At 62.1% G+C, this 57,671-nt stretch carries 48 protein-coding genes and 2 riboswitches (1 of these 50 running past the window's edge); of the genes, 30 read left to right on the forward strand and 18 right to left on the reverse strand.

Annotation, left to right across the window (positions count from 1 at the left end):
* Window positions 1-659 (reverse strand): cobalamin biosynthesis protein CobW (gene cobW, locus MUM_RS0119200; RefSeq protein ID WP_010172989.1); only part of this gene is annotated, 659 nt, incomplete at its 3' end.
* A gap of 93 nt (window positions 660-752) precedes the next feature.
* A riboswitch (cobalamin riboswitch) is annotated at window positions 753-954 on the reverse strand.
* Window positions 951-1,472 (reverse strand): winged helix-turn-helix transcriptional regulator, encoded by a 522-nt coding sequence (locus MUM_RS0119205; protein WP_029616005.1) that lies wholly within the window; start codon window positions 1,470-1,472, stop codon window positions 951-953. Its footprint overlaps the riboswitch before it by 4 nt.
* A 112-nt stretch (window positions 1,473-1,584) precedes the next feature.
* On the opposite strand from MUM_RS0119205, the gene fabF reads away from it, so the two are divergent.
* The 5 genes from fabF to cobM all read left to right on the forward strand — a co-directional run bounded on the left by fabF (window position 1,585) and on the right by cobM (window position 5,321).
* Window positions 1,585-2,853 carry a beta-ketoacyl-ACP synthase II gene (gene fabF / locus MUM_RS0119210; protein ID WP_010172993.1) on the forward strand — a complete coding sequence of 423 codons (1,269 nt, stop codon included), beginning with the start codon at window positions 1,585-1,587 and terminating at the stop codon, window positions 2,851-2,853.
* Window positions 2,854-2,889: 36 nt separating this feature from the next.
* Window positions 2,890-3,105, forward strand: a riboswitch (cobalamin riboswitch).
* Window positions 3,106-3,202: 97 nt separating this feature from the next.
* Window positions 3,203-3,391: a CbtB domain-containing protein gene (locus MUM_RS0119215; protein ID WP_010172995.1), complete on the forward strand. Its 189-nt coding sequence runs from the start codon at window positions 3,203-3,205 to the stop codon at window positions 3,389-3,391.
* A gap of 11 nt (window positions 3,392-3,402) precedes the next feature.
* Window positions 3,403-4,101, forward strand: a complete 699-nt coding sequence (locus MUM_RS0119220; protein ID WP_010172997.1) for a CbtA family protein — start codon at window positions 3,403-3,405, stop codon at window positions 4,099-4,101.
* Complete coding sequence (locus tag MUM_RS0119225) at window positions 4,098-4,490, forward strand: cobalamin biosynthesis protein (RefSeq protein WP_010172999.1); 393 nt, start codon at window positions 4,098-4,100, stop codon at window positions 4,488-4,490. Before MUM_RS0119220 ends, MUM_RS0119225 begins: the two co-directional genes overlap by 4 nt.
* An 84-nt stretch (window positions 4,491-4,574) precedes the next feature.
* Window positions 4,575-5,321: a precorrin-4 C(11)-methyltransferase gene (cobM, locus tag MUM_RS0119230; RefSeq protein WP_010173001.1), complete on the forward strand. Its 747-nt coding sequence runs from the start codon at window positions 4,575-4,577 to the stop codon at window positions 5,319-5,321.
* A gap of 211 nt (window positions 5,322-5,532) precedes the next feature.
* On the opposite strand, the gene nfuA is transcribed toward cobM, so the two are convergent.
* On the reverse strand, window positions 5,533-6,117 hold the full coding sequence (gene nfuA, locus MUM_RS0119235; RefSeq protein ID WP_003210817.1) for a Fe-S biogenesis protein NfuA: 585 nt from the start codon (window positions 6,115-6,117) through the stop codon (window positions 5,533-5,535).
* A gap of 94 nt (window positions 6,118-6,211) precedes the next feature.
* Window positions 6,212-8,503, reverse strand: coding sequence for a fatty acid cis/trans isomerase (locus MUM_RS0119240; protein ID WP_010173004.1), 2,292 nt, complete (start codon window positions 8,501-8,503; stop codon window positions 6,212-6,214).
* 164 nt (window positions 8,504-8,667) lie between these two features.
* Between MUM_RS0119240 and metH the strand changes: the two genes are divergently transcribed.
* Both metH and MUM_RS0119250 read left to right on the forward strand, forming a co-directional pair.
* Window positions 8,668-12,378: a methionine synthase gene (gene metH, locus MUM_RS0119245; RefSeq protein ID WP_010173006.1), complete on the forward strand. Its 3,711-nt coding sequence runs from the start codon at window positions 8,668-8,670 to the stop codon at window positions 12,376-12,378.
* Window positions 12,379-12,425: 47 nt separating this feature from the next.
* Window positions 12,426-12,644 carry a DUF2970 domain-containing protein gene (locus MUM_RS0119250; RefSeq protein WP_010173007.1) on the forward strand — a complete coding sequence of 73 codons (219 nt, stop codon included), beginning with the start codon at window positions 12,426-12,428 and terminating at the stop codon, window positions 12,642-12,644.
* A 6-nt stretch (window positions 12,645-12,650) separates the two neighbouring features.
* On the opposite strand, the gene MUM_RS0119255 is transcribed toward MUM_RS0119250, so the two are convergent.
* A complete protein-coding gene (locus tag MUM_RS0119255) occupies window positions 12,651-13,730 on the reverse strand; it encodes an ABC transporter substrate-binding protein (protein WP_010173009.1) in 1,080 nt (359 codons plus the stop codon).
* Between the two features lie 451 nt (window positions 13,731-14,181).
* On the opposite strand from MUM_RS0119255, the gene MUM_RS0119265 reads away from it, so the two are divergent.
* Both MUM_RS0119265 and MUM_RS0119270 read left to right on the forward strand, forming a co-directional pair.
* Window positions 14,182-15,840: a nitrite/sulfite reductase gene (locus MUM_RS0119265; protein ID WP_010173011.1), complete on the forward strand. Its 1,659-nt coding sequence runs from the start codon at window positions 14,182-14,184 to the stop codon at window positions 15,838-15,840.
* Entirely contained in the window at window positions 15,824-16,318 is a 495-nt protein-coding gene (locus MUM_RS0119270; protein ID WP_010173013.1) for a DUF934 domain-containing protein, read from the forward strand. Before MUM_RS0119265 ends, MUM_RS0119270 begins: the two co-directional genes overlap by 17 nt.
* A gap of 56 nt (window positions 16,319-16,374) precedes the next feature.
* Here MUM_RS0119270 and MUM_RS0119275 read toward each other — a convergent pair whose 3' ends face one another.
* Window positions 16,375-16,875 (reverse strand): MarR family winged helix-turn-helix transcriptional regulator, encoded by a 501-nt coding sequence (locus MUM_RS0119275; protein ID WP_029616006.1) that lies wholly within the window; start codon window positions 16,873-16,875, stop codon window positions 16,375-16,377.
* Between the two features lie 52 nt (window positions 16,876-16,927).
* On the opposite strand from MUM_RS0119275, the gene MUM_RS0119280 reads away from it, so the two are divergent.
* Complete coding sequence (locus tag MUM_RS0119280) at window positions 16,928-18,433, forward strand: FAD-dependent oxidoreductase (protein WP_010173017.1); 1,506 nt, start codon at window positions 16,928-16,930, stop codon at window positions 18,431-18,433.
* An 8-nt stretch (window positions 18,434-18,441) separates the two neighbouring features.
* On the opposite strand, the gene MUM_RS0119285 is transcribed toward MUM_RS0119280, so the two are convergent.
* On the reverse strand, window positions 18,442-20,088 hold the full coding sequence (locus MUM_RS0119285; RefSeq protein ID WP_010173018.1) for a SulP family inorganic anion transporter: 1,647 nt from the start codon (window positions 20,086-20,088) through the stop codon (window positions 18,442-18,444).
* 80 nt (window positions 20,089-20,168) lie between these two features.
* Window positions 20,169-21,446, reverse strand: a complete 1,278-nt coding sequence (locus MUM_RS0119290; RefSeq protein WP_010173020.1) for a serine/threonine transporter — start codon at window positions 21,444-21,446, stop codon at window positions 20,169-20,171.
* A gap of 252 nt (window positions 21,447-21,698) precedes the next feature.
* Between MUM_RS0119290 and MUM_RS0119295 the strand changes: the two genes are divergently transcribed.
* From MUM_RS0119295 to MUM_RS0119325, 7 genes are all read left to right on the forward strand, one after another.
* Window positions 21,699-22,082, forward strand: coding sequence for a tautomerase family protein (locus MUM_RS0119295; protein WP_010173022.1), 384 nt, complete (start codon window positions 21,699-21,701; stop codon window positions 22,080-22,082).
* 52 nt (window positions 22,083-22,134) lie between these two features.
* Window positions 22,135-22,731, forward strand: coding sequence for a TetR/AcrR family transcriptional regulator (locus MUM_RS0119300; protein ID WP_010173024.1), 597 nt, complete (start codon window positions 22,135-22,137; stop codon window positions 22,729-22,731).
* 217 nt (window positions 22,732-22,948) lie between these two features.
* Window positions 22,949-23,485 (forward strand): cysteine hydrolase family protein, encoded by a 537-nt coding sequence (locus tag MUM_RS0119305; RefSeq protein WP_010173026.1) that lies wholly within the window; start codon window positions 22,949-22,951, stop codon window positions 23,483-23,485.
* 132 nt (window positions 23,486-23,617) lie between these two features.
* Entirely contained in the window at window positions 23,618-24,568 is a 951-nt protein-coding gene (locus MUM_RS0119310) for a 2-hydroxyacid dehydrogenase (RefSeq protein WP_010173028.1), read from the forward strand.
* 90 nt (window positions 24,569-24,658) lie between these two features.
* A complete protein-coding gene (locus MUM_RS0119315; RefSeq protein WP_032881992.1) occupies window positions 24,659-26,512 on the forward strand; it encodes a pilus assembly protein TadG-related protein in 1,854 nt (617 codons plus the stop codon).
* A 130-nt stretch (window positions 26,513-26,642) separates the two neighbouring features.
* Window positions 26,643-27,710, forward strand: coding sequence for a phosphotransferase family protein (locus MUM_RS0119320; RefSeq protein WP_010173032.1), 1,068 nt, complete (start codon window positions 26,643-26,645; stop codon window positions 27,708-27,710).
* A 19-nt stretch (window positions 27,711-27,729) separates the two neighbouring features.
* Window positions 27,730-28,497 carry an SDR family oxidoreductase gene (locus tag MUM_RS0119325; protein WP_010173034.1) on the forward strand — a complete coding sequence of 256 codons (768 nt, stop codon included), beginning with the start codon at window positions 27,730-27,732 and terminating at the stop codon, window positions 28,495-28,497.
* Here the strand turns inward: MUM_RS0119325 and MUM_RS0119330 are convergent, their stop codons facing one another.
* Window positions 28,498-28,941: a carboxymuconolactone decarboxylase family protein gene (locus MUM_RS0119330; protein WP_010173037.1), complete on the reverse strand. Its 444-nt coding sequence runs from the start codon at window positions 28,939-28,941 to the stop codon at window positions 28,498-28,500.
* Window positions 28,942-29,103: 162 nt separating this feature from the next.
* On the opposite strand from MUM_RS0119330, the gene pdxR reads away from it, so the two are divergent.
* Window positions 29,104-30,537 (forward strand): MocR-like pyridoxine biosynthesis transcription factor PdxR, encoded by a 1,434-nt coding sequence (pdxR, locus tag MUM_RS0119335; protein WP_010173039.1) that lies wholly within the window; start codon window positions 29,104-29,106, stop codon window positions 30,535-30,537.
* An 84-nt stretch (window positions 30,538-30,621) separates the two neighbouring features.
* Window positions 30,622-31,023: a cupin domain-containing protein gene (locus MUM_RS0119340; protein WP_010173040.1), complete on the forward strand. Its 402-nt coding sequence runs from the start codon at window positions 30,622-30,624 to the stop codon at window positions 31,021-31,023.
* A gap of 45 nt (window positions 31,024-31,068) precedes the next feature.
* Here MUM_RS0119340 and MUM_RS0119345 read toward each other — a convergent pair whose 3' ends face one another.
* Entirely contained in the window at window positions 31,069-31,698 is a 630-nt protein-coding gene (locus tag MUM_RS0119345) for a DNA-3-methyladenine glycosylase I (protein ID WP_029616007.1), read from the reverse strand.
* A 232-nt stretch (window positions 31,699-31,930) separates the two neighbouring features.
* On the opposite strand from MUM_RS0119345, the gene MUM_RS0119350 reads away from it, so the two are divergent.
* The 3 genes from MUM_RS0119350 (at window position 31,931) to MUM_RS0119360 (ending at window position 34,807) form a co-directional block, all read left to right on the forward strand.
* Window positions 31,931-33,241, forward strand: a complete 1,311-nt coding sequence (locus MUM_RS0119350) for a C4-dicarboxylate transporter DctA (protein WP_010173045.1) — start codon at window positions 31,931-31,933, stop codon at window positions 33,239-33,241.
* A gap of 145 nt (window positions 33,242-33,386) precedes the next feature.
* Window positions 33,387-34,091, forward strand: a complete 705-nt coding sequence (locus MUM_RS0119355; protein WP_010173047.1) for a FadR/GntR family transcriptional regulator — start codon at window positions 33,387-33,389, stop codon at window positions 34,089-34,091.
* Window positions 34,092-34,108: 17 nt separating this feature from the next.
* Window positions 34,109-34,807 carry a GntR family transcriptional regulator gene (locus MUM_RS0119360; protein ID WP_010173049.1) on the forward strand — a complete coding sequence of 233 codons (699 nt, stop codon included), beginning with the start codon at window positions 34,109-34,111 and terminating at the stop codon, window positions 34,805-34,807.
* A gap of 222 nt (window positions 34,808-35,029) precedes the next feature.
* Here the strand turns inward: MUM_RS0119360 and MUM_RS0119365 are convergent, their stop codons facing one another.
* A complete protein-coding gene (locus tag MUM_RS0119365) occupies window positions 35,030-39,889 on the reverse strand; it encodes an NAD-glutamate dehydrogenase (protein WP_010173051.1) in 4,860 nt (1,619 codons plus the stop codon).
* A 468-nt stretch (window positions 39,890-40,357) separates the two neighbouring features.
* Between MUM_RS0119365 and MUM_RS0119370 the strand changes: the two genes are divergently transcribed.
* From MUM_RS0119370 to MUM_RS0119400, 7 genes are all read left to right on the forward strand, one after another.
* Window positions 40,358-40,714: a hypothetical protein gene (locus MUM_RS0119370; RefSeq protein ID WP_010173053.1), complete on the forward strand. Its 357-nt coding sequence runs from the start codon at window positions 40,358-40,360 to the stop codon at window positions 40,712-40,714.
* Between the two features lie 312 nt (window positions 40,715-41,026).
* Entirely contained in the window at window positions 41,027-41,986 is a 960-nt protein-coding gene (locus MUM_RS0119375) for an AAA family ATPase (RefSeq protein ID WP_003218556.1), read from the forward strand.
* A 5-nt stretch (window positions 41,987-41,991) separates the two neighbouring features.
* Window positions 41,992-42,924, forward strand: coding sequence for a DUF58 domain-containing protein (locus MUM_RS0119380; protein ID WP_003218540.1), 933 nt, complete (start codon window positions 41,992-41,994; stop codon window positions 42,922-42,924).
* On the forward strand, window positions 42,921-43,415 hold the full coding sequence (locus MUM_RS0119385; RefSeq protein ID WP_010173073.1) for a DUF4381 domain-containing protein: 495 nt from the start codon (window positions 42,921-42,923) through the stop codon (window positions 43,413-43,415). The genes MUM_RS0119380 and MUM_RS0119385 overlap by 4 nt, the downstream gene beginning before the upstream one ends.
* Window positions 43,408-44,496, forward strand: a complete 1,089-nt coding sequence (locus MUM_RS0119390; protein ID WP_010173076.1) for a vWA domain-containing protein — start codon at window positions 43,408-43,410, stop codon at window positions 44,494-44,496. The genes MUM_RS0119385 and MUM_RS0119390 overlap by 8 nt, the downstream gene beginning before the upstream one ends.
* The gene (locus MUM_RS0119395; RefSeq protein ID WP_010173078.1) at window positions 44,493-46,235 is read left to right on the forward strand and encodes a tetratricopeptide repeat protein; all 1,743 of its coding nucleotides are present in this window, start codon (window positions 44,493-44,495) and stop codon (window positions 46,233-46,235) included. The genes MUM_RS0119390 and MUM_RS0119395 overlap by 4 nt, the downstream gene beginning before the upstream one ends.
* Window positions 46,232-47,872, forward strand: a complete 1,641-nt coding sequence (locus MUM_RS0119400; RefSeq protein WP_010173080.1) for a BatD family protein — start codon at window positions 46,232-46,234, stop codon at window positions 47,870-47,872. The genes MUM_RS0119395 and MUM_RS0119400 overlap by 4 nt, the downstream gene beginning before the upstream one ends.
* A gap of 173 nt (window positions 47,873-48,045) precedes the next feature.
* On the opposite strand, the gene MUM_RS0119405 is transcribed toward MUM_RS0119400, so the two are convergent.
* From MUM_RS0119405 to MUM_RS0119430, 6 genes are read right to left on the reverse strand one after another with little or no spacing between them, the layout of a single operon-like run.
* Window positions 48,046-49,788, reverse strand: coding sequence for an ABC transporter substrate-binding protein (locus tag MUM_RS0119405; RefSeq protein WP_003218534.1), 1,743 nt, complete (start codon window positions 49,786-49,788; stop codon window positions 48,046-48,048).
* Between the two features lie 35 nt (window positions 49,789-49,823).
* Entirely contained in the window at window positions 49,824-50,096 is a 273-nt protein-coding gene (locus tag MUM_RS0119410) for a DUF2160 domain-containing protein (protein WP_010173082.1), read from the reverse strand.
* Between the two features lie 10 nt (window positions 50,097-50,106).
* Window positions 50,107-50,907, reverse strand: coding sequence for a carbohydrate ABC transporter permease (locus tag MUM_RS0119415; RefSeq protein ID WP_008433050.1), 801 nt, complete (start codon window positions 50,905-50,907; stop codon window positions 50,107-50,109).
* Window positions 50,908-50,917: 10 nt separating this feature from the next.
* Window positions 50,918-51,784 carry a carbohydrate ABC transporter permease gene (locus MUM_RS0119420; RefSeq protein ID WP_010173085.1) on the reverse strand — a complete coding sequence of 289 codons (867 nt, stop codon included), beginning with the start codon at window positions 51,782-51,784 and terminating at the stop codon, window positions 50,918-50,920.
* Window positions 51,781-52,878, reverse strand: a complete 1,098-nt coding sequence (locus tag MUM_RS0119425) for an ABC transporter ATP-binding protein (protein WP_010173087.1) — start codon at window positions 52,876-52,878, stop codon at window positions 51,781-51,783. The genes MUM_RS0119420 and MUM_RS0119425 overlap by 4 nt, the downstream gene beginning before the upstream one ends.
* Window positions 52,878-53,972, reverse strand: a complete 1,095-nt coding sequence (locus MUM_RS0119430; protein WP_010173089.1) for an ABC transporter ATP-binding protein — start codon at window positions 53,970-53,972, stop codon at window positions 52,878-52,880. The genes MUM_RS0119425 and MUM_RS0119430 overlap by 1 nt, the downstream gene beginning before the upstream one ends.
* 236 nt (window positions 53,973-54,208) lie before the next feature.
* Between MUM_RS0119430 and MUM_RS0119435 the strand changes: the two genes are divergently transcribed.
* Window positions 54,209-56,053: a sigma-54-dependent Fis family transcriptional regulator gene (locus MUM_RS0119435; RefSeq protein WP_010173091.1), complete on the forward strand. Its 1,845-nt coding sequence runs from the start codon at window positions 54,209-54,211 to the stop codon at window positions 56,051-56,053.
* Between the two features lie 122 nt (window positions 56,054-56,175).
* Here the strand turns inward: MUM_RS0119435 and MUM_RS0119440 are convergent, their stop codons facing one another.
* Window positions 56,176-57,671 carry the 3' portion of a sodium:solute symporter family protein gene (locus MUM_RS0119440; RefSeq protein WP_010173093.1) on the reverse strand. Its footprint extends 37 nt past the window's final position, so the window shows 1,496 of its 1,533 coding nt (coding positions 38-1,533); the start codon falls outside the window, past its right edge; it ends in the stop codon at window positions 56,176-56,178.

Raw genomic sequence — 57,671 nt, forward strand, 5'->3', positions numbered from 1 at the left:
CCGCTGCTGGCTTCGATGATTTTTACCGCGGGCGGCAGTTCTTCAGCCACTTCCAGGCGCACACGGGCCAGGTCTTCAGGGCTGATCAGGTCGCACTTGTTGAGGATCACCAGGTCGGCGCTGGCCAGTTGGTCGGCGAACAGCTCGTGCAGTGGGGATTCGTGGTCCAGGTTCGGGTCGAGTTTGCGCTGAGCGTCAACCTGGTCCGGGAAAGCGGCGAAAGTGCCAGCGGCCACGGCTGGGCTGTCGACCACGGTGATCACCGCGTCAACGGTGCAGGCACTGCGGATTTCCGGCCACTGGAAGGCCTGGACCAACGGTTTTGGCAGGGCCAGGCCTGAAGTTTCGATGAGGATATGGTCGAGGTCGCCGCGACGGGCCACCAGTTCGCGCATCACCGGGAAGAACTCTTCCTGGACGGTGCAGCACAGGCAGCCGTTGGCCAGCTCGTAGACGCGGCCGTTGGCTTCTTCTTCGGTGCAGCCGATGGAGCATTGCTTGAGGATTTCACCGTCAATGCCCAGCTCGCCGAACTCGTTGACGATCACTGCAATGCGGCGCCCCTGAGCGTTGTCCAGCATGTGGCGCAGCAAGGTGGTCTTGCCCGAGCCGAGGAAGCCGGTAACGATGGTGACGGGGAGTTTGGCCAGTGTTTTCATCGGATGCCCTTTGGGGCGGGCATACGGGACGAGTGGCCCTGCGCGGGTGCGCAGAAGCAGAATTCGCCACCGGATCACCCCGCCCGGTTGAAGTAGAAAATCGGTTGCGAGGCAGGTCTCCTGGCTTGGGGCTTGCCGACGGTGTGGCCGGCGCTGGCTGCGCCTTCCCGCCTTGTTCAGGCAGTGGCGTGGCAGTCAGATAAACCCTTTACAGTTGCGGGGGCAGCCGCGGCATCGACCGCGTTCCCTTCTTAGCTTCGGCCTGGGCCGAAGAACCTCGAACGTGCAAGGCTACGCAGTGCGCGGGGACGGGTCAATGTCCGAGCGCTTGGCGCGAAGCAGCGCCAGGCGCTCCAGCATGCCCTCGCTCGCTGCCGGCCCGGCTTGCACGCTACATTGCTCGACGGACACGCGCGCGCCGCTAACGGCTTCCACCACCGCCACTTCCACTGGGCGCCGGGTTTCCCGGTCGACCAACTGCAGGCTTTCACCTTCGGTGGCGAAGTGGCGGTTACCCCAGCCGATAAACGCCATGATCACCACCCGGAAGTCCTCGCCCACCGGCGTCGGCACGTACTCGAAACGCGGCGGCCGCTCGCTGTATTGCCGGCGCTCCAGCAGGCCGGCGTCCACCAGGCTGTTAAGCCGGCGCGTGAGCATGTTGGGGGCAATGTCCAGGCTCTGGGAGAACTCGTCAAAGCGCCGCAAGCCTTGCAGCGCATCGCGCATGATCAGGATGCTCCACCACTCGCCTACCCTTTCCACTCCACGGGCTACCGGGCATTCGGCATTTACCAGTGACTTACGTTGCATTGCAGTTCCTCTGTGGGGCGGCCCCGAAAATTTAAGCTGTTCGATGTTACTTTCATAATGATAGTTTCGTCGCAGCATTGCTACCAAACTGAAATGGCGGAGCTAAGCGATCATGAATAAGCGAATTGTTGTGACCGGCATGGGTGCAGTCACCCCGCTGGCAACCGGCGTGGAGCAGACCTGGAGACGCCTGTTGGCAGGTGAATCCGGGATCCGCAGGCTACCCGAGGCCTTGGTCGGTGACTTGGCAATCAGCATTGGCGGCCAGGTGCTGGGCCGGGATCAGGACCCGCACGCCGGGTTTGACCCCGACAGCGTGATCCCCGCCAAAGAGCAACGCAAGATGGATCGGTTCATCGTGTTCGCCCTCGCCGCTGCGCAGGAAGCCCTGGCGCAGGCGGGCTGGGCGCCGCAAACCGCATCGCAGCAAGAACGCACCGCGACGATTATTGCTTCCGGCGTCGGTGGGTTCCCGGCGATTGCCGAGGCGGTGCGCACCGCTGACAGCAAAGGGCCGCGCCGCCTGTCGCCGTTCACGATCCCGTCATTCCTTGGCAACATGGCCGCCGGGCATGTGTCGATCCAGCATCAGCTGAAAGGCCCGCTTGGCTCCCCCGTCACCGCGTGCGCCGCCGGCGTACAAGCCATTGGTGATGCCGCGCGCATGATCCGCGCCGGCGAAATCGACATCGCCGTGTGTGGCGGCGCCGAAGCCTGCATCCACCGCGTCAGCCTGGGCGGCTTTGCTGCGGCGCGGGCGCTGTCCAGCGATTACAACGACACGCCGGCGCTCGCTTCCCGCCCATTTGATCAAGGCCGCGACGGGTTTGTGATGGGCGAAGGTGCCGGGTTACTGGTGATCGAAGAACTGGAGCATGCGCTGGCCCGGGGCGCGACGCCGATTGCGGAGCTGGTGGGATACGGCACCAGTGCCGATGCCTATCACATGACTTCAGGGCCCGAAGACGGCTCCGGCGCACGTCGTGCAATGGAGGCGGCGATTGCCCAAGCGGGGATCACCCCGGCACAGATCCAGCATTTGAACGCCCATGCCACCTCCACACCTGTCGGCGACAACGGTGAGCTGGCGGCGATCAATACGCTGTTCGGCGCCGATTCGAGTATCGCTATCAGTGCCACAAAATCGGCGACCGGCCATCTGTTGGGCGCTGCGGGCGGGATTGAGGCGATTTTCACCGTGCTTGCCCTGCGTGACCAGATAGCCCCGGCCACCCTCAACCTGGACAACCCGGACCCGGCCGCCGCCGGTCTGAATCTGGTGCGTGGCCAGGCCCGGCCGCTGCCGATTGAATACGCGATTTCCAACGGGTTCGGGTTTGGTGGCGTGAATGCCAGTGTGCTGTTCAAGCGCTGGCAGTAAACCGGCGATTTGACGCCCATCGCCCGCCCATGCTCTCCTACACATCTTGTTTCGGGTGCCCTTCACAGGGTGAAACGGGAAACCGGTGAGTCATGTGCCCTTACTCAAGGGCGTGACGAGTCCGGTGCTGCCCCCGCAACGGTAAGCGAGTGAAACATCAAATCCACTGTGCCTGTACGGCATGGGAAGGTGATGTTTTTAAGGCCCAGGCCCCTCGCAAGCCCGGAGACCGGCCCGAAAAAATCAGATAACAAACCCGCGGTGGGCGGGCGCTGTTCGGAACCCTGCGTGCCTGGCTCGCGGGGTTTTCATGCGCTCGTGTCACCCTGAAACCCAGAAGGGACGCGCCATGTCGATCATCAGCAGCACCGCCTCTACCGCCAGTACCACTGCCACTTTGAGCCAACGCCTGAGCGCCGCCATCGGTGCGTCGATTCTTGGCGCGTGCCTGGTGTATTTCGCCGGTTTCTCGCACATCGAAGCGGTGCACAACGCCGCCCACGATACCCGCCACAGCGCCGCGTTCCCGTGCCACTGAGACCTGCCGACATGATCAAGCGTATTGCTCAAACCGCAGGTTTCACCGGGCTTCTGGCCGCCTTGTTGCTGACGTTGCTGCAAAGCTTTTGGGTTGCCCCGCTGATTTTGCAGGCGGAAACCTACGAAAACGCCCCGGCCGCTACCGAAGTGCATGAACACGCCGGCGCTGCCGCTCACACCCACGACGCCGAAGCCTGGGAGCCGGAAGACGGCTGGCAGCGCGTGCTGTCCACCACGGGCGGCAATTTGGTGGTCGCGGTAGGTTTTGCCCTGATGCTTGCCGGCCTGTACACCCTGCGCGCCCCGACCCGCACGGCTCAAGGCCTGCTTTGGGGCCTGGCCGGTTACGCCACGTTCGTGCTGGCGCCAACCCTCGGTTTGCCGCCTGAACTGCCGGGTACCGCTGCGGCAGACCTGGCACAACGGCAAATCTGGTGGATCGGCACTGCGGCCTCCACCGCGGCCGGTATCGCGCTGATCGTGTTCGGTCGCAACTGGCTGCTGAAAGTACTGGGCGTGGCGATCCTGGCGGTGCCCCATGTGATCGGCGCGCCACAGCCGGAAGTCCACTCGATGCTGGCGCCGCAAGCCCTGGAAGCTCAGTTCAAGATTGCCTCGCAACTGACCAACGTGGCCTTCTGGCTGGCGCTGGGCTTGATCAGTGCCTGGTTGTTCCGCCGTAACCGTGATGATCAGTACTCGGCATGATCCTGGCAGTTGGCCTGGGTTGCCAGCGGGGTTGTCCTGTCGACGCCCTGCTCGACCTGTTCAATGCCGCCCTTGCCGAGGGTGGCATTGAGCGCCAGCGAATTACCGCGCTGGCCAGTCTTGATCGCAAGCAGGATGAGCCGGGGCTGCTCGCACTGGCCCAGGCGCTGGAACTGCCTTTGACGTTTTTCAGTGCGGCGCAACTGGTGCCTTACGAAGATCGATTGAGCCATAAGTCAGAGACTGTTTTTGCCCATACCGGCTGCTACGGCATCGCCGAAAGTGCTGCCTTGGCGCTGGCTGAACAGCTGACCCGACGCCCCGCCACCTTATTGGTCACCCGCCAAAAAACCGCCCAGGCCACCTTTGCATTGGCTTGCGCCGGCTGAATTCCCGATAATCATCAGCTTCCATCATGAGCAATCTTCATCTGAAGCCCTGCTCGCGTGCTTTTTTTCCACAGGAACGTATCCATGACTGTCTTTTTCATCGGCGCAGGCCCAGGCGACCCGGAACTGATCACCGTCAAGGGCCAGCGGCTGATTCGCAGTTGCCCGGTGATCATCTATGCCGGTTCGCTGGTTCCGGCGGCGGTGCTTGAGGGCCATCAGGCGGAAGTGTTGGTCAACAGCGCTGAATTGCATCTGGAGCAGATCATCGAGCTGATCAAGACCGCCCACGGGAAAGGCCAGGATGTGGCGCGGGTGCATTCCGGGGATCCGAGTCTGTATGGGGCGATCGGCGAACAGATTCGCGTGTTGCGCGAGCTGGGGATTGCGTTCCAGATCATTCCCGGGGTGACGGCCGTGGCGGCCTGTGCGGCGTTGCTGGAGGCTGAGCTGACGCTGCCGGACATCGCTCAAAGCGTGATCCTGACGCGTTATGCCGACAAGACCGCAATGCCGGCGGGTGAAGCGTTCGGCAGCCTGGCGCAGCATGGCACGACGATGGCGATCCACCTGGGGGTAAATCACCTGGAGAAAATCGTGGCTGAGTTGTTGCCTCACTATGGCGCGGACTGCCCGATTGCCGTGGTGCATCGGGCGACCTGGCCGGATCAGGATTGGGCCGTCGGCACCCTGACCGATATTGCCGGGAAAGTCGCGGCCAAGGGCTTTCGGCGTACGGCGCTGATTCTGGTAGGCCGGGTGCTGGCCAGTGACAGCTTCAGCGAGTCCTCGCTGTATCGCGCCGGCCATGCCCACCTCTACCGCCCCTGAATGAACATAGAACCCAATGTGGGAGCGGGCTTGCTCGCGAATGCGTCGGGCCAGTCAATATAGGTGTCGACTGATCCACCGCGTTCGCGAGCAAGCCCGCTCCCACACTTGATCTTCTTCGTTAAGAAGATTGTGTAACCAACTAAATAACAAGCATAAAAAAACGGCGCTCACGGGGCGCCGTTTTTTATGTCCGCAGTGAACACCTTACTTAGTAGTAGGCGTTTTCTTTCTGCGTATGGTCAGTCACATCACGCACGCCCTTAAGCTCTGGAACGCGCTCCAGCAAGGTGCGCTCGATGCCTTCACGCAAGGTCACGTCTGCCTGGCCGCAGCCCTGGCAACCGCCACCAAACTTCAGCACGGCGATCCCGTCATCCACCACATCGATCAGGCTTACCTGACCGCCGTGGCTGGCCAGCCCCGGGTTGATCTCGGTTTGCAGGTAATAGTTGATGCGCTCGTTGATCGGGCTGTCCGCATTAACATTCGGCACCTTGGCGTTCGGCGCCTTGATGGTCAGTTGGCCACCCATGCGATCAGTGGCGTAATCCACCACGGCATCGTCAAGGAACGCTTCACTGAACGCATCGATATACGCCGTGAAGCTTTTCAGCCCCAGCGCCGTATCTTCAGGTTTTTCTTCACCCGGCTTGCAGTAGGCAATGCACGTCTCGGCGTACTGGGTGCCGGGCTGGGTGATAAAGACGCGGATGCCGATACCCGGGGTGTTCTGCTTCGACAGCAGGTCAGCCAGGTAATCGTGGGCGGCGTCGGTAATGGTTATGGCAGTCATGGAAACTCCTCACAGGCTTGCCGGCAGTTTACGCCAAATTATTACCGAGGTACAAAGTCCTAGTAATTTTGTCGGAAAAGACTTTCGCCCCCGATCAAAGGTTTTCATAACGGTTCATGTCCAGCACACCCTCTTCCACCGGCGTGGTTTCGCGGATGTACTGCGACAGGTCGTGGAAATACTGCCAGAACAACGGGTGACTGCGACGGATGCCCCAGCGGTCGACAATCTTCTCGAAACGATTGGCGTCCTTGGCGTTCTCCAAGGCGGCGACAAACTCCGGCACTTGCTCCGCGGGAATGTTGAACATGAAGTTCGGGTAGCTGCTCAGCACCCCGGGATAGACGGTCACCGTGTCCAGGCCCGGCTGGTAGCGATAAGCCTCACCGAGCATGAAGGCCACGTTGCTGTGGGCGCGGTTGCGCAACAGGCTGTAGACCTCGCGTTTGCCGCTGCGGGTTTCGATGCGCAGCATCGTGGCTTCCGGCAACTGGTCGATCACCTTGAGCCCCGCCGCCGGGCGGTTGGTCAGGCGGCTCAGGGCCTGCTCGGCGTCCTGCAACGCCGGGTCGATGCCAGGGCGCGAGCAATAGGCGCTGACGCAGCGGTTGATCGGGTCCGGGCTGGCGTTCAGGTCGCCGTAACGGGCCAGCAACTGGTTGGCAAAGTCACGCTTGGGGTCTTTTTCATCGAGCTTGAGCCCCGTGGGCTTGTCATCGTCGATGGCCTCATAGTCCAGCCACAGCTTGACCTTGCCGCTGTTCTGGTACCAATCGTCGAGGAAGTCATCGCGGGAATCGGCCGGCATCAACCGCAGGAAGTTCTGCTCGGCGCCATTGCGGATCAGGTCGAAATACAGACGCGTCTGGGCCTGATGGGAGACGTTGCCGAACACATCGAAATTCACCGCCAACTGGTAATAGGTGCGCTCCAGCAACGGATAGTCGAACAGCCACATCGTCTGCGGCACTTCGCCGATCAAGCCCTTGGTCACCGACGCACTGTCAAAGTGGCGGAAGATCGTCAGCAGCGCGTTGTCATTGCCGGCCCACAGGCTCGACCAGCTCGGCGGCGGCACGTCGGCATAGCTGTCCCGGCGCAACGCCTCGTACTCATTACGCTTGTCGCGGTATTTGATCCAGAGGCTGAGCACGCTGCCCACATCATCAATCTGCCCCGGCATCGCCAGCAACGGCGTGGCCTGGCCGCGGTAACGGGCATCGGTGATGTACAGGTCGTGGTCGGGGTCCTGGAACAGGGTCCAGAAGTTGTCACGGATCACGTCCGTGGCGATTTGGCCCCGGCACACCGGCCCGCGAATAAAGGTGCGCACGAAGTATTCGGCGTTATCCAGCATGAACTGGTAGCGCGCCTTGGCCGGAATCGCCTCGAAGGTCTCGAACGGGTTGGCCCGGCGGCCCGGCCCGTAACCCGGCAACGCGTGCACCTGCCAGTCATCGGTATAGAACAGCGACTTGATCCGGGCCATTTTCTCGGCGCTGAACGGATAGGTGATGTGGGTCTTGTGCACGATCACGCCCTGTACTGGCCACAGGCGGTAGTAAATCTGGGTGCCGGGGTCGTCGTTGGGACGGCGGGTGTTGATCAGGTCGATCGGCTGGCCACTGGGCGTACGAGAGCGTACCCACTGGAAGAAATGCCCCGGCTCGCCGCCTTCAAAGTAGATGTGGGCGAGAAACAGGTGCTCGAACAACCAGCGCGCTACCAGGCTTTCCCGGGCGCCGGGCTGGTTGAACAGGTTTTCCCACTGCTGTACTTGCAGGGCTTCCTGGGCACTCGGCGCCAGGCCTTGTTCGTCGATCGGCGCACCGGAGGCCAGCCAGCGCTGCAAGGTCTGGTACTGCTGGTCGGTCAGGCCGGTGACCGCCAGCGGCATGCCTTCTTTGGGGTGCGAACCGGCGTAGGCATTGAATTCGCCCGGCATCGGGCACGTGTTTTCGCGGTTCAGGCCCAGCACAATGTCATCCGGCAGCTTGGCGTTGGGCTGCAACGGCGCGTTATGCCCCAGCTCCAGCATCCGTGCCATCAGTGCGGCCTGGCTGCCCTGGGCATCCAGCACCGAGTAGAAGCCCTTCTGCTGCCAGGCGGCCTTGCCGAAGGCGTCATAGAACAGGCGCGTAGGTTGGCTGGCCTGGCTGCGCTCGCCGTCGTACACCGGCACTTTGGTGGCGCCGCGGGCCGCGCCTTCGGCACTGCCCAGGTTGAGCTGGCAGGCCGAGTCATAACAGGCGTGGCAGGCCACGCATTTCTCGGTGAAGATTGGCTGGATATCACGGGTATAAGAGATCGCCGGGGCGGGACCTTCTGCCTGTGCGGTGAGAGCGAACAGCGCAAACGCGGCGCTGGCGATAAGGCGAAGTGACATGTTCCCGGTCCCGATTCAATGCGTACAGTGAAAAACCCGGCGATTCTACCGATGTAACATCCTCGACAACATGAGCGATATTCATGCAAAACCGGTGCATGCTCTAAAAGCGCACAGGTTTGCTATGATCTTCGCCCTCCGTAATACCTGACCAGAGTAGTCCCATGCCCGATCGTAGCGCTCGTCTGCAAGCCCTCCACCAAGCCCTCAAGGAACGCATCCTGATCCTCGACGGCGGCATGGGCACGATGATCCAGAGCTATAAGCTGGAAGAGCAAGACTACCGTGGCAAACGCTTCGCTGACTGGCCGAGCGATGTCAAGGGCAATAACGACCTGCTGGTGATCACCCGTCCGGACGTGATCGGCGGCATCGAAAAAGCCTACCTGGATGCCGGCGCCGACATCCTGGAAACCAACACCTTCAACGCCACGCGCATTTCCATGGCCGACTATGGCATGGAGGAGCTGGCCTACGAGTTAAACGTAGAAGGCGCACGCCTGGCCCGCAAGATCGCCGACGCCAAGACCCTTGAAAACCCGGCCAAGCCGCGTTTCGTCGCCGGCGTGCTCGGCCCGACCAGCCGCACCTGCTCGCTGTCGCCCGACGTGAACAACCCCGGCTACCGCAACGTGACCTTCGATGAGCTGGTGGAAAACTACACCGAGGCCACCAAGGGCCTGATCGAGGGCGGCGCCGACCTGATCCTGATCGAGACCATCTTCGACACCCTCAACGCCAAGGCTGCGATCTTCGCCGTGCAGGGCGTGTTCGAGGCGCTGAACGTAGAACTGCCGATCATGATCTCCGGCACCATCACCGACGCCTCCGGCCGTACGTTGTCGGGCCAGACCACCGAAGCCTTCTGGAACTCGGTCAGCCACGCCAAGCCGCTGTCGGTGGGCCTGAACTGCGCCCTGGGCGCCAGCGAGTTGCGCCCGTACCTGGAAGAGTTGTCGAACAAGGCCAACACCCACGTTTCCGCGCACCCGAACGCCGGCCTGCCCAACGAATTCGGCGAGTACGACGAACTGCCGTCGCAAACTGCCAAGGTCATCGAAGAGTTCGCCCAGAGCGGCTTCCTCAACATCGTCGGCGGCTGCTGCGGTACCACGCCGGGCCACATCGAAGCCATCGCCAAGGCCGTGGCCGGTTACGCCCCGCGTCCGATCCCGGACATCCCCAAGGCGTGCCGCCTGTCGGGCCTGGAACCGTTCACGATTGATCGCAGCTCGTTGTTCGTCAACGTCGGCGAGCGCACCAATATCACCGGCTCCGCCCGCTTCGCCCGCCTGATCCGCGAAGACAACTACACCGAAGCCCTGGAAGTCGCCCTGCAGCAGGTGGAAGCCGGCGCCCAGGTGATCGACATCAACATGGACGAAGGCATGCTGGATTCGAAGAAGGCCATGGTGACCTTCCTCAACCTGATTGCCGGCGAACCGGACATCTCCCGCGTACCGATCATGATCGACTCCTCCAAGTGGGAAGTGATCGAAGCCGGCCTGAAATGCATCCAGGGCAAGGGCATCGTCAACTCCATCAGCATGAAGGAAGGCGTCGAGCAGTTCATTCACCACGCCAAGCTGTGCAAGCGCTACGGCGCTGCAGTGGTGGTGATGGCCTTCGACGAAGCCGGCCAGGCCGACACCGAGGCGCGCAAGAAAGAGATCTGCAAACGCTCCTACGACATCCTGGTGAACGAAGTCGGCTTCCCTCCGGAAGACATCATCTTCGACCCGAACATCTTCGCGGTGGCCACCGGTATCGAAGAGCACAACAACTACGCCGTCGACTTCATCAACGCCTGTGCCTACATCCGCGACGAGCTGCCGTATGCACTGACCTCGGGCGGCGTGTCCAACGTGTCGTTCTCGTTCCGGGGCAACAACCCGGTGCGCGAGGCGATCCACTCGGTGTTCCTGCTGTATGCGATCCGCAATGGCCTGAGCATGGGTATCGTCAACGCCGGCCAACTGGAAATCTACGACCAGATCCCGGTCGAGCTGCGCGACGCCGTGGAAGACGTGGTGCTCAACCGCACGCCGGAAGGCACCGACGCCCTCCTCGCCATCGCCGACAAGTACAAGGGCGACGGCAGCGTCAAGGAAGCCGAGACCGAAGAGTGGCGTGGCTGGGACGTCAACAAACGCCTGGAACACGCGCTGGTCAAGGGCATCACCACCCACATCGTCGAAGACACCGAAGAATCCCGGCAGTCGTTCGCGCGCCCGATCGAGGTGATCGAAGGCCCGCTGATGTCCGGCATGAACATCGTCGGCGACCTGTTCGGCGCCGGCAAAATGTTCCTGCCCCAGGTGGTGAAATCCGCCCGGGTGATGAAGCAGGCCGTGGCCCACTTGATCCCCTTCATCGAGCTGGAAAAAGGCGACAAGCCGGAAGCCAAGGGCAAGATCCTGATGGCCACCGTCAAGGGCGACGTGCACGACATCGGCAAGAACATCGTCGGCGTGGTGCTGGGTTGCAACGGCTACGACATTGTCGACCTGGGCGTAATGGTGCCGGCCGAGAAGATCCTGCAAGTGGCCAAGGAACAGAAGTGCGACATCATCGGCCTGTCCGGCCTGATCACGCCTTCCCTTGACGAGATGGTGCACGTCGCCCGCGAGATGCAGCGCCAGGATTTCCACCTGCCGCTGATGATCGGTGGCGCCACCACCTCCAAGGCCCACACGGCGGTGAAGATCGAACCGAAGTACAGCAATGACGCCGTGATCTACGTCACCGACGCGTCCCGCGCCGTGGGCGTGGCCACCCAGTTGTTGTCCAAGGAATTGAAGGCCGGTTTTGTCGAGAAAACCCGCCTGGAATACATCGACGTGCGCGAGCGCACCTCCAACCGCAGCGCCCGCACCGAGCGACTGAGCTACCCGGCGGCGATTGCCAAGAAGCCGCAGTTCGACTGGAGCACGTACACGCCGGTCAAGCCGACCTTTACCGGTTCCAAAGTGCTGGACAATATCGACCTTAACGTCCTGGCCGAGTACATCGACTGGACGCCGTTCTTCATTTCCTGGGACCTGGCCGGCAAATTCCCGCGCATCCTTGAAGACGAAGTGGTCGGTGAAGCCGCCACCGCGCTGTACGCCGATGCCCAGGAAATGCTCAAGAAGCTGATCGACGAAAAGCTCATCAGCGCCCGCGCCGTGTTCGGTTTCTGGCCGACCAACCAGGTGCAGGACGATGACCTGGAAGTCTACGACGACGATGGCCAGCCGATTGCCAAACTGCACCACCTGCGCCAGCAGATCATCAAGACCGACGGCAAGCCCAACTTCTCCCTGGCCGACTTCGTGGCGCCCAAGGACAGCGGCGTGACCGACTACATCGGCGGTTTCATCACCACCGCCGGCATCGGCGCCGAAGAAGTCGCCAAGGCCTACCAGGACGCTGGCGACGACTACAACTCGATCATGGTCAAGGCCCTGGCCGACCGCCTGGCCGAAGCCTGCGCCGAGTGGCTGCACCAGCAGGTGCGTAAAGAGCACTGGGGCTACGCCAAGGACGAGCAACTGGATAACGAAGCGCTGATCAAGGAACAGTACAGCGGCATCCGCCCTGCTCCAGGCTACCCGGCGTGCCCGGATCACACCGAGAAGGCCCAGTTGTTCCAACTGCTGGACCCTGAAGCCCGCGAAATGCAGGCCGGCCGCAGCGGCGTGTTCCTCACCGAGCACTACGCGATGTTCCCGGCAGCGGCGGTCAGCGGCTGGTACTTCGCCCACCCGCAGGCGCAGTACTTTGCCGTGGGCAAGATCGACAAGGATCAGGTGGCGAGCTACACCGCGCGCAAGGATCAGGACTTGAGTGTGACCGAGCGCTGGCTGGCGCCAAACCTGGGTTACGACAACTGATCGCGGGATTGACTATGCTGTCCATACACACCTTTACCGGGGGATGTATGGACGATCCAGCCAACCAAAAGCCACCGACGTTCTGGCAGATGCTTCACAGCGTCATGGCCGCCGCCTTCGGCGTGCAAAGCGGCAAAAACCGCGCCCGCGACTTTACCCACGGCAAGCCCAGTCACTTTGTGGTGCTGGGCGTTCTGTTCACTGCCGTCTTTGCCTTGACCCTGTTTGGTATCGTCAAGCTGGTGCTGCACCTGGCCGGGGTTTGAGCCCGGTCAGTGCATCAGCAATTGCAGGCTGAACGGGTAACGGTAGGTGGCTGGCTTGCCCTGGGCCGACAGCGCACGAAAATCCACACCGTAGTCCTCGCGCCCCTGCAACTGCAAAAGGCGCGTGGCGTGTGGTGGGTCAATCATTCGAAAGAGCCCGAGCCTGCGCTCACGCCCGCCGTACTGCGCCATGTCCAGCCCACGGGCATCGTCATGCAGCACCACCATCGCCCAACCGCCGAGGGTAAAGTGCCCGGCCACCAGCACACTCAGGCGTCCGTCAAGACGCGCCTGCAACGCTTCAGGCGAGCTGTTGACCGCGCTGAATAACACTTCCCTGCCCGGCGCTCGCCCGGCCTCCTTGAGTGCGTCCATCGCCCCCAACGCCATTTCGTCATTGGCCGACCACACCAACGCTGTCTGTGGGTAACGTTTGAAGAGCTGTGTGGCCTGGTCGAAGGCCCGCTGGCGGCTCCACTCGCCATACACCAACTGGCGCAGGCGCACCTGCGGGTTGTCGGCCAGGGCGCGCTGCAAACCCCGTTCACGCAGTTGAGCGGCAGGTGTGGTCTTGGCGCCGGAGAACGCAATCAGGTCGAGGGTCTGGCCAGGGGCGACAGGGCCATGCAGGCGCAACAGCTGCGTGAGCATCAGGTAGCCCGCCTCCTCGTCGTCGGCGACCATGCTGCCGATCCAGTTGGGGTACTTGCCCGCGCCGAGCAATTGGGTCTGATCGGCCGTCAGCGCGTTATTGACGATCAGCAGCTTGACCCCACTGCCCTCGGACAGGCGCAGGATCTGCGGGGCGATGTATTGCTCGTTGACCAGCACCAGGTAGTCCGGGCGCTGGCTGCCCTGCAACGCCTCGCGGGCTTGGGAAAGGGTGGTCTCGGGGTTGCGCTCGGAATAGCGCACACGCAAATCCAGGCCGAGGTCCCTGGCGGCGGCCTGCATGAATTGCGCGTAACTGACCCAGAAGGTCTCGGTCGAATTGCCAGGGTTGAGAAACACCACCGATGTCGCCTGGGCAATGGCCCAGAACGGCATGCTCAGCACCAGCAAGCACTTGCAGAGAACCTTCAACATCGTTGCCTGAGCCCCTCGGAATGACAGCCCATGATAATGGCATCGGGCCGGTCAATCTCGGTTAATTGCCGATTGTCGGACAATCCAGCTCGGGTAACCCCCCTTTATTGATGGCTGACCCAGAACACGGCAGTGGAAACCACCAGGATAATCAGGAACAAAATAGCCCAGGCATCGACACTGCTGTCACTTTTGCGGGCTTTGGTCGGATTGCTCATAGCATCGCCTCTTGTCGGTTTTATAGGTGATTGCACAAAGACACGAGCACAGTAAAGTTCATGATTGCCCGCATGACAAATGTGGGTATCGCGATAACGGTTCTCATTAGGCGTTTTGGTTATTTGCATATACTCAAACATCACTTTTGCGCATAAACGCAAACTGGTATCGTGCGCCGGCTCCGTTGGGAGTGCGCGGCCGTGCGCGCAGATTTGCCGAGAACAGGACCTATATGTACGTATACGACGAATACGATCAGCGCATCATCGAGGACCGCGTCAAGCAGTTCCGTGATCAGACCCGACGCTATCTGGCAGGTGAACTGAGCGAAGAAGAGTTCCGCCCTCTGCGCCTGCAAAATGGCCTTTATGTTCAGCGCTTTGCGCCGATGCTGCGGGTTGCCGTGCCTTATGGCCAACTGACCTCCCGTCAGACGCGCATGATGGCCAAGATTGCCCGCGACTTCGACAAAGGCTACGCCCACATCAGTACCCGCCAGAACGTCCAGTTCAACTGGCCGGCCCTGGAAGACGTGCCGGACATCCTGGCTGAATTGGCCACCGTGCAGATGCACGCCATTCAGACCAGCGGTAACTGCCTGCGCAACGTGACCACCGACCAATTCGCCGGCGTTGCCGCTGACGAACTGATCGACCCGCGCCCGTGGTGTGAAATCGTCCGTCAATGGACTACCTTCCACCCGGAATTCGCCTACCTGCCGCGCAAGTTCAAGATCGCCATCAATGGCTCGACCTCGGACCGCGCCGCCATCGAAGTGCACGACATCGGCCTGGAGCCGGTGCATAACGCCGCTGGCGAACTGGGCTTCCGTGTGCTCGTCGGCGGTGGCCTTGGCCGTACGCCGGTGGTCGGTGCCTTCATCAACGAATTCCTGCCGTGGCAGGACCTGTTGAGCTACCTCGACGCGATCCTGCGGGTGTACAACCGCTATGGCCGTCGTGACAACAAGTACAAGGCCCGGATCAAGATCCTGGTGAAAGCGCTGACCCCTGAGGTGTTCGCCCAGAAAGTCGACGCCGAGATGGAACACCTGCGCGGCGGCCAGACCACCCTGACCGACGCCGAAGTGCATCGCGTCGCCAAGCATTTCGTCGACCCGGACTACAAGGCGCTGAGCAATCAAGACGCCGAGTTGGCCGAACTCGACCAGCAGCACCCAGGTTTCGCCCGCTGGCGCACCCGCAACACCCTGGCCCACAAAAAGCCGGGCTATGTGGCCGTGACCCTGTCGCTGAAACCTACCGGCGTTGCACCGGGTGACATCACCGACAAACAACTGGACGGCGTCGCCGACCTGGCCGAGCGTTACAGCTTCGGCCAACTGCGCACCTCCCACGAGCAGAACATCATCCTCGCCGACGTTGAACAGTCTCAACTGTTCACCCTGTGGGGCGAGCTGCGCGAGCAGGGTTTTGCCACGCCGAACATCGGCCTGCTGACCGACATCATCTGCTGCCCGGGTGGCGACTTCTGCTCCCTGGCCAACGCCAAGTCGATCCCGATTGCCGAATCCATCCAGCGCCGTTTCGACGACCTGGACTACCTGTTCGACATCGGCGAGCTGGACCTGAACATCTCCGGTTGCATGAACGCCTGTGGTCACCACCACGTCGGCCACATCGGCATCCTGGGCGTGGACAAGAAAGGCGAAGAATTCTACCAAGTGTCCCTGGGTGGCAGCGCCAGCCGCGATGCGAGCCTGGGCAAGATCCTCGGCCCGTCCTTCGCCCAGGAAGCCATGCCTGACGTGATCGGCAAGCTGATCGACGTGTACGTTGAACAGCGCACCGAAGATGAGCGTTTCATCGACACCTACCAGCGCATCGGCATTGACCTGTTCAAGGAGCGCGTCTATGCAGCGAATCATTAAGAACAACGAAGTCGTCGACGAAACCTGGCACCTGCTGCCCAAGGATGCGAGTTTCGATGGCATCTCCAACTGCGACGACCTGATCGTGCCGCTGGCCCTGTGGCGCGAGCACGCTCACGCCCTGAAAGCCCGCGACGGCGGCCTGGGCGTGTGGCTGGATGCCGATGAAGAAGCCGAAGAGATCGGTGATGACGTGGAGCATTTCCAGGTGATCGCCCTGAACTTCCCTGCCTTCACCGACGGTCGCAACTACTCCAATGCCCGCCTGCTGCGTGACCGCTACGGTTACAAGGCCGAGCTGCGGGCAATTGGCGACGTGCTGCGCGACCAACTGTTCTACCTGCGCCGCTGCGGGTTCGATGCCTTCGCCTTGCGCGCCGACAAAGACCCGTACGAAGCACTGGAAAGCCTCAAGGATTTCTCGGTGACGTACCAGGCTGCAACGGATGAACCGCTGCCGTTGTTCCGCCGCCGGTAACCGCTGGAAGCCGTCTGAATACCCCTCATTGAGGGGTATTTTTTTGCCCGGGTTTTCTATTCGCGCTCCAGACTGAGCGTGACCAGCGCATCGTCGTTGAGGTCGGCGGCAAACTTGCCCATCAGCCGCACCAGGTCATCAATATCCTGCTGCTCCCAGTTGGCGAAGATAGCCATGCCCATGCGGGTCCGCGCCTCATCCACCCGATCCGTCATCGCCTTGCCCTCTGGGGTGATAACCGACTCGCGCACCCGGCGGTCCTTGGCGCTTTCCTGGCGGTCGACCAGGCCAAGGCTCTCCAGCTTCGCCACTTGGCGGCTGACCGTGGTGTAGTCGCGCCCCACGCGGTCGGCCAACTCCACAACGCCGATCGGCCCCAACCGCTCCACCAGCACCACCAGCGGAAACAGGGCCCGATCGAGGGCTATCCCGGCCTCGCGGACCATCACTTCGTCGCGCTGGGGGCGGTTCATCGCGCCGACAATTTCAATCAGCGCCCCGTGAAGCTCGCGAATCTGACGGCCAATAGGTGTATTTTGCACGCTTTCTGTTGACACGGATTTTTCCTTGCTCAAATATATGTGCATATTACATATAAAGGCGATCCAGATGAAACAGCAATGCGCAGTCGACGTTCTGATTTGTGGTGCGGGTGCAGCCGGTTTGACCCTGGCGATCGAGCTGGCGCGACGGGGGGTGTCCTTCCGGCTGATCGAGAAAGCGCCCTCGCCGTTCCATGGCTCACGGGGCAAGGGCATTCAACCCCGGACCCAGGAAATCTTCGAAGACCTCGGCATTCTCGACCGCATCATCGCAGCGGGCGACGTCTACCCGCCCGAGCGGCGATACAACGCAGACGGCAGCCACACAGACGCCAAGGTGGTCGAGCAGTCCGAGCCGACGCCAGCGGAGCCCTATCAGCAGCCCTTGATGCTGGCGCAGTTCCTGACCGAAGGGCTGATGCGCGATCGCCTGCTGGAACTGGGGCACCGCCCGGAGTTTGGCTGCGAGCTGGTGGGCTTCGAGCAGGACAGCCAGGGCGTGACCGCACATCTGGCCGGCCATGACGGCGAACACACCCTTCACGCGCGTTGGCTCGTTGGCGCAGACGGTGGCCGCAGTGTGGTACGGCGCACGCTGGATATCGGATTTCCCGGGCAAACCCTCGGCGTTCGCGCCATCGTGGCCGACGTTGCAATGACCGGCCTGTCGCGGGACTACTGGCACCGGTTCAGCAATGAGTGCATGACAACGCAGATCGCAATCTGCCCATTGGCGGGGACCGAGCTGTTTCAGATACAGGCGCCGATTCCACTGGACGCAGACGTTGACCTCAGTGCCGAAGGGCTCATGACCATGGTGGCGCAGCGCACAGGTCGGCAGGACATTCACATCCAGTCCGTCTCCTGGGCGTCGGCCTACACGATGAATGCGCGGCTCGCCGACCGCTATCGCGTCGGGCAGGTGTTTCTCATCGGGGACGCCGCGCACATTCACCCGCCAACCGGGGGCCAGGGCCTCAATACCAGCGTGCAGGATGCCTACAACCTGGGCTGGAAGCTGGCGGCGGTCATTGCCGGTGCGCCCGACGCATTGCTCGACACTTATGAGGAGGAGAGACGCCCGGTGGCTGCGTCGATGCTCGGCCTGTCGACCAAGCTGCTGGACGGGATGAAAAACGGCGACATGCGTCGTGGGCGCGAGGTGCACCAACTCGATATCGGGTATCCCCACTCCAGCCTCGCGCTGCAACCGGCAGAACGTAACGGCAAATTGCTCGCCGGCGACCGGGCACCCGATGCAAACGTGCGGAGCGCCGCCGGCCATTCGTCCCGGCTATTCAACCTGTTCCAGGGCACGCATTGGACGTTGCTGGGCTACGAGGTGAAGCGCGGGTCGTTGAAGCCTGGTCCTGGCCTGCATATCCATCGCTTCGGGCCAGGCGCCGACCTGGTGGATGATCAACGACAGTTCAATGACGCTTACAACCTCGACCGTGGCGAATGGGTGCTGGTGCGCCCGGATGGCTATGTCGGTGCGATCGTCACGGACGACGGCCTTGAGGCACTGCAGGGCTACCTCGCCCAAGTGGGGATCAGCGCCGAGGCGTTTTAGTTTCGAACTCAAGCAGTTGGCTGCAAGGCCAACTGCACCGCGCCATCCACACTCAACCCGCTGATCAGCACTTGGGGCGCGCACGCTTCAGGCAGCGTCTGCAACACTTCCTGCGCCTCATGCCGCACGCGGGCCAGCACCAGGCACTTGCCCTCGCCTTGCACCTGCACGAAAAACGCCTGCAGCGCCTCGATACTGGTGCCGTCCAGGTCCGGCGATTCTTCCAGGCTCAGCACCACGGTATGAACCGGCGACGACACCCGCCGCATCAGATGCAACACGGCGCCCAGCACGCGCTCGGCATTCGCGAAAAACAGCGCTTCGCTGGGCCTTACGATCAGCACGCCCGAAATCCGTTCGGCGCCGGGATGATGTTGCAGGTCGACAAAATCATGCCCGCCATCGATGCGCCCCAACTCACGGACATCCGCCGACGACATCTGGCGCAGCATCAACACCACGCTGATCCCCACCGCCACCAACAGGCCGTCCAGCACCCCAAGCACCAATACCGCGGCCACCGCGCAGATCACCAGCAATCGGTCGCGGCGCCAGGAGAAATAGCGGCCCAGGGGTTGCAGGCTCAAGCCACGGCCCAAGGCATAGATGACGATGGCCGCGAGTACCGGTTCCGGCGTCAATGCCACCAGCGGCAGCACTGTCAGCACGATGGCCAACACCACCAGCGCCGCCACCGCTCCCGCCAGCCGGGAGTTGGCGCCCGCCGCTTCATTGGCCGATGTCGCCGAATAACCGGCTCCGGTGGGCATGCCCTGAAACAACCCGGACAGCAGGTTGGCCGCCCCCAGCGCCAGCAAGTCGCGGTTGGAGGACACCCGGTCGCCATGCTTGAGGGCGAACGAGCTGATGGAGCCGTAGGACTCGGCGTAAAGAATCATCACCATGGCAAACGCCAGCTCGCCCAGGCGCAGCCAGTCGGCAAACGGCAACACCGGCAGGCTTGCCAGTTCCAGACGCAAGTCGATCACGCCAATCAACGCCACGCCATGGGCTTGCAAGTCCAGCCACTGGCCGGCGGCAATCCCGAGGACCACCACCAGCAACCCGCCCGGCAAGCGCCGGACACGCGCGCACAGCCACAGCAGCAGCAAGGCGACACCCGCCACGGCAGCCGCTGCCCAGTTCCAGTGAGGCAGTTGCTCCAGTAGCTGGGGCAGGAAGCGAATCAGGTTGTTGTCGGTCAGGTGTACACCGACCACGCTGGCCAATTGCTTGAGGATGATCGTCAGCGCCAGGCCGAAGGCAAAGCCACGCAGCACCGGCTTGGCGATAAACGAGGTCAGGCCGCCCAGCTTGAGTAGCCCGGCCAGCAGGAAAAAGGCTCCGGTCACCAGCACCAGGCCCATCGCCAGGCTTAGCCGCAGCGTCGGATCATCCCCGGCCAACGTCGCGGTCGCCGCCGCCAGAACAGCTGCCGAAGACGATGTAGCAGAGACAATCGCAAAACGGCTGGTGCCAAACAGGCCGTAGCACAGCAACCCGGCAAACAAGGCGATCACGCCCGCCTGGGGCGGCAACGCAGCGATGCTGGAATAGGCCACGGCCTCAGGCAGCAGCAGGCCGGCGATGGACAGGCCGGCCAGCAAGTCTTGTGCGCGGTTCGGCGCGGTGTTGCTCTCAGGCGTGGTGATCAATCCTTAATTCCCTGGCAAAAAAAACGGCCAATCCGCAGTCTGCGAATTGGCCGTGATCATTGCATTGAAACGGGGTGCTGTCAGGACACCAACGAGTAAATCAGCGCGGTAATCGCCACCAGGCCCACCGCCGTCACAAACACGTTGGACGCCTGGCCACGGTACTTGGCCATGGCCGGTACCTTGCGGATCGCGTACATCGGCATCAGGAACAGGATCGACGCAATGATCGGCCCGCCCAGGGTCTCGATCATGCCGAGGATGCTCGGGTTCAGGGTGGCGACAATCCAGCACACCACCAGCATGAATGCGGCGGTCATGCGGTCCAGGGTCTTGGCCGCCGGGCGACGGCCACTTTTGAGCACCAGGCCCTTGAGGCCTTCACTGGCGCCGATGTAATGGCCCAGGAACGACTTGGCAATCGCGACAAAGGCGATCAGCGGCGCGGCGAACGCGATGGTCGGGTTGCTGAAGTGATTGGCCAGGTACGACAGGATCGACAGGTTCTGCGCCTTGGCTTCGGCCAATTGTGCGGGCGACAGGGTCAACACGCAGCTGAACACGAAGAACAGCACCATCACCACCATCAGGATGTGCGCCCGGGACAGGATCTGCGAGCTGCGCTCCTCGGCGTGTTCCCCGTACTGGCGCTTCTGGTCCACCGCAAAGGCCGAGATGATCGGCGAGTGGTTGAACGAGAACACCATCACCGGAATCGCCAGCCACAGGGTGTGCAGCAGTGCCGAAGGCGCCGGCACGGTACTGGCGGTGCTGAGGATGCCACCGTTCCAGTGCGGCACCAGGTACACGGCGAGGAACAGCAAGGCAACGATAAACGGATACACCATCAGGCTCATGGCCTTGACGATCACCTGCTCGCCGCAACGCACCACGGCCAGCAGGCCGAGGATCAGCACCAGCGACAGGATCGCCCGGGGCGGCGGCGTAATGTGCAGTTGATGCTCCATGAAGCTGCCGACGGTATTGGTCAGCGCCACGCTGTAGATCAGCAGGATCGGGAAGATCGCGAAGAAGTACAGCAAGGTGATCGCGGCACCGGCCTTGAGGCCGAAATGTTCCTCGACCACGTCGGTGATGTCCGAACCTTCACGGCCCGAGAGTACAAAGCGGGTCAGGCCACGGTGAGCGAAAAACGTCATCGGGAACGCCAGCACCGCCAGGATCAGCAGCGGCCAGAAACCGCCAAGGCCCGCGTTGATAGGCAGGAACAAGGTGCCGGCGCCGATGGCCGTACCGAACAGGCCGAGCATCCAGGTGGTGTCCTGGCGGCTCCAGCTTGTGAGGGTTGCAGGTGTCGTTGCGTAGCGTTCGTCGACGCTATTGGCCTGATCATTCATCCGTTCGGATCTCCGCATTCACTCGGCCTGGACGAGTCAGAAAAACCTGACAGGCAGCGCCCAGACCGAAACAGGGGCGCGATTGTCCGGGATTCGCTTGAATAAGCAAAGACTTAGCTGAGGAATGGTTATGCGGTGCAGAGGGCTGAAGGTGATTTTTACGCCTTGAGTTTTACATTTCATAAGAAATCTATTTTATAAATGCCTGCCGTCATGTATTTTTAGGCCACGCCTCTCACTGGAATCACTGCCATGCCAATCGTGCGCATCGACCTGCGGAAAAACCCCGACGTTACCTACGCCAAACGCGTCGGTGCGCTGATCTACAACGCCATGCACACGGCGATCGGCGTGCCTGAACACGACAACTTCCAGATCCTCACCGAGCACGATGAACACCACTTCATCTATGACCCTGAGTACCTGGGCATCCAGCGCACCGACAACCTGGTGATCATCCAGATCACCCTGAACGAAGGCCGCAGCACCGAGCAGAAAAAACTGCTGTACAAGACCATCGCCGACAGTCTGAACCGTGAACTGGCGGTACGCCTGGAAGACGTATTTATCAGCCTGGTGGAGGTCAAGAAGGAAAACTGGTCGTTCGGCAACGGGATTGCGCAGTACGCCAGCTAAACGTTTTATGATGCCGCCCATTCCTGCCACAACCTGATCCAGAGAGCCTTCGATGCCACGCGTGTCCCGCAAACAAGCCGAACTCAATCGCGAAATCATCGTCGAGGCTGCCACGCGGCTGTTTCGTGAACGGGGCATCCATGGCATCAGCGTATCGGACGTGATGGCAGCGGCCGGCCTGACCCATGGCGGTTTCTACGGGCACTTCGAGTCCCGTGAGGCGCTGGCCACGGAAGCCTGCAGCCGGGCGTTCGAACAATCGGGCCTGCGCTGGCAGGCCAGGGTCGAGCAAAGCCCTGACCCCGAGACTGCGCGCCTGGCGCTGATCGATCCGTACCTCACGGCCACAAACCGTGACAATCCCGGGTCCAGTTGCCCGGTGGCAGCGTTTGCCGGGGAAATGTGCCACGAAGCGCCCGACAGCGCGCTGCAGCGCAGCTTTATCCAGGGCTTTGAAGCGTCCATGGGGATCCTGGCCGCGACCCAGGCGACCGGAACACCCGAAGGTGACCGGCAGGCTGCCATTGCCCAGTACACGATGATGGTCGGCGCCCTGACCCTGGCCCGTGCGACCAAAGGCAACAGCCTGTCCGATGAATTCCTGGATGCCGCAAGAAATCTCCTGATCCCGGAAAAAAACCTCGGCTGACGCGTTGACAGCCAAACGCCAACGCCAGCATGATCGGCCCATGAACCTTATTCAGCAGGCCCTCACCCGCACCACCACCACGACCGCTTATGGCGGGTCGTGTGGTAGCTGTGAGTGGCGCGCAAACTAAGCCACCCGGATTTACCCAAGGCCCCGCCAGCAATGGACGGGGCCTTTTTATTGCTCCGCCCGTCTGGCAACTACAAGGAGCAACACCATGCCTGAAGCCAAGCGCCCCGCCCTGCTGGTCATCGACATGCAGACAGGTCTGTACGATGGCCCGGAAAAACCCTACGAGCGCCAACGCGTACTCGACACCATCAACTCATTGATTCAGCGAGCCCGCCTCGGCGGTGTACCGATCTTCGCCGCCCGTCACACCGGCCCGGCGGGTTCACCCATCGAGTCGGGCAGCCCGTTCTGGCAGCTATGGCCGGCACTGGAGGTCGATGAAGCCCGCGACACGGTGTTCGACAAATCTCGACCCAGCTGTTTCCTCGACACCGGGCTGGCGCAACAACTGGCGGCGGCAAAGGTGAATGAGCTGGTGATCGTCGGGATGAAAACCCAGTACTGCATCGACACAACATGCCGGGTTGCCGTCGAACTGGGGTTCTCGGTGGTACTGCCGGAGGATAGCCACACGTGCATGGACACGCCGGCGTTACCGGCCAAGGCGATTATTGAGCATCACAACGCCACGTTGGCTGGGGCGTTTGTGAAGCGTGTGAAGGCGGCAGATATCTGCTTCTAACGTCCCCTCTGTAGCGCGCCGCCGGAGCACTAATCCCCGGCGGGCGTCGGATTTTTCTTCACCTGACGCAGGATTCATACCGGCAAAATGTCGCATACTGAATCCCTCAAACCCTTCAGGAAGAGCCCTCGCATGCCCGTTACCGTTCTGGTCCTGGTTGAAACCATCAACGACTACCTGCCGATCATCGAAGGCAACGGCTTTCACGTGATCCTCGCGCCAACCCCCGCCGAACGCGCCAAGGCGATCAAGACCCACGGTGGGCAGATCCAGGCCGTGCTGACCCGTGGCCCATTGGGCCTGTACGCCGAGGAAATCGCCGCGCTGCCGGCGCTGGAGATCATCTGTGTGATCGGCGCCGGTTATGAACATGTAGACCTGCAAGCCGCCAGCAACCGGGGCATTGTGGTCACCAATGGCGCCGGCGTGAATGCGCCGTCGGTGGCCGACCATGCCATGGCCCTGTTGCTCTCGCTGGTGCGTGACATTCCCCGGGCAGACGCGGCGATACGGCGCAGCGAATGGCCCAAGGTGATGCGCCCTTCCCTGGCCGGCAAACAGTTGGGCATTCTCGGGCTGGGCGCCGTGGGCCTGGAGATCGCCAAACGCGCGGCCCTGGGGTTTGGCATGGAGGTGAGTTATCACAACCGCCAGCCCCGCGATGATGTGGACTACACCTACTGCGCCACCGCCGTAGAACTGGCGCGGGCCTCGGACTTTCTGATCCTGGCCACGCCGGGCGGCGCCAGCACGCGCCATTTGATCGACCGCCAGGCCCTCGACGCGCTGGGGCCCAACGGCTTCCTGGTGAACATTGGCCGCGGCAGCGTGGTGGTCACCGCCGACCTGATTACCGCCCTGGAGCAACGCCGCATCGGCGGCGCGGCACTGGATGTGTTCGACGATGAACCCAAAGTACCGGACGCCCTCAAGCACCTCAGCAACACCGTGCTCACGCCCCACGTCGCCGGCCTGTCACCGGAGGCGGCCCATGACACTGTGCAGCGCGTAGCGGACAACCTGCTGGAATACTTTGCTGGCCGCCCCGTGCTGACGCCCGTGATATTGCCGCCCAAAAAATAATGGCCAGTAGCCAGCAATCATCCAAATCCTGACTACACTGCCTGCGGGGATGCTCAGGACGCCGGTACTGGACCGGCGAAGGAACGCAGGATGGTTTGCCATGGACCCGGACCGGCGCGCCAACGCGGCGCGATAGGATTGATGGGCGCGATGACCCTCGGGATCGCGCTGTTATTCTTGTTGCTGGTGGTCGACAGCGGCCGGCTGTACCTGGAAAAGCGCAAGTTGCAACGCGTGGCCGACACCGCAGCGCTGGAGGTGGTGACTCGCGGCGGCGCTTGCATCACGCCGAATACCAACGCCGCACAATTCGCCATCCAAAGCGCGGCCCGCAATGACTTCCCGATCGACAACAACCGTTCCCTCAGCACCGCCTGTGGCACCCTGGTGACCGGGGCTGACTTCATGCGTGCCTTCAGCCCCAACCCCTCCAAGGCCGATGCGATTCAGGTCATCGCCACTCATCGCGTGGCCACCAGCATCGCCAACGGCCTCTTCATGTTGTTCTCCCCGGGAGCGTTCGACCCGACAATCCAATTGCGCGCCGTGGCCGTGGCCGCAGTACCCGCGCCACCGGTGGCCGTGCTGACCATCCGCAGCACGCTATTGACCGTGGACAGCACCAAATCCGCAGCGCTCAACGCCTTGATCGGTGGGCTGCTGGGGGGCAAGTTGCAACTCGACGCATTGGGCTGGGAGGGTTTGATCAAGGCCAATATCAACCTGCTCGGTTACCTGGACGCCCTGGCGATTCGGCTTAACGTCAGCGCGGGCAACTACGACGAACTGCTCAAGACCGACGCCAGCGTCGGCGACCTGATTCAAGCTGCGATTGATGTGCTCAAGCTGGGGGGCGATGCGGTCAAGGTGGTGATCAATAACCTGGAAGCGATCAAGCTGATTGCCCCCGGCACGAAGATCCTGCACCTGGGCGACCTGCTGACCATCCAGAACGGCACCGACAAGAGCGCCCTGGACGTCAACCTGCAACTGTTCAATCTGATTCAGGGGTTTGTGCAACTGTCGAACAAGTACAACGCCGTGGCGGTGGAGTTGCCGATCGATGTATTGGGCCTGCTGAATATCACGGTCAAGACCAAGGTGATTGAACCGGCGCAGGTTTCCGCCATTGGCAATCCCAAGCTGATCGCCACCCAGCCGATCTATGTCAGGACCGCGCAAGTCAGGACGTTGATCTCCGTCAAACTGCCGGTAATCGACGGACTGAACGGAATTATCAGCGCCATAACAGGGCTGGTGGGTGGCTTGTTGGGCGGATTCCTGGACCCGGCCATCGGCTCGCAAATTGATGTTGCCCTGGAGGCTGCCAGCGGCAGCAGCAGCGTCACCGGCTACAGCTGTACGAGCGCTGCGGACAAATCGTTGTCCGTTGTGGGCACCACCTCTGCCGTGCGGTTGATGGTGGGCCAGATCGATCCAAAGAACCTGTTTTCCTCCACTGAACCACTGAAGGTCAACGAATTTGCGCTGCTGGACCTGGGCGAAAAAACCTGCAGCAAGGGTGTGTGTGACCGGGAGCCGTATGCCGTCGGCGGTATCAGCCTGAAGATCGACAGCAGCGTGGCCAAGACCACCCGAAACCATACCTACCTGTCGCCACCTGAAGTCGCAAGCCCGCCGGATTACTTCAGTTTCAGTTCCAACAACGTCGTGGGCAGCCTGAGCAATACCCTCAACGGTATCCAGCTGATCAACCATCCCCCGACTAAAGGCGGGCTTCTGGGGTTGGTGCTGAGCCTGGTCGTGGGGCTGTTAACGACCGTGCTCAACCTCGTCAGCACCACGATCTCCGGTCTGCTCAGCCCACTCCTCGACCCGCTGGTCAACAACCTGCTCGCCGGCCTGGGCATCGACCTGGCAAAAGTCGAGATCGGTGCCAACCTGTCCTGCAACCCCAGCGGGCGTGCAATTCTGGTGATCTGAGCACATCAAGCCCGCTGATCATCGGCCAACACGCTAACCTATTAAGCCGCCCCAACCTTGTGGCGTGGCGGCTGCGCGCATTAGATTAGCCAATAGTCCAAGGCCTTAAGAATAAGCAGAAGGGATAAGCATGGCGCTTAATGACCAATCGACCCAGATTCGCCCCGGCGAAGAACTTGATGCCAGCCTCATCGATCCCTACCTCAAGGCCCATATTCCGGGCTTGAGCGGCAGCGTCAAGATCAGCCAGTTCCCGGGAGGCGCCTCCAACCTCACGTATCTGCTGGAATACCCCGGCCAGGAATTCGTGCTGCGTCGCCCACCCTTTGGCCACAAGGCCAAGTCCGCCCACGACATGGGCCGCGAATACCGGATTCTCAACCAGCTCAAGGACGGTTTCCCGTACTGCCCCAAGGCCTACGTGCACTGCACCGACGAGTCGGTGATCGGTGCCGAGTTCTACGTGATGGAGCGCGTCAACGGCATCATCCTGCGCTCGGACCTGCCGCCCGAGCTGGGCCTGGATGCGACGAAAACCGAAGCCCTGTGCAAAAGCTTTATCGACAAGTTCGTCGAGCTGCACCAGGTGGACTACACCGCCTGCGGCCTGGCCGACCTGGGCAAGCCTGAAGGTTACGTGGAGCGGCAGATTCGCGGCTGGAGCGACCGCTACGAGAAAGCCCTGACCCCCGACGCGCCAAGCTGGGAAGCGGTACGTGCCTGGCTCAACGACAAGATGCCGGCCGACCACCCCACGTCGAGCATCGTCCACAACGACTACCGCTTCGACAACGTGATCCTCGACCCGCATAACCCGATGCAAATCATCGGTGTGCTGGACTGGGAACTGACCACCCTCGGCGACCCGCTGATGGACCTGGGCAACACCCTCGCCTACTGGATCGAAGCGGCCGACCCGGCGCCGGTACAACTGATGCGTCGCCAGCCGAGCAACGCCCCCGGCATGCTCACCCGCCGCCAGTTCGTCGACTACTACGCCGAGCGCTCCGGGATCCGGATCGACAACTTCGATTTCTACTACACCTACGGCCTGTTCCGCCTGGCCGGCATCGTGCAGCAGATCTACTACCGCTTCTTCCATGGCCAGACCCAGGACAAACGCTTTGCACAGTTCATTCACATGAACAAGCTGCTGGAGCAGATGAGCCTGAATGTCATCAAACAGTCTTCCCTCTGACCCTCTTCAAGGAAAAACCATGTCCAAGACTCAACTGTTCGACCTCGACGGCAAGATCGCTTTCGTTTCCGGCGCCAGCCGCGGTATCGGTGAGGCCATCGCCAAGTTGCTCGCCCAACAAGGCGCCCACGTGATCGTGTCGAGCCGCAAGATCGACGGCTGCCAGCACGTGGCCGACGCGATCATCGCCGACGGCGGCAAGGCCACGGCCATTGCCTGCCACATTGGTGAAATGGAGCAGATCACCAGCGTGTTTGCCGCGATCCGCGAACAGTTCGGCCGCCTGGATATCCTGGTCAACAACGCCGCCACCAACCCGCAGTTCTGCAACGTGCTGGACACCGACCTCGGCGCGTTCCAGAAGACCGTCGACGTGAACATTCGCGGCTACTTCTTCATGTCGGTGGAAGCCGGCAAGCTGATGCGCGAGAACGGCGGCGGCAGCATCATCAACGTGGCGTCGATCAACGGGATTTCGCCGGGCGTGTTCCAGGGCATCTACTCGGTGACCAAAGCCGCTGTGATCAACATGACCAAGGTCTTCGCCAAGGAATGCGCGCCGTTCGGCATTCGTTGCAACGCGCTGCTGCCGGGCCTGACCGACACCAAGTTCGCCTCGGCGCTGGTGAAAAACGACTCGATCCTGAAAATGGCCCTGGCCCAGATTCCCCTCAAGCGCGTGGCCGACCCGAGCGAAATGGCCGGCGCGGTGCTGTACCTGGCCAGTGACGCATCAAGCTACACCACGGGTATATCGCTGAACGTGGACGGTGGTTTCCTGTCCTGATCAATCGTTCGGCGGTTGCTGGCGAAACCCTACGGCCAGGCGGTTCCAGGCACTGATACTGGACACCGCCATGGTCAGGTCCACCAGCTCCTGCTCGCTGAATTCCACGCGCATCGCCGCGAATAATTCGTCCGGCACACGGGAGGTCGGCAGCGTAGCCACCGACTCGCTCCAGGCCAGGGCAGCCTTCTCCCTCGGGTTAAAAAACGGCGAGTCTCGCCACACGCACAAGGCGAATAGCCGCCGCTCGCTCTCCCCGCGCTGGCGAGCCGCCATCGAGTGCATGTCCGTGCAGAATCCGCATTGATTGAGCTGCGAAACGCGGATCCTGATCAGCTCCAGCAAGGGCTTTTCGATGGACAAGCCAAAGGTCGCCGCTTCCAGCATCAGCATGCCCTTGAGCGCTTGTGGCGAGGCGGTGTAGTAATCCAGGCGAGCTTCCATCGGTATGGCCCCAGTGGCAAATGCAATGACGGCCCAGCCTAAAGGCCACGCGGCATAAGGCCTATAGCCAAATGACCGGTTTATGAGGGGACCATTTTGGCGATACCGGGCCGCGACGGTTACGGGTAACCTTGCCAGGGATCGATCGCCTCTGGATGAAACATGGAACTGCACGTCGTCATCAACGGCCGCAAGGATCTGGCCGAACAGCTTTACCAGCAACTGCGCGCGGCCATTGAGTCGGGACAACTGGCGGCCGGCGCGCAGCTGCCACCCAGCCGGCTGTTGGCCGAGCAATTGGGCGTGTCGCGCAAGACGGTGTCCGACACCTACGCCACGCTGACCTACGAAGGCCTGCTGGTGGGCAAGATCGGCCGTGGCACCTTCGTCAACGCCCGGGCGCCGCGCTCCGAGCGTTTGCAAACCGCTACAGACCTGGCCTGTGCCGCCAACCTCGCCAAGTGGCAATCACTGCCCTCCCCCATGCGCCACCCGACCCGGGACGGCACCTTGCGTTGTGAGTTTATCGGGGGCGCCACCACCCGCAGCCAGTTCCCCCAGGAAGAATGGCGCCGCTGCACCCAGGACGCCTTGCGCCGCATCGCCCAGAACAGCGGTTACTACAGCCAGCCTGAGGGTTTGCCGGCTTTGCGCAATGCGATCGCCGGGCATATTGCGTTTTCCCGCGGGGTCAAATGCCGGGATGCCGACATCGTGGTCACCAACGGCGCCCAGCAGGCGCTGGACCTGATCGCCCGCGTGGTACTCGAACCGGGAAGCATCGTAGCCATGGAAGACCCCGGCTACACCCCGGCGCGGCTGATGTTCAACGCCGTGGGCGCCACGGTAGTCGGCGTGCCGGTCGACGAACAGGGCATCCAGGTTGAACGGATTCCCGACGGTACCCGGCTGATCTATGTGACGCCGTCACACCAGTTCCCCCTCGGCATGCCCATGAGCCTGGCGCGTCGCGAGGCCTTGCTGGCGCGGGCATTCGAGCTGGGCGCGATCATCATCGAAGACGACTACGACAGCGAATTCCGCTACGAGGGCCGCCCTACCGACTCGCTGCAAAGCATGGACACCCGGGGGGTGGTCACCTACGTCGGGACCTTCTCGAAAACCCTGTTGCCGGAACTGCGCCTGGGCTACGCGGTGCTGCCTCCGGCGATTTTTGGCGCGGTGCTCAAGGCCAAGCAACTCACCGACCAACACAGCTCCACCCTGCCGCAATGGGCACTGGCCAAGTTCATCAGCGAGGGTTATCTGCTCAAGCATATTCGTCGCTGCCATACCGTGTACGCGGGACGCCGGGAGCGCATTCTCAAGCGCCTGGCCGGTGACCTGTCGCCGTGGTTCGAAGCGGTGCCCACCGTGGCCGGGTTCCATATGGCCGCGCTGTGCAAGGTGCCGATGAATATCCCACTGCTGATGGAGTTGGCCCGCAAGGTCGAAGTCGGCCTGTACCCGTTGAGTGTGTTCTTCCATGACGCCCCGGTACGCGACGGGTTGATCATTGGTTTCGGCGCCATTGAAACCCTGGACATCGACCCGGCGCTGGACAAGGTGCGCGACATCCTGCAAGAGATTGGCTGAGGGATTTTCCGGCGGATTGGTTATTGGTCGCTCCATGGCGTGCGCGTAGGGTGAAGAGGTCTAACACTTCCCGGAAGCATCGCCATGAAAGTACTGCTCGGCACCACCCTGCTGCTGGCCTCGTTAAGCGCCTTTGCCCACGACCCGGTGTACAACCAGGAAAAGATCAACGTGTTGCAGGAACACGCCCTGACCAACGTCCCCGGCAAGAAAACCGTGATGCTCACCGTGGACTATGCGCCGGGCCAGGCCACCGTGCCCCATAGCCACACCGGCACGGCCGTGGCCTATGTGCTGGAAGGTGCAATCACCTCGCGGGTCAACGATGAAAAGGCGGTCACCTACACGGTCGGCCAGTCGTTCTATGAACCCGCCGGCTCGCGGCACTTTGAATCGAGCAATGCCAGCCAGACCCAACCGGCGAAATTGCTGGTGGTGATGGTAATGGATGACAAGGCCGACGTGCTCACGCCGCTGCCCCACTAACCCGCGCCACCGCTCCCACAGGTTTAACCGCGCACAGTCAGTGGCTCAGGGTCGTTTGAAATGGTGGCGCAGCTGTTCGATTCGAGGTCGGCAGGCACAGCCTTCAAGGTGGTCGTTGACCATGCCCATCGCCTGCATGAACGCATACATGGTAGTCGGCCCCACGTAGCTCCAGCCGCGTTTTTTCAGGGCTTTGGACAAGCGTATTGAAGCGGCCGAGGTCGGGTTGGCCGTCCAGTACGCCAGGTCGACCCGCGCCGGACGTTCATCGGCGGCCGGTTCAAATGACCACAGCCACGCCGCCAGCGAGCCGGTTTCATCCACCAGCTCACAGGCGCGCCGGGCGTTGTTGATAGTGGACACAATTTTGGCGCGATTGCGCACGATGCCCCGGTCAGCCATCAGTCGCTCGATGTCCTGCTCGGTGTACTGCGCCACCCGGCGAAAATCAAAGCCCTCGAACGCCCGGCGAAACGCCTCGCGCTTGCGCAGGATGGTGATCCACGCCATGCCCGCCTGAAAGCCCTCGAGGCAAATCTTCTCGTACAGCGCAATGTCGTCGGCCACCGGCACGCCCCACTCGTGGTCGTGGTAATGCGGGTACTCCGGCGCCGCCGTGCGCCACGTGCAGCTCGTGATGCCCGCCGCGTCCGTTATCAATCCTGGAATATCCATAACTCACCTTGTGAACCGAGCCCGGGATGATAAGCGAAAAAAATTCCGGGCCGCCAACCGCTCAAGCACCGACCTTGCGAACCAACTGGTCAGACCGGGACCCGCCATCCCGGTAATATTTACTTGCAGCTGGAAAAAAACCGAGCGTAGACTGGCCCCGCACTGGACATACCGGTCAGACCACAACAATTAAGCCCTGGACCCACCAGGGCACCGAATAGAGATCCTTCCCATGCTCAGATGGTGCTCGCGTTCGATTTTCCTGCAAGTCGTGATTGGCCTGGTGATCGGCATAATCTGCGGCCTCGCCCTCCCCGAATTCTCCTCGCAACTCAAACCCCTGGGTGACGGCTTTATCAAGCTGATCAAGATGCTGATTGGCCTGATCGTGTTCTGCGTGGTGGTCAGCGGTATTTCCGGCGCCGGCGACTTGAAGAAAGTCGGGCGCATCGGCCTCAAGTCGGTGATCTACTTCGAAGCGCTGACCACCGTGGCCCTGGTGATTGGCCTGATCATGGCCTTCAGCACCGGGATCGGCACTGGCGCCAATATCCACCTGGAACAGCTCTCCTCCGCGGGTCTGAATGAACTGGCCGACAAAGGCCAGCACATCAAGGGCACCAGCCAGTTCCTGATGGACCTGATCCCCAATTCGGTGATCGGCGCCTTCGCTGACAACAACGTGCTGCAAGTGCTGTTGTTCTCCGTGTTGTTCGGCAGCGCCCTGAACCTGGTGGGCGAAGCCGCCTCCGGCATCTCGCGGTTGATCAACGAGCTGAGCCACGTGATCTTTCGCATCATGGGCATGATCGTGCGCCTGGCGCCCATCGGCGTGTTCGGCGCGATCGCCTTCACCACCAGCACCTACGGCCTGGACTCCCTGCAACACCTGGGCAGCCTGGTGGGCCTGTTCTACCTCACCTGCTTCCTGTTCGTCGCGGTGATTCTCGGCCTGGTGATGCGCCTGTCGGGCCTGCGGATGCTGCCGCTGCTCAAGTACCTGCGCGAAGAACTGTTGATCGTGATGGGCACCGCGTCCTCCGATGCAGTGTTGCCCCAGATCATGCGTAAACTGGAGCACCTCGGGATTGGCAGCTCTACCGTGGGCCTGGTGATTCCGACGGGGTACTCGTTCAACCTCGACGGTTTCTCGATCTACCTGACCCTGGCCATCGTGTTTATCGCCAACGCCACCGGCACGCCGCTGTCGATGACCGACCTGCTGACCATCCTGCTGGTGTCGCTGATCACCTCCAAGGGCGCCCACGGGATTCCCGGCTCGGCGCTGGTGATCCTGGCGGCGACACTGACCGCGATCCCGGCGATTCCGGTGGTGGGCCTGGTACTGGTGTTGGCGGTGGACTGGTTCATGGGGATTGGCCGGGCGCTGACCAACCTGATCGGCAACTGCGTCGCCACCGTGGCCATCGCCCGTTGGGAAAAAGACATCGATATCCAGCGCGCCAACAAGGTGCTGGACGGGCAACACGGGTATGCCTTTCAGGCCAAGAAACCGGTGCTGCCCGCCCACCAAGAGTTCTGATGAGACAGACTCACCCCCTGTGGCGAGGGAGCTTGCTCCCGCTGGGGCGCGAAGCGGCCCCAAAAAATGGGCCTGCTGCGCAGTCCAGCGGGAGCAAGCTCCCTCGCCACACAAAGCAGACAGTTCAATTTAAAGGGAGCCACACGTGATCACCTCGTCAACCGTCGTCAATTCAGTGGTAGAAAAACTGCGCGCCGCCCTGGCGAGGGGTCAGTGGCGGCGCGGCGAGATGCTGCCCGGCCAGCGTGAACTGGCCGAGCAAATGGGCATCAGCCGCCCAAGCCTGCGCGAAGCGGTGATCGTGCTCGAAACCCTCGGCCTGGTGCGCTCCATGCCCGGCAAGGGCGTGGTGGTGCTGGAAGCCACCCTGAGCGAATCCCAGGCCCAGGACAGCGGCGTGGCCGAGGCCAGCCTCGAAGACATCCTGCAACTGCGCTACACCCTCGAACCCTTTATCGTCGGCCTGGTGGCCCAATCCATCAGCAGCAAGGAAGTCGGGCAACTGCGCCTGACCCTGATGGACATGCGCGAAGCCCTCGATGCCGGCGACAGCGAAGCCGGGATGAACGCCTACATCGCGTTCCACGAAGAACTGTTCGCCCTGACCTCCAACCCGATCTTCCAGAACGTGGTGCAACAGACCAGCAACGCCCTCAAGCAAAGTGCCCAGGTACTTCGTAATTCCCCCGAACACCTGGCGGAACGCCTGCAGGAAAACGACGCCGTGGTGCGGGCGATCCGCAATAAGAACAGCGCCCTGGCCAGCGCCGAAATGCGCCGGCATATCCTGCAGGAAGGCTTGCGCATGGGCATTCGCTTGAACATCCCGGACGACCATCTGGGTAGCTGACTTTTTGGAGACCGCCCATGACCGCTCACGCCCTGCACACCCCGTTCCCATTCACGCCGTTGCGCCTGGTGGGCAAGCCGAAGCTCTCGGTGGACGACATTTACCCGGCCCTGTTCGACGCCATTCTCGAGCAACGCATCGCCCCCGCCAGCCGTTTTACCGAGGAAAGCCTCGGCCAGAGTTTTGGTGTCAGCCGCAGCGTTATTCGCCGGGTGCTGGCGCGGCTGTCGCACCAGCAAGTGATCATCCTGCGGCCCAACCACCGGGCCCAGGTGGCGGCGCCCGATGCCCAACAAACCCGGCAAATTCTTGAGGCCCGACGCCTGACGGAAATCACCGTGGTGCAGTTGGCATGTGCCAATGCGAAACCAGCACAGGTGCGGCAGTTGCGTGAGTTGATTGCGCGGGAGCGGGAATGCATCGAGCGGGACCAACGCGGGCCGGCGATTCGCCTTTCCGGAGAGTTTCACCTGCAACTGGCGGCGATTGCCGGTAACGCGCCGCTGGCGCAGTTTCTCAACAGCCTGGTGCCGTTGACCTCGTTGGCGATTGCGCAGTTTGAGGCCAAGGCCTGCACGTATTGCGCGTGGCAGGAGCACATGGCGATTGTGGATGCGGTGGAGCAAGGCGATGCCGGTACCGCCGTCACCTTGATGACCCGACATCTGGACCACCTGGAAGCCAAATTACTGCGCAGCCATCAGGAGCACCGCTAACTTGTGGTGAGGGGGCTTGTCCCCCGTTGGGCTGCGTAGCGGCCCTAAACCCGCACACGCATTTTTCCTGATAAATAGGGTGACTGGAATGGGGCTGCTACGCAGCCCAACGGGGGACAAGCCCCCTCGCCACAGGGTTAACCAAGCCCCCAATCAATGTGCACAAAAAAGCCCGGCATCTTTCGATACCGGGCTTTTTGTTTTACCGCTCAATCAGTCCCGTTACAGCACCGACTGACCGCTCAACGCCAAATCCAGCAACTCACGGTTGGCCACCGCGTACATGGCGTAGTCCGTGCCCACCGCAGCACGAATCTCCACCATCATCGCGCGCCAGCGCTCCACCATGCTCGCGTTCTGCTCAAGCCACAGGGCCACGCGGGCTTCCATGTTTTCTGGCGCATCGGCCATTTGCAGAACCTTGATGGTGATCGCCCGTTGCTGCCAGTCCACGTCATCGCGGAAGGCTTCACGCGCCTGGGCCTGCCAGTTGTTGCCCACCGGCAGATCGCTGATCTGCTGCAGGTACCACGGCAAGTCCAGGGCGCTACCCACGGCGAAGTACGCCTTGGCCACATCCGCAGCGCTCTGACCGGTAACGTCAGCCGCTTCGATGATCGGCAGCAAGGTGTACAGGTGCGTGGTGCCCGCCACCATGCGCGCCAACAGCTCCGGTACACCGGCTTCGACATACGCCTGGTAACGGTTCTGCCAGCCTTCGCGGGTCGGGCCTTCCAGCAGTTCGTCGAGCTTGAGGCCCAACGCCGCCAGGTGCGGACCGAAGTGCGCGACGTCACGGGCAGCATCCTGCTCGTTGCGACGGCTGCGCAGGAACCAGCGTGTGGCACGGCGGCCCAGGCGCATCAGTTCGTCCATCAATGCCAGCTGCACTTCAGCCGAGACCTGGTGGTCCAGGGCTTCGATCTGACGGAACCAGTGCGGGAGGTGGAAGATGTCACGCACGATCACGTAGGCACCGGCCACGTTCGCCGGGCTCATGCCGGTGGACTCTTTGAGTCGCTGAACGAAGGTGATGCCCATGTGGTTGACCAGGTCGTTGGCGATCTGGGTGCTGACGATCTCGCGCTTCAGACGGTGGCGACGCATGGCTTCGGAGAACTTGGCCACCAGGCTCGGCGGGAATGCGGTCTCCATGTCACGGGTCAGGTAGTCGTCATCCGGTACCAGGGATTTGAGCAGCGCTTCCTTGAGGTCGATCTTGCTGTAGGAGATCAGTACCGACAGCTCCGGCCGGGTCAGGCCCTTACCGGTGGCGGCACGCTCGGTCAGTTGATCTTCCGAAGGCAGGTACTCGATGGCGCGGTCCAGCTTGCCACGGCCTTCCAGGTCGCTCATCAGGCGCTTGTACTCGGCTGCTCGCTCAAACGCTTTGCGGGCAGCCAGGGACAGGGCTTGGGTTTGCTTGTAGTTGTTGCCCAACACCAGGCTGCCGACTTCGTCGGTCATGCTCGCCAGCAACTGGTTGCGCTGCTTGTCGGTCATGTCACCGGCCTGCACCACTTCGTTGAGCAGGATCTTGATGTTCACTTCGTGGTCGGAGCAGTCCACACCGCCGGCGTTGTCGATGAAGTCGGTGTTCGAACCGCCGCCATTGAGGCCGAATTCCACACGACCCAATTGGGTCATGCCGAGGTTACCGCCCTCGCCCACCACCTTGCAGCGCAGTTCGTTGCCATTCACGCGCAGGGCGTCGTTGGCCTTGTCGCCCACGTCGGCGTGGCTCTCGGTGCTGGCCTTGACGTAGGTACCGATACCGCCGTTCCACAACAGGTCCACCGGCGCCTTGAGCAAGGCGTTGAGCAGTTCGGTCGGGGTCAGCTTGTCGGCCTGGATGTCGAAGCGTTCTTTCATCTGTGGCGAGATGGCAATGCTCTTCGCGCTGCGCGAGAAGATACCACCGCCTTCCGACATGATGCTGGTGTCGTAGTCGGTCCAGGCCGAGCGCGGCAGGTCGAACAGGCGCTGACGTTCAGCGAAGCTGTTGGCCGGGGTCGGGTTTGGATCGATGAAGATGTGCAGGTGGTTGAAGGCCGCGACCAGTTGCAGCTTGTCGGACATCAACAGGCCGTTGCCGAACACGTCGCCGGCCATGTCGCCCACGCCCACCACGGTGATGCTGTCTTGCTGGACGTTGATGCCGCGCTCACGGAAGTGACGCTGCACGCCCACCCACGCGCCCTTGGCGGTGATGCCCATTTTCTTGTGGTCGTAACCGGCAGAACCACCGGACGCGAATGCGTCACCCAGCCAGAAGCCGTAGTCGATGGCGATGCCGTTGGCGATGTCGGAGAAGGTCGCAGTGCCCTTGTCCGCTGCTACCACCAGGTACGGGTCATCGTTGTCGTGGCGCACCACGTTCAACGGTGGCACCAGGGCGCCGTCTTTCAGGTTGTCGGTGATGTCCAGCAGGCCGGAAATGAAGATGCGGTAGCAGGCGATGCCCTCGGCCGCGATCTCGTCCCGGCTGCCGCCCAACGGCAGGCGACGCGGCAGGAAGCCGCCCTTCGCGCCCACCGGCACGATGACCGAGTTCTTCACCTGCTGGGCTTTTACCAGGCCCAGCACTTCGGTACGGAAGTCTTCTTCACGATCGGACCAGCGCAGGCCGCCGCGAGCGACGTTACCAAAGCGCAGGTGCACGCCTTCAACCCGTGGCGAGTAGACGAAGATTTCAAACTTCGGCACCGGCTTCGGCAATTCAGGAATCGTGTGCGGGTTGAACTTGAAGCTGAAGTACGACTTGTTCTGACCGTTGGCATCCGCCTGGTAGAAGTTGGTCCGCAGGGTGGCCTTGATCAGGTCCAGGTAGCGACGCAGGATGCGGTCTTCGTTGAGCACCTGAACGTCGTCCAGGGCGGTCAGAATGGCCTGTTCCAGGCGTTGCTGCTTGTCTTCCAGGTCTTCGGCGGTCAGCTTGCGCGCCAGGTAGAAACGGGTCTTGAACAACCGGGTCAACTCGCGGGCGATGTCGGTGTGGTTGTTCAAGGTGCTGGCGATGTAACCCAGGTCGAAGCCCAGGCGAATCTGCTTCAGGTAGCGGGCGTAGGCACGCAGCAACGCCACGTCGCGCCATGGCAGGCCGGCGGTCAGTACCAGGCGGTTGAACGCATCGTTCTCGGCATCGCCGTTGACGATGTGCACGAACGCGTCCTGCAGGGTGTCGTTGAGCTGCTGGATGTCGAGGTTCAGGCCTTCGGCGGCGGTGAACGCGAAATCGTGAATCCAGAACTCGCGGCCATTGGCATGACGCAGGCGGTACGGGAATTCACCCAGTACACGCAGGCCGAGGTTTTCCAGGATCGGCAGCACGTCGGACAGCGCCAGCGGGGTGTCGGCGTGATACAGCTTGCAGTGCAGCTCGCGCTGGCCGGAAACCTGGCCCAGCGGCTGGTAGAAGCTCATCACCAGCGGGTTGGCTTCGGTCAGGCTGAGCAAGTGCTGCATGTCGACCACGGCCGAATGCGCGGCGAAGCGCTCACGGTAGCCGGCCGGGAAGCCTTTCGGGAAATCCGCCAGCACGTTGGTGCCATGGGCCTCGCCAAAGCTTTCCACCACCAGGCTGGAGTAGTCGTCCTGCCAGCTGCGGCAGGCCTGCACCACTTCTTTTTCCAGTTGCAGCGGGTCGATGTCCAGGCGGTTCTTCGGGTCTACCCGCAGAATCAGCTGGACGCGAGCCAGTACGGATTCGGAGAAGAAGGTCCAGAACTCGCAGTCCGAGGCTTTCAGGCGATCCATCAGCACTTGCTGGATCTTCTGGCGCACTTCGGTGGAATAGATGTCGCGTGGCACGTAGGCCAGGCAGTAGCAGAAGCGGCCGTACGGGTCTTTGCGCAGGAACACGCGGATCTTGTTGCGTTCCTGGATCTGCACGATCGACATCACGGTGCTGAACAGCTCGTCCACCGGGGTCTGGAACAGATCGTCACGGGGCAGAACCTCGACCACCTGGGCCAGTTCCTTGCCCAAATGCGCCTTGGCCTGGAAGCCCGAGCGACGCTCGATTTCCGTGACCTTGCGGCGGATATACGGGATCACCCGCACGCTTTCGCCGTACACCGAAGAGGTGTAGAGGCCCATGAAGCGGCATTCCTTGATGACCTTGCCGTCGGCATCGATCTGGCGGATCGACACGTAGTCCGGGTAGGCCGGGCGGTGCACGCGGCTTGGGTGAGCGGCCTTGGCGAACGACAGCACGGCCGGTTCACGCAGGTAGTTCACCGCGTAGTCTTCGATGCGCAGGTCGTCGGCGGTGAGGCCTGGGCGCAGCAGTTTGGTCAGACCGAGGAACGAGTTGGCGTCATATTCGATATGACCGCCATCCGCCTCGTCACGTACCACAAACTCTTCATAGCCCAGGAAGGTGAAGTGGTTGCCCACCAGCCATTCCAGGAAGCTCTTGATCTCGGCTTTTTCTTCGCCGTCGATCACGTAGGAGCTGGCGTCGATACCGGCCAGCAGTTCCTGGACCTTGGCTTTCATCGGTTCGAAATCGGCAACGGCAACGCGCACTTCGCCCAGTACCTGCTCAAGTTCCTTGCTCAGGACATTCAGCTCGGCGGCGTTGGCGCAGCGGTCGATTTCCAGGTACATCAGCGATTCTTGCTGAACGTCTTCGCCCTGGGTGCCTTTGGGCAGGATTTCCAGCAGCTCGCCCTTCTTGCCACGACGCACGCTGAGCACGGTGGTTTGCAGGGTGTGGATGCTGTAGCCACGGCGATTCAGCTCGGTACGCACCGAGTCCACCAGGAAGGGCAGGTCGTGGTGCAGCACTTCGACCGCCGTGTGGGTCGATTGCCAGCCGTGACGTTCGTAATCGGGGTTGTAGACCCGCACTTGCGGTTGGGTGTGATCAAAGCGCTCAAGCAGGCGCCAGGCAGACAGGGTGCAACCGGCCAGGTCGGACAAGCGACGCTGGGTCAGTTCATCCAGGGAAATGATGCCGAAGAATTGTTCAGCGAACAGCGCCACTTGTGGCAGTGCCTGTTCACTGATGTGCTGCGCCAGTGCCGCTTGCAGTTGGTGCTGGAAGTCGGCTTTGCTGGCTGCGGTGAAGAACGCCATCTGTGGTACTCCGCTTGGGCTTGTTATTGATGGAAGCGTCGCGTGTTATCCCCTTGCGGGGAGACCGTCAGCTCTGTTCGCGGTCTACAGTAACGAATTCAGAGTGACAGGTGGGTGAAGCTGGACAAGACAATGAGGTCACATTCAACTTCCATAAGATGTGCTGCCAGCCAGGCGACGGTACGACGGGCAGGTCAGACTCCTGGCGAGGCACATCCGTTGCGCAGCTTAACGAGTGTAGGAAGCGTGCTGCTTGCGACGCTGCGACATATTCGGTCATCGGCACGCTGCTGGCGGGTTGCGACTTGGGCAACCGGGTGTTTTCGGAGAAATCCCGAGGCGCCGAGTACCGGAAATGACTGATATAGCCCGTCAGGTCATGCCACAAGGTCTGACACACGATGCAGCACAAAATTCGCCGCAATGGCACAATTGCCCTGCTTCGCCCTCCCCCAGACAGGATTAACCATGCCACTGCAACTGACCACCGCCCACCTGATCGTCAACCCGTGCGATGACGAAGAAGACAACATGGCCATGCTCTGCTGCCACGGCGACAAGGGCGAGATGTTCATGGTCACCCGTTATCCGGATGAGGACGAGGTGGAAATTACCTGGGATTACGAGCCGTCGACCCTGGACGGGCTGAAGATCACGCTGAGTGCCACGACGTTGTTGGTAGAGATTGGCGCAGCGGACGCCGATGCCTTGGCCGGCAGCGACCACCTGGAAATTACCCACGGCACCGCCGAGTCGGATCTGGCCGAAGTGGAAGAAACCTTGCAGAACATTCTCAAGGGCACCGGGACCTATATCCGGATCTAGAAGCCAAGACGGCTCAATGTGGCGAGGGAGCTTGCTCCCGCTGGGCTGCGAAGCGGCCCCAAACCAGTCAACTGCGCTCTGTCTGGAAAAACTTGGCCGCCTTATTGGGGCTGCTGCGCAACCCAGCGGGAGCAAGCTCCCTCGCCACAAAGGTAGGTGCCAGCCGGCAAAAACCTCGGACATTTCCCACAATTCCCAAAAAATACCCCCTGCGCCGTTAGTCGCCGCACCCTCTGATGCATTAAAGTAAGCCCCCCAGGCCCTGGCGTTTTTAACAACGCCCGGGGCTCACCTCTCCAGGAACCGTCATCGATGGAACATCGTGAAGCGCTGCTTGCGCTGCGAACCTTTCTTTCAACGCAGATTCTCGGCCAGGAAAAACTCATCGAGCGCTTGCTCATTGCCCTGCTCGCCGATGGTCATATGCTGGTTGAAGGCGCTCCCGGGCTGGCCAAGACCAAGGCCATCAAGGAGCTTGCCGAAGGGATCGAAGCACAGTTCCATCGCATCCAGTTCACCCCCGACCTGCTGCCCGCCGACATCACCGGCACCGAGATCTATCGTCCGGAAACCGGCAGCTTCGTGTTCCAGCAAGGCCCGATCTTCCATAACCTGGTGCTGGCGGACGAAATCAACCGTGCCCCGGCCAAGGTGCAGTCGGCCTTGCTTGAAGCCATGGCCGAGCGCCAGGTGAGTGTGGGGCGCAGTACCTATGAGCTGTCGCCACTGTTTCTGGTAATGGCCACGCAAAACCCGATCGAGCAGGAAGGCACCTACCCGTTGCCCGAAGCCCAGCTCGACCGCTTCCTGATGCACGTGAAAATCGGCTTCCCCGATGCCGCCGTCGAGCGCCGCATCCTGCAGCAGGCCCGTGGCGAAGCCCTCAACGGCGAAACCAAGCCCGAGCGCCGGGTCAGCCAGCAGGCGATCTTCGCCGCACGCAAGGAAATCCTCGGCCTGTACATGGCCGACGCGGTGGAGGAATACCTCGTGCAACTGGTCATGGCCACTCGCACCCCGGCCAAGTTCGACCCGGAAATGGCCGAGTGGATTGCCTACGGCGCCAGCCCCCGTGGCTCGATTGCGCTGGACCGCTGCGCCCGGGCCCACGCCTGGCTGGCCGGTCGCGACTTCGTCAGCCCGGAAGACATCCAGGCGGTGCTGTTCGACGTGCTGCGCCACCGCATCATTCTGTCGTTCGAGGCTGAAGCAGCCGGCATCGACCAGGACCGCGTGGTGCAGCGCATTCTCGACGTCGTTGCCGTCGCTTGACGCCCATGAACGCTGGCGATGGAACCCGTGTCACCCTGAGCGAATTGATCGAGATGCGCCATCGCGTGCGGGAAGTGCAGCTGTTTTCCACGCCAAGCCAGCGCAGCCCGCTGATCGGCCTGCACCACTCGAAACTGCGCGGGCGCGGGGTCGACTTCGACCAGGTGCGGGTTTACCAGGCCGGCGACGACGTACGCACCATCGACTGGCGCGTCACCGCACGCACCCAGGAACCCCATACCAAGCTGTTCCATGAAGAGCGCGAACGGCCGATCTTCATCATGGTGGAACAAAGCTGCCGGCTGTTTTTCGGCTCGGGCCAGATGTTCAAGTCGGTGCTGGCAGCCCAGGCGGCGAGCCTGATCGGTTGGGCAGCACTGGGTCACAACGACCGCGTCGGCGGCCTGGTGTTCGGCGACAGTGAGCACTACGAAATCAAACCCCGCCGCAGCAAACAAAGCCTGCTGCAATTGCTCAACCGTCTGGTGCGGGTCAACCAGAGCCTCAACACCGAGCGTCGCCCGGAAGCCGACGCCCTCGGCATGGCCTTGCGCCGGGCCCGGGAAGTCCTGCGCCCGGGCAGCCTGGTGATTGTGATCTGCGACGAACGCGCGTTGACCGAAGGCGCCGAACAACAGCTGAGCCTGCTGTCGCGGCATTGCGACCTGCTGCTGTTGCCGGTCTCCGACCCGCTGGACCACGCCCTGCCCGCCGCCGGGCTGCTGCGCTTCGCCGAGCGCGGCGCACAGCTGGAACTGGACACCCTCAATTTTGACCTGCGCCAGGCCTACAAGGCCCAAGCCGAAGCCCGCAGCGCCCGTTGGGAACTGCTCGCGCAAAAGCTGCGAGTGCTGTTGATGCCGTTGAGCACCCAGGGTGAAATGGTCGAGCAACTGCGCGAATACCTGAACCCGCAACGCCCGGTTAAAAAGCAATGAGCAGCCTCGACCAACTGCAACCCTTGATCGCCCCGCCGGTGATCGGCTTCTGGCCGCCGGCGCCGGGCTGGTGGCTGTTGCTGCTGATCCTCCCGCTGGCAGGCTGGGGCTTGTGGTCGCTGCGGCGTTTCCTGCCGGCCAAGCGCCCGCTGGCCCGTGCCGAACAACCCCTGGACCCGTTGCGCATCGCCGCCCTCGCCGAGCTGGCCCTGATGCCCAAACCCTACGACGGCGCGCCGGCCGGTGCCTGGCTGCAACAACTCAACGGCCTGCTCAAACGCTTGTGCCGCAACGACTACCCCTACAGCCAGAGCCACACCCTCAACGGCCGCAAATGGCTGGCGTTCCTCGACAACCGCTGCCCCGCCGCCGGCCTGACCCGCTGGATGGTGCTGGTGGAAGGCGCCTACAAGCCCGAATGCAAACTCGACGACAAGGCCATCGCCGGTCTGACCCAGGCCGTCGACACCTGGATTCGCAAACATGTTTGAGTTCGCCTGGCCGTGGATCTTCGCCCTGTTGCCATTGCCGTGGTTGCTGCGGCTCATCTTGCCGGTGGCCGACAGCGGCGAGCCGGCACTGAAAGTCAGTTTCCTCAGCGACCTCGAAGGCCTGGCCCGCCGCCGCGCGCGGGTCAACCTGCCGGGCTGGCGCCAGCAAGCGCCGTTCGTGTTCCTGTGGCTGTTGCTGCTTACCGCTGCCGCCCGCCCGGAATGGCTCGGCGAACCGCTGCCCATTGCTGCCAGTGGCCGCGACTTGCTGGTGGCGGTGGACGTCTCCGGCTCGATGGACTTCCCCGACATGCAGTGGCAGGACGAGGACGTCAGCCGCCTGAGCCTGGTCAAGCACCTGCTGGGGGACTTCCTGGAAAGCCGCGAAGGCGATCGCGTAGGCTTGATCCTGTTCGGCAGCCAGGCGTATCTGCAAGCGCCACTGACCTTCGACCGGCGCACCGTGCGCACCTGGCTCGATGAAGCAAAAATCGGCATTGCCGGGAAGAACACCGCGATTGGCGACGCCATCGGCCTGGCCCTCAAGCGCCTGCGCCAGCGCCCTGCGCAAAGCCGGGTGCTGATCCTGGTCACCGACGGCGCCAACAATGCCGGCGAAATCGACCCGCTGACTGCCGCCCGCCTGGCTGCCGAAGAAGGCGTGAAAATCTACCCGATCGGCATCGGTGCCGACCCCGAGCAAACCGGCTCCCTGGGCATACTCGGCGTCAACCCGAGCCTGGACCTCGACGAACCGGCGCTCAAGGCCATCGCCGAGGCCACCGGCGGCCGCTACTTCCGCGCCCGCGACGGCAACGAACTGCTGAAGATCAAGGAAACCCTCGACCAGCTCGAACCCGTGGCCCAGCAACCGACCCAGGCGCGCCCCGCCCAGGCGCTGTACAGCGCGCCGCTGGCGCTGGCACTGATCCTCAGCATGCTGCTGGTGATCCAGGAACGCTGGCCGGATAACGCCTTGCAACGGCTGTTCAACAAACTGTCCAGCAAGGGCCGTTTCCTGCAACCCAACCCGGAATGGCGCGAGCGCCTGAAACGCCTGCGTTTGCGGAGGCGTCGATGATCGCCCTGTGGCCGCACTGGTTCCGTCCCTGGTGGCTGTTGCTGCTGCCGCTGCTCGGCTGGTTGCTGTGGCAGTTGTGGCACCGCCAGAAACGCGCCGGGCGCTGGCAGATGATTCTGCCGCCAGCCTTCCATGCCGCGTTGCTCAGCGGCGGCAGTGGCCGCGAAAGCAAATCGCCGTGGGTGGTGCTCGGGATTGCCTGGCTGCTGGCCGTGCTGGCGTTGCTCGGCCCAAGCTGGGAACGCGTGGAACAGTCCAGCCAGAAACCCGCCGACCCGCTGGTGGTGCTGCTGGAACTGACCCCGGAAATGCTCGCCACCGACAGCCCGCCCAGCCGCCTCGAACAGGCGCGGCGCAAGCTGTTCGACCTGCTCCAGGCCCGCAGCGATGCGCAGACCGCCATCGTGGTCTACGCCGGCAGCGCCCATACCCTGGTGCCACTCTCGGACGATCTGGCCACCAGCCATAACCTGCTGGAGGCCCTGCGCCCCTCGATCATGCCCGAGCCCGGCCATCGCGCCGACCTGGCCGTGGAAAAAGCCCTGAGCCTGCTCAAGCATGGCGGCCTCGGCCAGGGCCGACTGCTGCTGATTGGCTCGTCGTTGTCCAAGCAGGAACGCCAGGGCATCCGCCTGCAGTTACAAGGTAGCCAGGCGCCGAGCCTGTCGATCCTCGGAATCGGCAGCCGCGAAGGCACGCCAGTGACCCAGGAGAGCGGCGAATTCCTCAAGGACGCCCAGGGCGCGATCCTCGTGCCGCGCCTCGACAGTCCGACCCTCAAGGCTTTCGCCAGCGAAATGGGCGGCCGTTACCGCCAGGCCCGCCTGGACGACAAGGATCTGCGCCACCTCGGCCTGCTGGACGGCCCGCAAAGCCTGCGCAATGACGGCCAACTGCTGCACCTCGACACCTGGGCCGACCAGGGTTATTGGCTGCTCTTGCCGCTGTTGCTGCTGGCCGCCTGCGCTGGGCGCCGCGGCTGGCTGTTCTTCCTGCCGTTACTGCTGTTGGGCGCGCCGCAGCCCAGCTATGCCTTTGACTTCCAGGACCTGTGGCTGCGCCCGGACCAACAAGGCCAATTGCTGCTGAAGAAAAAACGCCCGGCCGAGGCTGCCGAACATTTTGAAGACCCGCAATGGCAAGGCGTCGCGCTGTATGAAGCGGGCAACTACGCCGAAGCGGCCAAGCGTTTTGCCGAAGGCAGCGACGCCTACTCCCACTACAATCGAGGCAACGCCCTGGCCAAAAGCGGCGAGCTGGAAGCGGCGATCGACGCCTACGAGCAAGCCCTGGAAGCCCAGCCCGACTTGCAGCCGGCGCTGAAGAACAAAGCCCTGGTGGAAAGCCTGATGCAGCAGGAACCGGAAAAAACCGAGCCGGCCAAGCCTGCAAAAAACGAGGATGACGAAACCACGCAACCCGGCCAGACTGCGCAACCGGGCGCCAGCAGCCAGACCGCCACCGGTGGCGAGCAGACGTCCCAGGGCCAGGGCCAACCCGGTGCAACCGATACGCAAACCGGCGCCACGCCCCACGCCGGCAGCAACGAGGTGCCCGGCAGCGAGTTGGGTGACGAGCAAACCACCACGCCGCCCCTGCGCCCCGCCAACGGCACGATCGAAGGCGAACAGCGCCAGGCCCTGGAACAATGGCTGCGGCAGATCCCGGACAACCCCGGCGAGCTGCTGCGACGCAAATTCTGGTACGAACAGCAACAACATCAGGACAAGACTCGATGAACCGCTGCACCGCCCTTCTTCTCACCCTCGCGTTGTGGGCCAGCCAGGCCCAGGCCGCCGGCCTGGTGGCCAGTGTCGACCGCAGCCGCATCAATTCCGGGGAGACGGTGGAACTGACGGTGGAGTCCAACGACGTCACGCTGTTCGGCAAACCGGACCTGGCGCCACTGGACCCGCTGTTTGAAGTAAGCGGCACCCGCCAGATCAACCAGCTCACCACGCTGGCAGGCGACAACCACGCCACTACCCGCTGGATCATCACCCTGCTGCCCAAGGAGACCGGTACCGTTGTGATTCCGCCGTTGCAGATCGGCGAACTCAAGACCCAACCGATCACCCTGCAAGTGGTGGAAACCGTCAGCCAGAACACCGAGACCCAGTTGGCTCCGGTATTTATCGAAACCAACCTCGACCAGGACAGCGTCTACGTCCAGGCCCAGGCGCTGCTGACCGTGCGCGTCTACCACTCGGTGTCGCTGTACGACGACAGCAGCCTGACGCCATTGCAGATCGCCGATACGCGCATCGAGCAACTCGGTGAATCACGCACCTACGAAAAAGTCATCAACGGCATCCGCCATGGTGTGATCGAAACGCGGTATGCGATTTACCCGCAGCACAGCGGCAGCTTGACGATCCCGGCGCAGATTTTCAGCGCGACCCTGGTGGAGCCTCGGCCCGCCCAGGACAATAACCCCCAAGGCTCCAAACCCGGCAAGCTGATCCACGTCAGTTCGCCGGAGCTGTCGCTGGCCGTCAAGGCCAAGCCGGCGGTGTACCCGGCAGACGCCCCTTGGCTACCGGCGCGCAGCCTGACCCTGACTGAAAGCTGGAACCCCGAGCCGGACCACGTGCAGGTCGGCGACTCCCTGACCCGCAGCCTGACCCTGAAAGCCGAAGGCCTGGCCGCCGCACAACTGCCGCCCCTGGCGCTGAGCGACATCCCTGGCCTGCGCCGCTACCCGGACCAACCGGTGCTGAGCAACCAGAACAACGACCGCGGCCTGATCGGCAGCCGTGAAGACCGCGAAGCCCTGGTGCCCAACCGCGTTGGCGCACTCGAACTGCCACCGGTGGAAGTGGTGTGGTGGAACACCCACGAAGACCACCTGGAACGCACCAGCCTGCCGGCCCGCACCCTGCAAGTGGCGACCAACCCGAGCCTGATCGTGGACACACCGGCCAGCCCCACCGTGATCACGGCACCGGACAACGACAGCCTGTGGATCTGGCAACTGACCAGCCTGATCCTGGCCTGCACCACCCTGCTGGGCTTCGGTTTGTGGTGGCGTGCGCGCTGGCAGCCGGCGATCCTGCGTGCCGCGCAAACCGGCCCGAGCCCGCGTACCTTGCTGGACGACCTCAAGCGGGCGAGCCAGGCCAATGACCCGCAAGCCACACGCCAGGCACTGGATGCCTGGGCGCGGCAACAGCCGGAGACCCTGGCGGACATGGCCGCGCGGTTTGTGCCGTTGTCGGATGCGTTGGACGGGTTGAATGGCGCGCTGTACAGCGAAAGTGGCCAGTATTGGCAGGGTGAGGAATTGTGGCGGGCGGTGAAGGCGATTCCGATGGCGGAGCGCGAGCAGGACCCTGCGGGGGATAGCACCAGCTTGCCGCCGCTGTATCCCAAGTAGCCCCCCTCTCAGAAACACCACGAAGCAAATGTGGGAACCGGGCTTATGTGGGAGCTGGCTTGCCTGCAATGGCATCACCGCGGTCTGGCTGACAGACCGAGGGGGATGCCATCGCGGGCAAGCCCGGCTCCCACACAAACCTGGCTCCCACATTTTGACCTGCTGCGTTTGGGCTATTTGCGCGCCGCCTCCCACGACTTCAGCAGCTCGTTATAGCTGACCGTCTCGCCTTGCGGCTTCTCATTCGCCAGCTTCGGCTTCGGCGCACCCGGCTGGTCAAACCAGTACTGCGCGTCCCTTTCCTCGTTCATCTTCGGCCCGCAAATCGGCTGCACCTTGGAGCGTTCCAGGCGCGTCATGATCGCGTCCTGATCCTTGGCCAAGCCATCCAGTGCCTGTTGCGGGGTTTTCTCGCCGCTGGCCGCTTCCGAAATATGGCTCCACCACAATTGCGCCAACCGTGGATAGTCCGGCACGTTGGTGCCGGTCGGGGTCCATTCCACCCGGGCCGGGCTGCGGTAGAACTCCACCAGGCCACCGAGTTTCGGCGCCAGGTCGGTCATGGCCTGGGAGTTGATGTCGGATTCACGAATCGGCGTCAGGCCCACGATGGTTTTCTTCAACGACACGGTTTTCGAGGTCACGAACTGCGCGTACAGCCAGGCCGCGAGTTTCTGCTTCTCGGGCGTCGACTTGAGGAAGGTCCAGGAACCCACGTCCTGATAGCCCTTCTTCATGCCTTTTTCCCAATACGGCCCGACCGGCGATGGGGCCATGCGCCATTTCGGCGTGCCGTCGGCGTTCACCACCGGCAGGCCCGGCTTGGTCATGTCGGCGGTAAACGCGGTGTACCAGAAGATCTGCTGGGCGATGTTGCCCTGGGACGGCACCGGGCCGGATTCGGAGAAGGTCATGCCCGCCGCTTCCGGTGGCGCGTAGGCTTTCATCCAGTCCACGTATTTCTGCGTGGCATACACCGCCGCCGGGCCGTTGGTGTCGCCACCACGGGTCACGCTGGAACCCACCGGGTGGCAGTCCTCCACGCGAATGCCCCACTCGTCCACCGGCAAACCGTTGGGCAGCCCCTTGTCGCCGCCACCGGCCATGGAGAACCAGGCATCGGTGAAACGCCAGCCCAGGGAGGGGTCTTTCTTGCCGTAGTCCATGTGCCCGTAGACGCGCTTGCCGTCGATTTCCTTGACGTCTTCGCTGAAGAATTTGGCGATGTCCTCGTAGGCTGACCAGTTCACCGGCACGCCCAGTTCATAACCGTACTTCTCTTTGAACTTGGCTTTCAGGTCCGCCCGTTCGAACCAGTCGGCGCGGAACCAGTACAGGTTGGCGAACTGCTGGTCGGGCAACTGGTAGATCTTGCCGTCCGGTGCGGTGGTGAACGAGATCCCGATGAAGTCCTTGATATCCAGGGTGGGCGATGTGAAGTTCTTGCCTTCGTTGGCCATCAGGTCGGTGATGGATTCGGTCTTGCCATAGCGAAAGTGCGTACCGATCAAGTCGGAATCGTTGACCCAGCCGTCATAGATATTCTTGTCGGACTGCATCTGGGTTTGCAGCTTTTCCACCACATCGCCTTCCTGCAGCAAGTCGTGGGTCAGCTTGATCCCGGTGATTTCGCTGAAGGCCTTGGCCAGCACCTTGGACTCATACTCGTGGGTGGTGAGGGTTTCCGACACCACGTTGATCTTCATCCCGCGAAACGGCTCCGCGGCCTTGATAAACCACTTCAGTTCTTCGAGCTGTTGGGCTTCGGTAAGGGTCGACGGTTTGAACTCACTGCCGATCCATTTTTTTGCAGCGTCTTCATAGGCATCCGCCCAGGCCGCAGCACTGAGCCCGCTGAGCGCCAGCACGGCCGCCAATGAAATGCTATGTCGCAGCTTATTGTTTTTATCGAACATAGAGACCTCCTGGTTTTGGGGTTCAAAAGGGGCAACTAGCCCCAGCGCATCACAGACAACAGCCACACCAGAGACAGCGCGGACGCCACCCAGATGCTCCAGCCGGTTACGCCGATCACCAACAAATGCAGGTAGGCGCTGCCGAGAAGACCGATAAACAAGCGATCACCACGGGTGGTGCTGATCGGTAACAAGCCGCGCCGGGGGATACTCGGCGAGCGCAATTCCCAGGTCGTCATGCCCACCAGCAGCAGGCCGATCGCGGCGAAGAACAGTGCAGTCGGGGTGGTCCAGGCCATCCATTCCATCATCGACTCCTCAGACCCGGCCCAGGGCAAAGCCCTTGGCCACGTGGTTGCGAACAAACCAGATCACCAGCATGCCCGGCAGGATGGTCAACACCCCCGCCGCCGCCAGCACGCCCCAGTCGATGCCGGACGCCGACACCGTGCGGGTCATCACTGCAGCGATGGGCTTGGCGTTCACCGACGTCAGCGTGCGTGCCAGCAGGAGTTCGACCCAGGAAAACATGAAGCAGAAAAACGCCGTGACACCGATCCCCGAGCCAATCAGCGGGATGAAAATCTTCACGAAAAACTTGGGGAAGCTGTACCCGTCGATGTAGGCGGTTTCGTCGATTTCCTTGGGCACACCCGACATGAAGCCTTCGAGAATCCACACCGCCAGCGGCACGTTGAACAGGCAGTGGGCCAGGGCCACCGCGATATGCGTATCGAACAGGCCAATGGACGAATACAGCTGGAAAAACGGCAGCAAAAACACCGCCGGCGGCGCCATGCGGTTGGTCAGCAGCCAGAAGAACAGGTGCTTGTCGCCGAGGAAGCGGTAGCGCGAGAACGCGTAGGCCGCAGGCAGCGCCACACTCAGGGAAATCACCGTATTGAGGCTGACGTAGTACAGCGAGTTGAGGTAGCCGGTGTACCAGCTCGGGTCGGTGAAAATCACCTTGTAGTTGGCGAAGGTAAAGTCCTGGGGAAACAGGGTCAGGCCACCGAGGATTTCGGTGTTGCTCTTGAACGACATGTTCAGCAGCCAGTAGATCGGCACCAGCAGGAACAGGATGTAGACCAGCAGCGGGATAACCTTGCGCTTGCTCATGTTGGCGGCCTCAGCGGTTGGCGTCGGAGTGGGTCATGGCGGTGTAGAACAGCCAGGACACCAACAGGATGATCAGGAAGTACACCAGGGAAAATGCCGCCGCCGGGCCCAGGTCGAATTGGCCTACGGCCATTTGAGTAAGGGTCTGACTGAGGAAGGTGGTGGCATTTCCCGGCCCGCCCCCCGTCAGTACAAACGGCTCGGTGTAGATCATGAAACTGTCCATGAACCGCAGCATCACCGCGATCAGCAGCACGCTCTTCAGCTTTGGCAGCTGGATATGTCGGAATACCGCCCAACTGGAAGCCCGATCAATCCGCGCCGCCTGGTAGTACACATCCGGGATTGCCCGCAGCCCCGAGAAACACAGGAGTGCCACCAGGGACGTCCAGTGCCATACGTCCATCACCAGCACGGTGACCCAGGCGTCCATGGTGTTGGCCGCATAGTTGTAGCTGATGCCCATCGCGTTGAGCGTTGAACCCAGCAGGCCGATGTCGGCGCGGCCAAAAATCTGCCAGATGGTGCCCACCACATTCCACGGAATCAGCAGCGGAATCGCCATCACGATCAACACCAACGAGGACCAGCGGCCCTTGGTGGGCATGGTCAGGGCGATGGCGATACCCAGGGGAATTTCGATCAGCAGCACACACGCCGAATAGATGAACTGGCGCAACAGCGAGTCGTGCAGGCGCGGGTCCAGCAGCACCTGTTTGTACCAGTCGGCGCCGACAAAATAGCGGCTGGACTGATCGAAGATGTCCTGCACCGAATAGTTGACCACGGTCATCATCGGGATCACCGCACTGAAGGCCACCAGCAGGAACACCGGCAACACCAGCCACCACGCCTTGTTGTTCTGCACCTTGTTCATGGCTGTGCCTCCAGCAGGTAGTCGTCGGCATACACCATCAGCCATTGGCCCGGAAAGCTGATGGACGCGTGCCCCTCGGGCACAGGTTTGTCTTCGGCCAGGCGCACCTTCAACTGGGCGCCGTCGAGGTTGAGGGTCATGATCTTGTAGGTGCCGAGGTCTTCCACATGAGTGACTTGCGCCTGTAGCGCGTCAGGATTGTGCTCATCCCACACATGGATAAATTCCGGGCGGATGCCCACCTGCAGTTTCTTGTAGGGCGTTTCGCCAATGCGCTGCTGCAACGCCTCGGGCAACGCCAGATGCGTGCCGGCAAAACGCACACCGCCCGCCTCGGCCTGCACTTCAATCAGATTCATCCCCGGGCTGCCGATGAAATAGCCGACAAAGGTATGGCTCGGCCGCTCGAACAATTCCCGTGGCGTGCCGAACTGCACGATCTGGCCGCCGTACATCACCGCGATCTTGTCGGCGAAGGTCGAGGCCTCCAGTTGATCGTGGGTGACGTAGACCATGGTGATGTTGAACTGCTCGTGGATCTGCTTGAGCTTGCGCCGCAGCTTCCACTTCAGGTGCGGGTCGATCACCGTCAGCGGTTCGTCGAACAGGATCGCCGACACGTCATCACGCACCAGCCCGCGGCCCATGGAGACTTTCTGTTTTTCGTCGGCGGTGAGGTTGCGGGCTTTTTTGTCCAGCAGGTTTTGCAGGTCGAGCACCTCGGCAATTTCCTGCACCTTGCTGTGAATCTTCGCCTCGGCCATGCCCTGGTTTCGCAGCGGAAAGGCCAGGTTATCGAACACCGTCATGGTGTCGTACACCACCGGGAACTGGAACACCTGGGCGATGTTGCGTTTTTCCGGGGTCAGCTCGTTGACCACCTTGGTGTCGAACAGCACCTGGCCTTCGGACGGGCTGAGCAGGCCGGAGATGATATTCAGCAACGTCGACTTGCCGCAGCCCGAGGGGCCAAGCAACGCGTAGGCGCCGCCCTGCTCCCAGACGTGGTTCATTTCGCGAATCGCGTAGTCCTCGGGGCCGGCGGGCTTTGCGCTGTAGCTGTGGGCCAGGTTCTGCAAATGGATCTCGGCCATCAGGCAACCCTCGCGACACGTCGGCCCGGTGCCTGGACCAGACGTCCCTGGCCATCGAACACAAACAATTTGTGGGTAGGGATATAGATGCGGATCGGCGCATCGACGTCGTACTCATGCACGCCGGGCAAATGCAGCACCAGCAGGAAATGCTCGCTGCGCACGTGCAGGAAGGTTTCCGAGCCGCTGATTTCGGCGACTTCCACGGTCACCGCCAGCTCCAGGTCGTCATCGTTGCTGGGCACCAGGCTGATATGGCTGGGCCGCACGCCAAAGCGGAACTCGCCTTCGCCGATAGGCCGCAGGTCGACGTTCAGCGGGAAGTGCACAAAGTTGGCAAAGCTCACTTCATTGCCGCTGATACGTCCGGGCATCAGGTTGATCGGCGGCTCGGAAAACAGCTCGGCCGCCAGAACGGTTTGCGGCTGGTGATAGACCTCGGCGGCCTTGCCGCTCTGGATCACCCGGCCCTCATGGAGAATGGTGGTGGTGCCGCCCAGGGCCAGGGCTTCGTTAGGTTCGGTGGTGGCGTAGATGGCGATGGTGTGGCGGGCCTTGAACAGCTCGCGCATTTCCTGACGCAGTTCTTCGCGCAGTTTGTAGTCCAGGTTCACCAGGGGCTCGTCGAACAGGATCAGCTCGGCGTCCTTGACCAGCGCCCGGGCCATGGCGGTGCGCTGTTGCTGGCCGCCGGAAAGTTCCAGCGGGTGACGCTGGAGGAATTTCTCGATGCGCAGCATTTTCGCGGTTTCGAGGACCTTGCTCTGGATCTGCTCGGCCGACACACCGGCCTGGCGCAGCGGCGAGGCGATGTTCTCGAACACGGTCATGGTCGGGTAATTGATGAACTGCTGATAGACCATCGACACGTTGCGCAAACGCACCGGCTTGTGGGTGACGTCGACGCCGTTCATCAGGATGCGCCCGCTGTCGGGCTTGTCCAGGCCGGCCATCAGGCGCATCAGGCTGGTCTTGCCGGACAGCGTGCGGCCCAGCAATACATTGAAGGAACCGGCTTCGAAACGCAGGTTGGCGTCGTCGATCCAGGTCTGGCCTTCAACAACGCGAGTGACGTGCTCCAGGGTCAATGACATGACACGACCTTTTTATTATTGGAATGGTACTGGCAAGCACACAGAGCGAGTTCCGTGCCAAAAACCCAAAACCCAGGCCGGTCAACGGGTTAGGCAAAACGGCCGTTCACCTCTGAACAGAAATGAACAGACCGGCCTGAACAACTGAACACGTGGCGGGTTGACAATGAACAGTTCTGAACAACACTGAATGAGCCTTTCGAACCCAGAACAACAATAAAACAAGGGTCACCGCCATGAGCACACCGCTGGCGCACGATGCCATCATCCTGGACTCCTGGCGCCGCTGCCGCGCCTATGGCCTGGATCACCAGAGCACGCCGAGTTTCGATCAACTGCCTGCAGACGGCGTGCGCCAATTGCTGGAGAGCCAGCATTCCCTCGTGCAAACCACCCACCAGGAAGTGCTGCCCTACTACGAAAACATCCTGAGCAATTCCAATTGCCTGATCATGCTCGCCGACAACCAGGGCCAGGTGCTGACCTCGTGGGGCACCCAGCGTTTTATCGAACCCACATTGGCCCGTGGCTTCAGCGCCGGCGCCAGCTGGATGGAGCGCGCAAGCGGCACCAACGCCATCGGCACCGCCCTGGCCTGTGCCCAGGCGGTGCACATCGAGCACGACGAACACTTCCTCAAGGCCAACCGTTTCATGACAGGCTCGGCGGCGCCGATCTTCGATGCCCAGCGGGAAATCATCGCGGTGCTGGATGTGTCCAGCGACAGCTACCTGCCGCCCTCCCACACCCTCGGCATGGTCAAGATGATGAGCCAGACGGTAGAGAACCGGCTGATCCTCAACCTGTTTCGCGGCGAACATTTCCAGCTGACGTTCAACACCGGGTTGAACAACCTTGATAGCCAGTGGGCCGGGTTACTGATTTTTGATGAAAGTGGCCAGGTGCTGTCGGCCAACCGCCGGGCAGACAACCTGCTGGGCATCAGCCTGTCGCGGGTGCTGATCGACAGCCTCTTCAAGGTCTCGCTGCTGGAGTTGCTCAACCAGCCCGAAGGCCTGCCCTTCTCGCTGCAAGCCGCCGGGCGCAACCGTTTCCAATGCCTGTTGAAACGCCCGAAGCAGGCGCCTGTGCAGGCTCGCGTGTTTGTCGAGACAAAGAAACCCAGGGAGCCTGCGCCCACGGCCATCAGCCTCAAGACCCTGCACTTTGGCGACGCCCGGGTGGAAAAGGCGGTACGCCAGGCCGAGCGCTTGCTGGAAAAGGACATCCCATTGCTGATCCACGGTGAAACCGGTGTGGGCAAGGAGGTCTTCGTCAAAGCCCTGCACCAGGCCAGCTCCCGCAGCCAACAGGCGTTTATCGCGGTCAACTGCGCGGCGATCCCCGCCGAACTGGTGGAGTCGGAACTGTTCGGCTACGAAAAAGGCGCGTTTACCGGCGCCAACCAGAAAGGCAGCATCGGCCTGATCCGCAAGGCAGACAAAGGCACTTTATTCCTCGACGAGATCGGCGACATGCCGCTGCCGACCCAGGCCCGCCTGCTGCGGGTGCTGCAGGAACGCTGTGTGCAGCCGGTGGGCAGCAGCGAGTTGTTCCCGGTGGATTTGCGGATCATCTCCGCCACCAACCGCTCGCTGCGGGAACAGGTGCAGCTCGGACGTTTTCGCGAAGACCTGTATTACCGCATCGGTGGCCTGACCCTGGAACTGCCGCCGCTGCGGGAGCGCACTGATAAACAGGCGCTGTTCAAGCAACTGTGGCAACAGCATCGCGAGCCGACCCAGTGGGCCGGGTTGAGTAACGAGGTGCTGGCGCTGTTTGAGCAGCACCCATGGCCGGGGAATTTGCGCCAGGTGAGCAGCGTGTTGCAGGTGGCGCTGGCGATGGCGGAAGAGCAGCCAATCCGGGCGGAGCATTTGCCGGATGATTTTTTTGTGGATTTGAATGGGGTGGTGCCGGAGCCAAGCGCTGAACGGTTGGATGACGGCATGGACCTGACCCAACGCCTGAAAGCTGCGGGCGGCAATATCTCGCACCTGGCGCGGGAGTTGGGGGTTAGCCGTAATACGCTGTACAAGCGCCTTAAGCAAAACGGGGATTCTGGTCAGGGGCACGGTTAAACCTGTGGGAGCTGGCTTGCCTGCGATGGCGGAGTGTCAGTCAACATCTCTGTCACTGATACACCGCTATCGCAGGCAAGCCAGCTCCCACACTTGAACTACGTCGGGTTTGGAGTTTGGGCTCAGTTCAGAACCGGCGTTGCCCCCATTGGCACTTTGCGACCCGGTGCTGCCATCTCGAACAGCTGCTCAACCCGGGCACTTTCTTCCGCGCTCGGCTTGATCGCCCACGCACACACCACAAAAATCCCCGCATTGACTACCAACCCGACGATCCCGCTGGTCAACGACCCCAGCCCGGGGATGTCATCCGGGTACATCGTCGTCAGCACAATCGCCACCACAATCCCGGCCAGCATCCCGGCAATCGCGCCTTCCTTGTTGCCACGACGGCTGAAGATTCCGAAGAACAGCGGCACCGCCAACTGGATAATCCCCTGGTAGGAAATCTGCGCCAGCAATTGCAGCCGCGCGTAATCAAAGGTCAGGTACGCCAGCACCGAGGCGGCGACGATAAACACCACCATCCCGGACTTGGCCAGCAGCGTCAGTTGGCGATCGGTACGCGGGGTGTTCCAGGTGGCCAGGTCATTGGCGAACTGCGTACCGCAGACCTGCACGCAGCCGTCCACGTGGCCGATGCTCGCCGCCAGCACGATGACGATCGCCAGCGCCAGCATCCACGGCCCGCCGATGTCGAACAGCGACAGGAACCAGCCTTGTTGCGGGTGCGCGATGACGTTCGGGTCCTGGCTGATAGCGGCGGCAAACAGCATCAGGATGCCGTAGAAACCACCCACCAACAGGATCGTGTACAGCGTGCCTTTCTTCACCGCCTTGACGCCGCTGGCGGTGTAGATGCGCTGAAAACTCATGGGCCAGCACATCGAGCCGATCACCCCGGTAAAAATCAGGCTGAACATGTACAGCGGGCCATAACCGGTGCCGCTGGCGCCAGGGATCAGCAGCATCTTGGCCGGCAAGTGCGACAGGTTGGAGAACGACGCCTGGTCGCCAAACAACAGGAACACACACAGCGCCGCACACAACACGTAGGCAATCAGGCCCTGGAACATGTCAGTCATGATCAGCCCGCGCATGCCCATGCTCACGGTCCAGTACTGGCGCACCAGCACCACCACCACGCCGGCGATCAGGCAGGTGGTGACGCCCCAACGGCCGAAACTGGCGAACTGGAACAGCATCGCCAAGGCCTGGATGCCCATCACCACCCACGGGAATACCGAGATGATGCCGATGATCGAGGCCACCCGCTTGACCACCGGGCTGTTGAAGCGCATGCCGAGCAAGTCTGGCTGGGTGCGAAGGTTGAAGCGCTGGCCCCAGGTCCAGGCGCGGCGCGCCATCAGGTACATCGCTGTCACGCCCAGGGTCGCGTAGACCATGCCGTAGAAACCCAGGGCGCCGCCGATGGTCAGGGCAAAAAACGCGGTAAAGGTCGAGCCCGGCCACCACGAGTTGGTGTAACACATGGCGATGTACCACGGCCCGTAGGAACGCCCGCCTACAGCGTAATCGGAAAAGCTCGTGCTCTCGCGGTTGGTGGCGTACAGCACGGCAATCATCCCGGCCAGGAACAGGCCGATCACGCCGAAGG

Source organism: Pseudomonas sp. PAMC 25886 (assembly GCF_000242655.1).
In the GTDB taxonomy this organism is placed as follows: Bacteria; Pseudomonadota; Gammaproteobacteria; order Pseudomonadales; family Pseudomonadaceae; genus Aquipseudomonas.

Excerpts from the sequence above, each read along its gene's own strand:
- fabF (WP_010172993.1), top strand. The coding sequence starts at position 1,585 with ATGAATAAGCGAATTGTTGTGACCGGCATGGGTGCAGTCACCCCGCTG.
- MUM_RS0119370 (WP_010173053.1), top strand. The coding sequence starts at position 40,358 with ATGCCACTGCAACTGACCACCGCCCACCTGATCGTCAACCCGTGCGAT.
- MUM_RS0119255 (WP_010173009.1), bottom strand. The coding sequence starts at position 13,730 with ATGTTGAAGGTTCTCTGCAAGTGCTTGCTGGTGCTGAGCATGCCGTTC.
- MUM_RS0119250 (WP_010173007.1), top strand. The coding sequence starts at position 12,426 with ATGGACGATCCAGCCAACCAAAAGCCACCGACGTTCTGGCAGATGCTT.
- MUM_RS0119310 (WP_010173028.1), top strand. The coding sequence starts at position 23,618 with ATGCCCGTTACCGTTCTGGTCCTGGTTGAAACCATCAACGACTACCTG.
- MUM_RS0119395 (WP_010173078.1), top strand. The coding sequence starts at position 44,493 with ATGATCGCCCTGTGGCCGCACTGGTTCCGTCCCTGGTGGCTGTTGCTG.
- MUM_RS0119325 (WP_010173034.1), top strand. The coding sequence starts at position 27,730 with ATGTCCAAGACTCAACTGTTCGACCTCGACGGCAAGATCGCTTTCGTT.
- MUM_RS0119345 (WP_029616007.1), bottom strand. The coding sequence starts at position 31,698 with ATGGATATTCCAGGATTGATAACGGACGCGGCGGGCATCACGAGCTGC.
- MUM_RS0119240 (WP_010173004.1), bottom strand. The coding sequence starts at position 8,503 with ATGTCACTTCGCCTTATCGCCAGCGCCGCGTTTGCGCTGTTCGCTCTC.
- MUM_RS0119280 (WP_010173017.1), top strand. The coding sequence starts at position 16,928 with ATGAAACAGCAATGCGCAGTCGACGTTCTGATTTGTGGTGCGGGTGCA.
- MUM_RS0119290 (WP_010173020.1), bottom strand. The coding sequence starts at position 21,446 with ATGAATGATCAGGCCAATAGCGTCGACGAACGCTACGCAACGACACCT.
- MUM_RS0119405 (WP_003218534.1), bottom strand. The coding sequence starts at position 49,788 with ATGTTCGATAAAAACAATAAGCTGCGACATAGCATTTCATTGGCGGCC.
- MUM_RS0119380 (WP_003218540.1), top strand. The coding sequence starts at position 41,992 with ATGAACGCTGGCGATGGAACCCGTGTCACCCTGAGCGAATTGATCGAG.
- MUM_RS0119350 (WP_010173045.1), top strand. The coding sequence starts at position 31,931 with ATGCTCAGATGGTGCTCGCGTTCGATTTTCCTGCAAGTCGTGATTGGC.
- MUM_RS0119205 (WP_029616005.1), bottom strand. The coding sequence starts at position 1,472 with ATGCAACGTAAGTCACTGGTAAATGCCGAATGCCCGGTAGCCCGTGGA.
- MUM_RS0119410 (WP_010173082.1), bottom strand. The coding sequence starts at position 50,096 with ATGGAATGGATGGCCTGGACCACCCCGACTGCACTGTTCTTCGCCGCG.
- MUM_RS0119415 (WP_008433050.1), bottom strand. The coding sequence starts at position 50,907 with ATGAGCAAGCGCAAGGTTATCCCGCTGCTGGTCTACATCCTGTTCCTG.
- MUM_RS0119330 (WP_010173037.1), bottom strand. The coding sequence starts at position 28,941 with ATGGAAGCTCGCCTGGATTACTACACCGCCTCGCCACAAGCGCTCAAG.
- MUM_RS0119270 (WP_010173013.1), top strand. The coding sequence starts at position 15,824 with ATGCAGCGAATCATTAAGAACAACGAAGTCGTCGACGAAACCTGGCAC.
- MUM_RS0119400 (WP_010173080.1), top strand. The coding sequence starts at position 46,232 with ATGAACCGCTGCACCGCCCTTCTTCTCACCCTCGCGTTGTGGGCCAGC.
- MUM_RS0119265 (WP_010173011.1), top strand. The coding sequence starts at position 14,182 with ATGTACGTATACGACGAATACGATCAGCGCATCATCGAGGACCGCGTC.
- metH (WP_010173006.1), top strand. The coding sequence starts at position 8,668 with ATGCCCGATCGTAGCGCTCGTCTGCAAGCCCTCCACCAAGCCCTCAAG.
- MUM_RS0119320 (WP_010173032.1), top strand. The coding sequence starts at position 26,643 with ATGGCGCTTAATGACCAATCGACCCAGATTCGCCCCGGCGAAGAACTT.
- MUM_RS0119340 (WP_010173040.1), top strand. The coding sequence starts at position 30,622 with ATGAAAGTACTGCTCGGCACCACCCTGCTGCTGGCCTCGTTAAGCGCC.
- pdxR (WP_010173039.1), top strand. The coding sequence starts at position 29,104 with ATGGAACTGCACGTCGTCATCAACGGCCGCAAGGATCTGGCCGAACAG.
- MUM_RS0119305 (WP_010173026.1), top strand. The coding sequence starts at position 22,949 with ATGCCTGAAGCCAAGCGCCCCGCCCTGCTGGTCATCGACATGCAGACA.
- MUM_RS0119215 (WP_010172995.1), top strand. The coding sequence starts at position 3,203 with ATGTCGATCATCAGCAGCACCGCCTCTACCGCCAGTACCACTGCCACT.
- MUM_RS0119385 (WP_010173073.1), top strand. The coding sequence starts at position 42,921 with ATGAGCAGCCTCGACCAACTGCAACCCTTGATCGCCCCGCCGGTGATC.
- MUM_RS0119225 (WP_010172999.1), top strand. The coding sequence starts at position 4,098 with ATGATCCTGGCAGTTGGCCTGGGTTGCCAGCGGGGTTGTCCTGTCGAC.
- MUM_RS0119360 (WP_010173049.1), top strand. The coding sequence starts at position 34,109 with ATGACCGCTCACGCCCTGCACACCCCGTTCCCATTCACGCCGTTGCGC.
- MUM_RS0119300 (WP_010173024.1), top strand. The coding sequence starts at position 22,135 with ATGCCACGCGTGTCCCGCAAACAAGCCGAACTCAATCGCGAAATCATC.
- MUM_RS0119435 (WP_010173091.1), top strand. The coding sequence starts at position 54,209 with ATGAGCACACCGCTGGCGCACGATGCCATCATCCTGGACTCCTGGCGC.
- MUM_RS0119365 (WP_010173051.1), bottom strand. The coding sequence starts at position 39,889 with ATGGCGTTCTTCACCGCAGCCAGCAAAGCCGACTTCCAGCACCAACTG.
- MUM_RS0119220 (WP_010172997.1), top strand. The coding sequence starts at position 3,403 with ATGATCAAGCGTATTGCTCAAACCGCAGGTTTCACCGGGCTTCTGGCC.
- cobM (WP_010173001.1), top strand. The coding sequence starts at position 4,575 with ATGACTGTCTTTTTCATCGGCGCAGGCCCAGGCGACCCGGAACTGATC.
- MUM_RS0119315 (WP_032881992.1), top strand. The coding sequence starts at position 24,659 with ATGGTTTGCCATGGACCCGGACCGGCGCGCCAACGCGGCGCGATAGGA.
- MUM_RS0119430 (WP_010173089.1), bottom strand. The coding sequence starts at position 53,972 with ATGTCATTGACCCTGGAGCACGTCACTCGCGTTGTTGAAGGCCAGACC.
- MUM_RS0119420 (WP_010173085.1), bottom strand. The coding sequence starts at position 51,784 with ATGAACAAGGTGCAGAACAACAAGGCGTGGTGGCTGGTGTTGCCGGTG.
- nfuA (WP_003210817.1), bottom strand. The coding sequence starts at position 6,117 with ATGACTGCCATAACCATTACCGACGCCGCCCACGATTACCTGGCTGAC.
- MUM_RS0119295 (WP_010173022.1), top strand. The coding sequence starts at position 21,699 with ATGCCAATCGTGCGCATCGACCTGCGGAAAAACCCCGACGTTACCTAC.
- MUM_RS0119375 (WP_003218556.1), top strand. The coding sequence starts at position 41,027 with ATGGAACATCGTGAAGCGCTGCTTGCGCTGCGAACCTTTCTTTCAACG.
- MUM_RS0119390 (WP_010173076.1), top strand. The coding sequence starts at position 43,408 with ATGTTTGAGTTCGCCTGGCCGTGGATCTTCGCCCTGTTGCCATTGCCG.
- MUM_RS0119425 (WP_010173087.1), bottom strand. The coding sequence starts at position 52,878 with ATGGCCGAGATCCATTTGCAGAACCTGGCCCACAGCTACAGCGCAAAG.